The organism is Desulfitobacterium hafniense DCB-2, assembly GCF_000021925.1.
Lineage (GTDB): Bacteria > Bacillota > Desulfitobacteriia > Desulfitobacteriales > Desulfitobacteriaceae > Desulfitobacterium > Desulfitobacterium hafniense.
Genome location: NC_011830.1, coordinates 4,438,868 through 4,495,599, shown reverse-complemented (window position 1 = coordinate 4,495,599; position 56,732 = coordinate 4,438,868). Strand labels below are relative to the sequence as shown.

Annotated in this window: 58 protein-coding genes, 3 tRNA genes and 1 other RNA gene (2 of these 62 running past the window's edge); 50 read left to right on the top strand and 12 right to left on the bottom strand. The window is 46.3% G+C overall.

Annotated elements, in window-relative coordinates; translation table 11 throughout:
- Together DHAF_RS21195 and DHAF_RS21190 are read left to right on the top strand one after the other, a co-directional pair.
- Positions 1-153: the end of a hypothetical protein gene (locus tag DHAF_RS21195; RefSeq protein WP_015945129.1), read on the top strand. Its footprint begins 744 nt before the window's first position; the window shows 153 of its 897 coding nt (coding positions 745-897); its start codon lies off the left edge, out of view; its stop codon occupies positions 151-153.
- Positions 154-200: 47 nt separating this feature from the next.
- Complete coding sequence (locus tag DHAF_RS21190; protein ID WP_015945128.1) at positions 201-1,886, top strand: hypothetical protein; 1,686 nt, start codon at positions 201-203, stop codon at positions 1,884-1,886.
- Between the two features lie 67 nt (positions 1,887-1,953).
- On the opposite strand, the gene DHAF_RS21185 is transcribed toward DHAF_RS21190, so the two are convergent.
- Both DHAF_RS21185 and DHAF_RS21180 read right to left on the bottom strand, forming a co-directional pair.
- A complete protein-coding gene (locus DHAF_RS21185) occupies positions 1,954-3,063 on the bottom strand; it encodes a radical SAM protein (protein WP_015945127.1) in 1,110 nt (369 codons plus the stop codon).
- 74 nt (positions 3,064-3,137) lie between these two features.
- Positions 3,138-3,320: a hypothetical protein gene (locus tag DHAF_RS21180; protein ID WP_005816376.1), complete on the bottom strand. Its 183-nt coding sequence runs from the start codon at positions 3,318-3,320 to the stop codon at positions 3,138-3,140.
- A gap of 377 nt (positions 3,321-3,697) precedes the next feature.
- Between DHAF_RS21180 and DHAF_RS21175 the strand changes: the two genes are divergently transcribed.
- The 10 genes from DHAF_RS21175 to DHAF_RS21130 all read left to right on the top strand — a co-directional run bounded on the left by DHAF_RS21175 (position 3,698) and on the right by DHAF_RS21130 (position 13,220).
- Positions 3,698-4,300 (top strand): TetR/AcrR family transcriptional regulator, encoded by a 603-nt coding sequence (locus DHAF_RS21175; protein WP_015945126.1) that lies wholly within the window; start codon positions 3,698-3,700, stop codon positions 4,298-4,300.
- 22 nt (positions 4,301-4,322) lie between these two features.
- On the top strand, positions 4,323-6,005 hold the full coding sequence (locus tag DHAF_RS21170; protein WP_015945125.1) for a PEP-utilizing enzyme: 1,683 nt from the start codon (positions 4,323-4,325) through the stop codon (positions 6,003-6,005).
- A 48-nt stretch (positions 6,006-6,053) separates the two neighbouring features.
- Entirely contained in the window at positions 6,054-6,962 is a 909-nt protein-coding gene (locus DHAF_RS21165) for a PEP/pyruvate-binding domain-containing protein (RefSeq protein WP_015945124.1), read from the top strand.
- A 175-nt stretch (positions 6,963-7,137) separates the two neighbouring features.
- Positions 7,138-7,587, top strand: a complete 450-nt coding sequence (locus DHAF_RS21160) for a DUF2975 domain-containing protein (protein ID WP_015945123.1) — start codon at positions 7,138-7,140, stop codon at positions 7,585-7,587.
- Between the two features lie 10 nt (positions 7,588-7,597).
- On the top strand, positions 7,598-7,807 hold the full coding sequence (locus DHAF_RS21155) for a helix-turn-helix domain-containing protein (RefSeq protein WP_005816366.1): 210 nt from the start codon (positions 7,598-7,600) through the stop codon (positions 7,805-7,807).
- A gap of 58 nt (positions 7,808-7,865) precedes the next feature.
- Positions 7,866-8,936, top strand: a complete 1,071-nt coding sequence (locus tag DHAF_RS21150; protein ID WP_015945122.1) for an FAD-binding protein — start codon at positions 7,866-7,868, stop codon at positions 8,934-8,936.
- Between the two features lie 242 nt (positions 8,937-9,178).
- The gene (locus DHAF_RS21145) at positions 9,179-10,408 is read left to right on the top strand and encodes a YibE/F family protein (protein WP_005816363.1); all 1,230 of its coding nucleotides are present in this window, start codon (positions 9,179-9,181) and stop codon (positions 10,406-10,408) included.
- A 288-nt stretch (positions 10,409-10,696) separates the two neighbouring features.
- The gene (gene nrfH, locus DHAF_RS21140) at positions 10,697-11,182 is read left to right on the top strand and encodes a cytochrome c nitrite reductase small subunit (protein ID WP_005816361.1); all 486 of its coding nucleotides are present in this window, start codon (positions 10,697-10,699) and stop codon (positions 11,180-11,182) included.
- Positions 11,183-11,202: 20 nt separating this feature from the next.
- Positions 11,203-12,546: an ammonia-forming cytochrome c nitrite reductase subunit c552 gene (locus DHAF_RS21135; RefSeq protein WP_011460825.1), complete on the top strand. Its 1,344-nt coding sequence runs from the start codon at positions 11,203-11,205 to the stop codon at positions 12,544-12,546.
- 230 nt (positions 12,547-12,776) lie between these two features.
- On the top strand, positions 12,777-13,220 hold the full coding sequence (locus DHAF_RS21130; RefSeq protein WP_005816355.1) for a MerR family transcriptional regulator: 444 nt from the start codon (positions 12,777-12,779) through the stop codon (positions 13,218-13,220).
- Between the two features lie 261 nt (positions 13,221-13,481).
- Here DHAF_RS21130 and DHAF_RS21120 read toward each other — a convergent pair whose 3' ends face one another.
- Positions 13,482-14,060: a Crp/Fnr family transcriptional regulator gene (locus DHAF_RS21120; RefSeq protein WP_015945119.1), complete on the bottom strand. Its 579-nt coding sequence runs from the start codon at positions 14,058-14,060 to the stop codon at positions 13,482-13,484.
- 239 nt (positions 14,061-14,299) lie between these two features.
- Between DHAF_RS21120 and DHAF_RS21115 the strand changes: the two genes are divergently transcribed.
- Genes DHAF_RS21115 through nrfD (DHAF_RS21105) form a run of 3 tightly spaced genes read left to right on the top strand, consistent with a single transcriptional unit; the run spans position 14,300 to position 18,565 of the window.
- Positions 14,300-16,756, top strand: coding sequence for a molybdopterin-dependent oxidoreductase (locus DHAF_RS21115; protein WP_015945118.1), 2,457 nt, complete (start codon positions 14,300-14,302; stop codon positions 16,754-16,756).
- Between the two features lie 14 nt (positions 16,757-16,770).
- Positions 16,771-17,391: a 4Fe-4S dicluster domain-containing protein gene (locus tag DHAF_RS21110; RefSeq protein WP_041272016.1), complete on the top strand. Its 621-nt coding sequence runs from the start codon at positions 16,771-16,773 to the stop codon at positions 17,389-17,391.
- A gap of 13 nt (positions 17,392-17,404) precedes the next feature.
- The gene (gene nrfD / locus DHAF_RS21105) at positions 17,405-18,565 is read left to right on the top strand and encodes an NrfD/PsrC family molybdoenzyme membrane anchor subunit (RefSeq protein ID WP_011460821.1); all 1,161 of its coding nucleotides are present in this window, start codon (positions 17,405-17,407) and stop codon (positions 18,563-18,565) included.
- 79 nt (positions 18,566-18,644) lie between these two features.
- On the opposite strand, the gene DHAF_RS21100 is transcribed toward nrfD (DHAF_RS21105), so the two are convergent.
- Entirely contained in the window at positions 18,645-19,223 is a 579-nt protein-coding gene (locus tag DHAF_RS21100) for a Crp/Fnr family transcriptional regulator (protein ID WP_011460820.1), read from the bottom strand.
- 340 nt (positions 19,224-19,563) lie between these two features.
- Here DHAF_RS21100 and DHAF_RS21095 point away from each other — a divergent pair, with 340 nt between their 5' ends.
- From DHAF_RS21095 to DHAF_RS21055, 9 genes are all read left to right on the top strand, one after another.
- Entirely contained in the window at positions 19,564-22,017 is a 2,454-nt protein-coding gene (locus DHAF_RS21095) for a molybdopterin-dependent oxidoreductase (RefSeq protein ID WP_015945117.1), read from the top strand.
- A gap of 12 nt (positions 22,018-22,029) precedes the next feature.
- Positions 22,030-22,650 (top strand): 4Fe-4S dicluster domain-containing protein, encoded by a 621-nt coding sequence (locus DHAF_RS21090; protein ID WP_011460818.1) that lies wholly within the window; start codon positions 22,030-22,032, stop codon positions 22,648-22,650.
- Between the two features lie 13 nt (positions 22,651-22,663).
- On the top strand, positions 22,664-23,833 hold the full coding sequence (nrfD, locus tag DHAF_RS21085) for an NrfD/PsrC family molybdoenzyme membrane anchor subunit (RefSeq protein ID WP_015945116.1): 1,170 nt from the start codon (positions 22,664-22,666) through the stop codon (positions 23,831-23,833).
- A 270-nt stretch (positions 23,834-24,103) separates the two neighbouring features.
- Positions 24,104-25,279 carry a M20 metallopeptidase family protein gene (locus tag DHAF_RS21080; RefSeq protein ID WP_005816353.1) on the top strand — a complete coding sequence of 392 codons (1,176 nt, stop codon included), beginning with the start codon at positions 24,104-24,106 and terminating at the stop codon, positions 25,277-25,279.
- A 141-nt stretch (positions 25,280-25,420) separates the two neighbouring features.
- On the top strand, positions 25,421-26,614 hold the full coding sequence (locus tag DHAF_RS21075; RefSeq protein ID WP_011460816.1) for a MalY/PatB family protein: 1,194 nt from the start codon (positions 25,421-25,423) through the stop codon (positions 26,612-26,614).
- Positions 26,615-27,053: 439 nt separating this feature from the next.
- Positions 27,054-27,740 carry a TorD/DmsD family molecular chaperone gene (locus tag DHAF_RS21070; protein WP_005816349.1) on the top strand — a complete coding sequence of 229 codons (687 nt, stop codon included), beginning with the start codon at positions 27,054-27,056 and terminating at the stop codon, positions 27,738-27,740.
- Positions 27,741-27,809: 69 nt separating this feature from the next.
- Positions 27,810-28,961, top strand: a complete 1,152-nt coding sequence (locus DHAF_RS21065; protein WP_015945115.1) for an NADH-quinone oxidoreductase subunit I — start codon at positions 27,810-27,812, stop codon at positions 28,959-28,961.
- The gene (locus tag DHAF_RS21060; RefSeq protein ID WP_015945114.1) at positions 28,958-30,400 is read left to right on the top strand and encodes a 4Fe-4S binding protein; all 1,443 of its coding nucleotides are present in this window, start codon (positions 28,958-28,960) and stop codon (positions 30,398-30,400) included. Before DHAF_RS21065 ends, DHAF_RS21060 begins: the two co-directional genes overlap by 4 nt.
- Before the next feature lie 42 nt (positions 30,401-30,442).
- Positions 30,443-31,465: a deoxyguanosinetriphosphate triphosphohydrolase gene (locus DHAF_RS21055; RefSeq protein ID WP_018305771.1), complete on the top strand. Its 1,023-nt coding sequence runs from the start codon at positions 30,443-30,445 to the stop codon at positions 31,463-31,465.
- Positions 31,466-31,588: 123 nt separating this feature from the next.
- Here the strand turns inward: DHAF_RS21055 and DHAF_RS21050 are convergent, their stop codons facing one another.
- Positions 31,589-32,176: a GerMN domain-containing protein gene (locus DHAF_RS21050; RefSeq protein ID WP_015945112.1), complete on the bottom strand. Its 588-nt coding sequence runs from the start codon at positions 32,174-32,176 to the stop codon at positions 31,589-31,591.
- A gap of 302 nt (positions 32,177-32,478) precedes the next feature.
- On the opposite strand from DHAF_RS21050, the gene dnaG reads away from it, so the two are divergent.
- The 11 genes from dnaG (at position 32,479) to DHAF_RS21005 (ending at position 40,738) form a co-directional block, all read left to right on the top strand.
- Positions 32,479-34,383 (top strand): DNA primase, encoded by a 1,905-nt coding sequence (dnaG, locus tag DHAF_RS21045; RefSeq protein ID WP_041272015.1) that lies wholly within the window; start codon positions 32,479-32,481, stop codon positions 34,381-34,383.
- The gene (gene rpoD, locus DHAF_RS21040; protein ID WP_005816337.1) at positions 34,370-35,548 is read left to right on the top strand and encodes an RNA polymerase sigma factor RpoD; all 1,179 of its coding nucleotides are present in this window, start codon (positions 34,370-34,372) and stop codon (positions 35,546-35,548) included. The genes dnaG and rpoD overlap by 14 nt, the downstream gene beginning before the upstream one ends.
- Before the next feature lie 65 nt (positions 35,549-35,613).
- Positions 35,614-35,688, top strand: a tRNA-Asn gene (locus tag DHAF_RS21035).
- 10 nt (positions 35,689-35,698) lie between these two features.
- Positions 35,699-35,773 (top strand) — tRNA-Ile (locus DHAF_RS21030).
- 53 nt (positions 35,774-35,826) lie between these two features.
- A tRNA-Glu gene (locus DHAF_RS21025) sits at positions 35,827-35,902 on the top strand.
- Positions 35,903-36,006: 104 nt separating this feature from the next.
- Positions 36,007-36,804: a tRNA (adenine(22)-N(1))-methyltransferase gene (locus DHAF_RS21020; RefSeq protein ID WP_005816335.1), complete on the top strand. Its 798-nt coding sequence runs from the start codon at positions 36,007-36,009 to the stop codon at positions 36,802-36,804.
- Entirely contained in the window at positions 36,783-37,949 is a 1,167-nt protein-coding gene (locus DHAF_RS21015) for a Nif3-like dinuclear metal center hexameric protein (RefSeq protein WP_015945109.1), read from the top strand. Before DHAF_RS21020 ends, DHAF_RS21015 begins: the two co-directional genes overlap by 22 nt.
- A 324-nt stretch (positions 37,950-38,273) precedes the next feature.
- The gene (locus tag DHAF_RS26200; protein ID WP_015945108.1) at positions 38,274-38,432 is read left to right on the top strand and encodes a hypothetical protein; all 159 of its coding nucleotides are present in this window, start codon (positions 38,274-38,276) and stop codon (positions 38,430-38,432) included.
- A gap of 67 nt (positions 38,433-38,499) precedes the next feature.
- Positions 38,500-38,889, top strand: an RNA gene (gene rnpB, locus DHAF_RS24830) — RNase P RNA component class A.
- Positions 38,890-39,116: 227 nt separating this feature from the next.
- Positions 39,117-40,247: a zinc-dependent alcohol dehydrogenase gene (locus DHAF_RS21010; protein ID WP_015945107.1), complete on the top strand. Its 1,131-nt coding sequence runs from the start codon at positions 39,117-39,119 to the stop codon at positions 40,245-40,247.
- Between the two features lie 110 nt (positions 40,248-40,357).
- Positions 40,358-40,738 (top strand): hypothetical protein, encoded by a 381-nt coding sequence (locus tag DHAF_RS21005; protein ID WP_015945106.1) that lies wholly within the window; start codon positions 40,358-40,360, stop codon positions 40,736-40,738.
- A gap of 94 nt (positions 40,739-40,832) precedes the next feature.
- Here DHAF_RS21005 and DHAF_RS21000 read toward each other — a convergent pair whose 3' ends face one another.
- Together DHAF_RS21000 and DHAF_RS20995 are read right to left on the bottom strand one after the other, a co-directional pair.
- Complete coding sequence (locus DHAF_RS21000; RefSeq protein ID WP_005816327.1) at positions 40,833-41,204, bottom strand: YueI family protein; 372 nt, start codon at positions 41,202-41,204, stop codon at positions 40,833-40,835.
- Between the two features lie 80 nt (positions 41,205-41,284).
- A complete protein-coding gene (locus DHAF_RS20995) occupies positions 41,285-41,572 on the bottom strand; it encodes a hypothetical protein (protein WP_005816325.1) in 288 nt (95 codons plus the stop codon).
- 252 nt (positions 41,573-41,824) lie between these two features.
- Here DHAF_RS20995 and citD point away from each other — a divergent pair, with 252 nt between their 5' ends.
- The 4 genes from citD to DHAF_RS20975 all read left to right on the top strand — a co-directional run bounded on the left by citD (position 41,825) and on the right by DHAF_RS20975 (position 44,861).
- Entirely contained in the window at positions 41,825-42,109 is a 285-nt protein-coding gene (citD, locus tag DHAF_RS20990; protein ID WP_005816323.1) for a citrate lyase acyl carrier protein, read from the top strand.
- Between the two features lie 69 nt (positions 42,110-42,178).
- Positions 42,179-42,883 carry an HpcH/HpaI aldolase/citrate lyase family protein gene (locus DHAF_RS20985; protein ID WP_011460807.1) on the top strand — a complete coding sequence of 235 codons (705 nt, stop codon included), beginning with the start codon at positions 42,179-42,181 and terminating at the stop codon, positions 42,881-42,883.
- Positions 42,884-42,976: 93 nt separating this feature from the next.
- Positions 42,977-44,521, top strand: a complete 1,545-nt coding sequence (citF, locus tag DHAF_RS20980) for a citrate lyase subunit alpha (protein ID WP_035214682.1) — start codon at positions 42,977-42,979, stop codon at positions 44,519-44,521.
- A gap of 151 nt (positions 44,522-44,672) precedes the next feature.
- Positions 44,673-44,861 carry a Rossmann-fold NAD(P)-binding domain-containing protein gene (locus tag DHAF_RS20975; RefSeq protein ID WP_026198779.1) on the top strand — a complete coding sequence of 63 codons (189 nt, stop codon included), beginning with the start codon at positions 44,673-44,675 and terminating at the stop codon, positions 44,859-44,861.
- Between the two features lie 108 nt (positions 44,862-44,969).
- Here DHAF_RS20975 and DHAF_RS20970 read toward each other — a convergent pair whose 3' ends face one another.
- From DHAF_RS20970 to DHAF_RS20960, 3 genes are all read right to left on the bottom strand, one after another.
- Positions 44,970-45,269 (bottom strand): hypothetical protein, encoded by a 300-nt coding sequence (locus DHAF_RS20970; RefSeq protein ID WP_015945105.1) that lies wholly within the window; start codon positions 45,267-45,269, stop codon positions 44,970-44,972.
- 297 nt (positions 45,270-45,566) lie between these two features.
- The gene (locus DHAF_RS20965; RefSeq protein ID WP_015945104.1) at positions 45,567-46,361 is read right to left on the bottom strand and encodes a CheR family methyltransferase; all 795 of its coding nucleotides are present in this window, start codon (positions 46,359-46,361) and stop codon (positions 45,567-45,569) included.
- 82 nt (positions 46,362-46,443) lie between these two features.
- On the bottom strand, positions 46,444-46,881 hold the full coding sequence (locus tag DHAF_RS20960) for a YaaR family protein (RefSeq protein WP_005816309.1): 438 nt from the start codon (positions 46,879-46,881) through the stop codon (positions 46,444-46,446).
- A gap of 39 nt (positions 46,882-46,920) precedes the next feature.
- Between DHAF_RS20960 and DHAF_RS20955 the strand changes: the two genes are divergently transcribed.
- Positions 46,921-47,961, top strand: coding sequence for a M28 family metallopeptidase (locus DHAF_RS20955; protein ID WP_015945103.1), 1,041 nt, complete (start codon positions 46,921-46,923; stop codon positions 47,959-47,961).
- A 35-nt stretch (positions 47,962-47,996) separates the two neighbouring features.
- Here DHAF_RS20955 and DHAF_RS20950 read toward each other — a convergent pair whose 3' ends face one another.
- Positions 47,997-48,824, bottom strand: coding sequence for a flagellar motor protein MotB (locus tag DHAF_RS20950; protein WP_015945102.1), 828 nt, complete (start codon positions 48,822-48,824; stop codon positions 47,997-47,999).
- A gap of 54 nt (positions 48,825-48,878) precedes the next feature.
- Positions 48,879-49,652, bottom strand: a complete 774-nt coding sequence (locus DHAF_RS20945) for a flagellar motor protein (RefSeq protein ID WP_015945101.1) — start codon at positions 49,650-49,652, stop codon at positions 48,879-48,881.
- 219 nt (positions 49,653-49,871) lie between these two features.
- Between DHAF_RS20945 and DHAF_RS20940 the strand changes: the two genes are divergently transcribed.
- The 10 genes from DHAF_RS20940 to DHAF_RS20895 all read left to right on the top strand — a co-directional run.
- A complete protein-coding gene (locus DHAF_RS20940) occupies positions 49,872-50,495 on the top strand; it encodes a Uma2 family endonuclease (RefSeq protein ID WP_015945100.1) in 624 nt (207 codons plus the stop codon).
- Positions 50,496-50,852: 357 nt separating this feature from the next.
- A complete protein-coding gene (flgM, locus tag DHAF_RS20935; RefSeq protein ID WP_005816303.1) occupies positions 50,853-51,128 on the top strand; it encodes a flagellar biosynthesis anti-sigma factor FlgM in 276 nt (91 codons plus the stop codon).
- Positions 51,129-51,154: 26 nt separating this feature from the next.
- On the top strand, positions 51,155-51,634 hold the full coding sequence (locus DHAF_RS20930; RefSeq protein WP_011460798.1) for a flagellar protein FlgN: 480 nt from the start codon (positions 51,155-51,157) through the stop codon (positions 51,632-51,634).
- Between the two features lie 12 nt (positions 51,635-51,646).
- Positions 51,647-53,398, top strand: a complete 1,752-nt coding sequence (flgK, locus tag DHAF_RS20925) for a flagellar hook-associated protein FlgK (RefSeq protein WP_015945099.1) — start codon at positions 51,647-51,649, stop codon at positions 53,396-53,398.
- Positions 53,399-53,423: 25 nt separating this feature from the next.
- Entirely contained in the window at positions 53,424-54,407 is a 984-nt protein-coding gene (gene flgL / locus DHAF_RS20920) for a flagellar hook-associated protein FlgL (protein ID WP_015945098.1), read from the top strand.
- Between the two features lie 85 nt (positions 54,408-54,492).
- Positions 54,493-55,044 (top strand): DUF6470 family protein, encoded by a 552-nt coding sequence (locus DHAF_RS20915; RefSeq protein WP_015945097.1) that lies wholly within the window; start codon positions 54,493-54,495, stop codon positions 55,042-55,044.
- Between the two features lie 11 nt (positions 55,045-55,055).
- Positions 55,056-55,514 (top strand): flagellar assembly protein FliW, encoded by a 459-nt coding sequence (fliW, locus tag DHAF_RS20910; RefSeq protein ID WP_015945096.1) that lies wholly within the window; start codon positions 55,056-55,058, stop codon positions 55,512-55,514.
- Position 55,515: 1 nt separating this feature from the next.
- Entirely contained in the window at positions 55,516-55,749 is a 234-nt protein-coding gene (gene csrA, locus DHAF_RS20905; RefSeq protein ID WP_015945095.1) for a carbon storage regulator CsrA, read from the top strand.
- A 109-nt stretch (positions 55,750-55,858) separates the two neighbouring features.
- Positions 55,859-56,263 carry a flagellar protein FlaG gene (locus DHAF_RS20900; protein ID WP_015945094.1) on the top strand — a complete coding sequence of 135 codons (405 nt, stop codon included), beginning with the start codon at positions 55,859-55,861 and terminating at the stop codon, positions 56,261-56,263.
- 252 nt (positions 56,264-56,515) lie between these two features.
- Positions 56,516-56,732, top strand: partial view of a flagellin N-terminal helical domain-containing protein gene (locus DHAF_RS20895; RefSeq protein ID WP_015945093.1) — the 5' portion only. Its footprint extends 941 nt past the window's final position; the window shows 217 of its 1,158 coding nt (coding positions 1-217); the start codon lies at positions 56,516-56,518; its stop codon lies beyond the right edge, outside the window.

The window sequence follows — 56,732 nt, the reverse complement described above, 5'->3', positions numbered from 1 at the left end:
TCTCCTGAAGAGCTTGACTTTATATTCCCGAATACAGAACTGATAGCTAACTTGGCGGAAAAGGGATTTGATAAGCAGGAAGTCCAAACGTGGGTAGTAAACGAGTCAGGAAGAACATATAAGGAGTTAATTAAAGAAGCGTTAGAAAGGTAATGTAGAAGTGAAATTGGTATGGCTATTGGATTGGAGGGCAGTAAACCATGTCAGCGGAATTAAAAGAATTCAATACCTTAAAACTAAATTTAGAAGACTTTATTGAACTATTGAATCAAGTCTACACAAACGAAGAGCTAAATTCATACAAGCGTGATTATGTAGACAAATACTATAAGCGATCCTTAAAGCTGGATGAGTACATGACCCTCAACAGAGAATCCTCTTCGGGAGAATACTGGTACAATTTTATCAATAATTCTACTCAGATTTCACAAACAAAGGTCTATAAAGGCAAAAGAATTACGGACTTATTCTTTAGTCAAGTGATTTTCTGTTTTAAAAGCCCTAGAAATTTTAGTGACTGTAAGAACTTTAGAAAGGATTTTCCGCAAAGGAACAGTGTGGAAAAGAAATCGGCAGAACGGGTCATAAACTATTTTTTGTGCATTCCTTTGCAAAGTATCGTAAAGGGAGAAGACCCCAAAGCAGCTAAAGCCAACCAACCCATAAATGATAACGATCTAATCGAAAAACACATTATAAGTACCAACTTGAGGGCAGAGAGAAATTTTTTTAAGCTGCTTATAGAGAAAATGGAGAAGAAAGCGGAACTCTCACTGGGTGAGGTAAGGCGAGCGCTCCAAGGGAACGCCGCGAAAGATATCTGCTTTTTGTTCCCGAAAGCGTTTCCATGCTATTTAAAAGCCAAAAAAGTTATTTACAATTTGGAAGAGGCCATGAAAACTATTAATAGTACATCCTATACTTATGCCCATTACTTTCAGCTGCAGGATGAGGTAACAGATGCACTCTTGCAGGTCATGGAGCATGTGGTACTCCCCATGGCCCTGGTAAGGAAATCAAACTATAAAGCAAGCTTCTTCGATTATCTTATGGACTATTGGCTGGAGTTAGAATATAAGCCGGTTCAGCGTATGCTTCTAAAAATGGTCTGCCTGGCAGACGCAAGGGGAGAGCTACATGTCACCAAAGATGAATTGCTGCAACTGATGGGAGATGGCAAGTACCAAGAGTACTTATCCGCCTACCTTATGGAAAAGAATCCAGCGAGTCAAAGTCAATTTGCCAATGATCAGCTGTTTCAATCTTTACTACGAGTCAAGGATAAAGAAAATGAAAAAGTTTACTTAGAGTTTTCTATCGGGGATTATCTTGAGCATTTTGAAAAGAATGGGGTTCAACTTACTCAGGAAGAGGACTTGATGGTCAAAAAATTGGCACAGCTCACGGATTCCACCACTCTGCCCATGGAGGGCTACCCTACCTTTTGCTTTGCGGAGAATGGATATGCAAAGGCGCTGGTCCAACAAGTAAAGGAGGATGAAATTACTCTGCACGTTGACTTTAACGCCTTGATTTTAGAGGGTGAGGTTATCTACCCCGTTCCCAAATTTGCCGGCCTGTGCTATTCATTTATACCCCCGAAAGACTACTCTTTATATAGTCATTTTCTATTTAGTACTCTTTCACCAGAAGATGATATTGCCGCCATAAACGTCGAATTTAAGAATGAGGGCAGACGGGCGCAGTTCACTTTTCAAGTGGATATGCAAAAGGAGCTTACGGCTCAGACACTGGATCTCAAAAGAATTCCAATCAATATTATTGAGAACATACAGGAAATCTGCTTTGTCTTTACCCTCTCCTCCTTCCGGGACATCAAGAGCCGGAAAGGTATACTAAAACTATCCGGTGTTCGCTTCATGTAGAAAAACGAAAACGAGCTTGCCTTCCCCGCTCAGCAAGCCCGTTAAGGATTAATGTCGTCATAAATAATCAGGAACATGACTCATGAAGCAACTTGGTTCCTTTTAAAACATAGTACTCTTCAGGTGTCAGCTCTTCAGGAGTTGGGTGGTGATGAATGATTTGCGTTGCCCTGAACTGTGCGGAAGCGTCAATGCAAGCACGGTAGAAGGCGCATAGAGACTGATCACGCCTGCCCATACTGCCTCTTTGAATATAGTTGCTGCCATAGCATGTCGGACAGATGGGCAGGTATGGACAGCCTGTGCACTCAGCACAGACAAAAGTAGCAGTTTGCTTGAAGTCAATGGATTCATAGATCTGCTCGCGGCTTGTTTCGTTTGCCAAGGGGGTGAAGCACTGGCATGGGTATAGAGTACCATCCACAAAGTAAGCCTTCATAGATTCGCCACAGCCGCACCACTTTTCCTCACGGGGAAGCTCCCGGCATAGGGCATGGATGGGGTAATCAAGAAGGGAAGCAAGGGGAAACTCTGGATTTGCCTTGTAAAAAACCATAAGCTTTTTTAATTCCCGCTCCAAGATGGGGAGGTCGGTCTCTTTTATCCAGTTGATACCTTGGGCAAAAGTCGAAGTGACTTTAAAGCCCTTTCGATGTAGGAAAATAATGCCGTCTGCGAGATGGGGAAGCGTCTGCCGGCTGATAGTCATCTTGACAGGCTGGTCCGGCCAAGCCTTGGCGAAGAAATCCACGTTGATTTGGTCATAGGAGCTATTCCGGTTTTGGTTGTGCATGCCGGGGGTCCCATCAAGACTTAAGCTGCACCAGAAAGTTCTTCTGTTGGACCACAACCAGTTTGCCACGTCACCATGTATATGAAGTCCATTGGTAGTGGTAAAACATAGATATTTCTTTGGCCAGGTCTTGCTGTGCAGATAGTCATGGGCTCTTTTGATAAGTGGAAAATTTAAAAAAGGCTCTCCACCGAAAAAATCAAAAATGATTTCTTCGTATCCGTCATCAGCGGCCATTTCTTCGTCAATGATCGATTTTGCTGTAGCAAAGGTCATTTCCTCGGATGTTTTGTATTTTTCATAACAGTATACGCAGTTTAGAGAACAACGATTGGTGACAATCATCATGACATTCTTGCGAACGCCTTGCCTGATTTCGCCCATAAATAAGCACCTCCTCTTGGTGGAGGTCCTCCCTCAACATCTCTTTGTTGAGGGAGGACCTTCGAACTTGATAATTACAGGAGTAAAACACAGCTGGATTTCAGGCTTTCATATTCACATGTGCCGGTACATTCTCCCGCGCATGATCCTCCGCAGGGGCAACCTTTGGCTCCCGCTAGAATGTATTGGGGCAGGTCCTCATTCACGATGAGAAGTTCGGAGAGTTTGTCCAAAAGCTCATTTTCAAGCTTAAACATGTCAACACCTCCCTTCTGACCTTCTATGGAAGCGGGCCCTTTCCATAGCCTTATTATTTCATGCCGCGGTGGGAATAAACAGGCCGCTGGCGCGGTTAAAAATACTCAAAAAGAGTATTAAAAGTACTAAAAATACTATGGCTGGTTATGTAGCAAGCGGGGCAATTGTCTCTTAAGGACTTTAAGGGCAGTACCCCGTTTTTGCTTAGTTGCAGCCAATGTTTTCGGATTATCCAAATGGGGATACTTTTTTAAGGTTTGACAGGAGAATTATTTTAAAATATAATGAACTTAGCCATTTTATGTACAGCGTATATGAAAATGACGATGTCCATAATTCTCAGCAATTTCTTTTTGATGGAGGTGAAAAAGGAATAGTGAAGTTAAGGGAAAAACAAAAAGCAGAAGTTAAATCCGCCCTTATACGGGCCGGTGAAGAGCTTTTCGGAAACAAGGGGTTTACGGAAACAACAGTCGAAGAAATCACTGCCGCGGCCGGTGTAGCCAGAGGAACCTTCTATAATTATTTTCAGACGAAAGAAGATTTGGCGCTGGAGATATTATACGAAACAGAAGGATTGACAACAGAGCAAGTTGACGATTTTTTTGCCACGACTTTAGGGACAGAGAATCAAATTCAGACCATCATAACGATTGCTGTCGAGTGGACGCTGAGAAAACCTGAGCTTTTTCTGGTTATTTTAATTGAAAAAATGAAGCGGGGGTCAACGCCGGGATATGCCAACGGGACTCTCTTCAGAAGGCTGATCACAGAGGCTTTTGAACGTGGCCAGATGGCTGGCGTGGTAACCAGGGAGCGACCGGCACAAGAGCTTGCCCATGATATTGATGGATTATATATGGTTCACATGGTGAGATGGTACCATTATGGCAAGCAGGGCGATCTCTTATCCATTCTTCTAGCCGCTGTTAACACTTACTTATCGGGTGCGATAGTAAAACAGAAGACATCCTATTGAAATGTGGGGAGGTAGAAAGGATATGCCCCTTTGGGAAGCTAAGGGATTCTGGATGCGGGATAGTATTCATTGGCCGAGACCGGTACACCCGCTTTTTGTTTCTTATGGGCTTAATCCAGTGGAGATTGGCTCAGTTCACGCTTTTGAGGAATTTTCCATCCCATCCCTTAAATATGAATATCTTGTTCTCCATGGCTATGTCTTTCAGCGTATTGTATCCATCGGAGGAGATCCTCCGCCTGTTATGGAGCGGTTTCCTTTTCTCTTTCATTTGTGGCGGATTAATCCGCTGCTCCGCAGCCGGGTCTTGGGTTTTGAAAAGTTTCTCAGGGAAAAAGGGTTTGAGAATCACGTTCGTGCCTGGCAGGACGTATGGGAACCAGAAGCTCAGGAGCGTCTCAAGCCGATTCGGAACTTTGATCGTGCCAAGGCCGGCCTGGAAGAGCTGGCCAACCAGCTTGAGCGATGCTATGACTATTTATGCTGGGCGTGGAATCCACATAATAAAGTCGTTATGGTCGGTATGTATATCCGTGAACGCTGGCTGGAAGTGTGTAAAAGATTGTTCAATCTGACGGAATTTGAAGCCTACGAATTAGTTCAGATGAACGATCCTGCAGTCTTTAATACAATGAATCGCCTCTTGACCTTGGCACGGCGTGCTGCTGCAGACCCCGCGATTAAGGATAGCTTGTCTCTGCCAAGTGAAAAAGCGCTTGAGCAGCTGGCCAATACTTGGTTTGGGGAAGAACTCGAGGGATTCATAGAAGCGGAAGGGGATCGGCCTGCAGACGGCTTTGAATTTGGACCCACTTGGCGGGAAATGCCGGAGATGGTGGTGGGGATTATCAAGTCCTTAATGGGCTCAGATTACCCAACCACTGAAGACTCTGATTTCCAGGCATACCGGCTGGGGCGGGTCAATGAACTCCGCAGCACTTTAGCCGGACGAGGGAGGGAGGAGTTCGGCACCTGGCTTGAATTAGCAGAGCAAGTTCAACCGCTGAGTGAAATCCATGATTATTTATTGATGACTGTTCCCCTTTGTCATACCCGTTATGCCGCTCTTGAGGCTGGCAAAAGATTGGTTCAGAAAGGTATTCTGGATGGCTCTGAGGACACTTTATTTCTATACCGTGAGGAATTACTCTCGGCGCTAAGAGAAAATAGCCTCCATCCTGATTTAAAAGGATTGGTGGCCAAGCGGAAAGCTGAGCATAGCCAAAATTATTCCTTAATGCCGCCCCAAACCATTGGCAAAGCACCCATGGTCCCCCCTTTGCATGTATTTCCACCTATTGCGGCGGAGGGGATGAAGATTTTTCTGAAACAATATTCCCTCATTGAGGTACAAAAAGAAGTGCCGCTGGAACTGTCTGCCGAGGGGGAGTTATTTGGCACCCCGGGTTCTCCGGGTGTTACCGAAGGACCGGTGCGGATTATCCATACGGCTGAAGAGTTCCACTTGGTTCAAGAAGGTGAGGTTTTAGTCTGCCCGCTTACCACGCCGACGTGGACAGTATTATTTCCGTATGTGGCAGCGTTAATCACCGACTCTGGGGGCGCATTGTCCCATGCGGCCATCGTTTCCCGGGAATACAGACTCCCTTCCGTGGTGGGAACGATTAACGGAACGAAACTGTTGCATAATGGACAACGGGTTCGTGTGGACGGAGCGGCCGGAGTGATTCAGGTCCTGGATTAAAATAGATAAAGTGATATCACTAAACGGAACTAAACGGAGAATAATGAGATGAGATATGTGCGGCTGCTTCAAGAATTAAAAAAAGAAGACCTAGCCTTAGCCGGCGGCAAAGGGGCTAATCTGGGTGAATTAGTGTTGGCTGGGATGAAAGTACCCCAGGGTTTTGTCTTGACTGTTGAGGGATACCGTCGCTGTGTCAAGAATATCTCTTTACCGCAAATTAAGGTCACTGACTTACACACGTTACAAGAGGCAACATCTAAAATTCGGGTGGAAATAGAGAACACTGGCCTACCCAATGAGGTCGCGGAAGAAGTTCTGGAAACTTATCGAGGGATGGGGAGTCCTGAGGTCGCCGTCCGTTCCTCTGCTACAGCTGAAGATCTTCCTGGTGCAAGTTTTGCAGGGCAACAAGAAACCTATCTTAACATCCAGGGGGAAAGTGAAGTTCTTAAGGCGATAAAGAAGTGCTGGGCTTCACTTTGGACTCCCCGGGCTGTGCAGTATCGTTCACTAAAAGGATTTGGAGAGAGTGAAGTTGCTCTGGCGGTGATCATTCAGGAAATGGCGCCACATGAAGTTTCGGGAGTGGTCTTTACAGTTAATCCTCTTTCGAATGATCCCTGTGAACTGCTTATTAATGCCACCTACGGCGTTGGTGAGGCGTTGGTTCAGGGAGAAATAGTTCCTGATCAATGGCTGGCCAGACGTCCTGACGGCGCGGTTCTTCAATTCACTCCTGCTCCCAGAAGGGAACAATCTTCTTTGCCCTTCATGCGTACGCAGTACCCTGCCCGAGGGTGCTTAACTTCCCGACAGGTTCGGGAGTTGGTTCGTTTATGCCTTGGCATAGAGGAGCATTTCAATGGAGTGCCTCAGGATATCGAGTGGAGCTATGGCTTAGGGGAATTTCACCTGCTGCAAAGCCGGCCGGTTACTACACTTAAGGTCAATTGATTTGCCGGGATGATTCCAGGCACAAAATGTCATCTTTTTATAAGGTATTGGCACTTGATGTTTAATTAAGTGCCAATACCTTATTTCATATCTTGAGATGCAATATAAATTTATTGCAAAACGATAAATGCTGTGTTAGATTAAAGCTGGAACTAACTTGTGAGGTGCTTATAGTATGAAAGGAACAACACTTTTTTTAAAGATAGCTGTGCTCCTTATTGGAATTCCGGTTCTGGCTCTGTGTATATTCTGGTTGCCTTCACTTGCAGATTATTTGCCTAATCTTGTTTTAATCGGTGTGTATGCGGCAGCGGTAGTGTTCTTCTTTGCTCTGTATCAGGCTTTAAAACTTTTAAGCTATATTGATCAGAACAAAGCGTTCTCGGAACTATCCGTATCTGCTTTAAAAAATATAAAGAACTGTGCCATCACGATCAGTATTATCTATGCTGCAATCCTGCCTCTCCTAATACCCCTAGCTGAGGCAGACGACGCCCCGGGCCTGGCAGCATTCCCCTGCATCATTATTTTCGGTGCTTCTGTGATTGCAGTCTTTGCTGCCGTTCTGCAAAGGCTTTTAAAAGAAGCTATAGACATAAAATCTGAAAATGATTTAACTGTCTGAGGTGAATAATATGGCGATTGTAATCAATATTGATGTCATGTTGGCGAAAAGAAAAATGAGTGTAACAGAGCTTACAGAGAAGGTTGGTATAACCATGGCGAATCTTTCTATATTGAAAAATGGCAAGGCAAAAGCCATAAGGTTTTCAACTTTGGAAGCAATATGTAAAGCCTTGGAATGTCAACCGGGTGATATTCTGGAATATAGAAAGGATAGTTAACTTATCTGCTGAAGGTTGGTTTAAGATTTCATTATTAAAAACTTATGAGGTAGATGCAATGTATGATGTTCTTATAATAGGGGCGGGACCGGCAGGGTCTAGTCTTGCGCGGTTAATTGGTGACAAATATAAGGTTTTATTAATAGATAAACGGGATTTGGCCAATGAGAATCCCCACAATCTTGCCGGAAAATGCTGCGGAGGATTATTAGCCCCTGATGCCCAGAAAATGATTGCAAAGCTGGGCTTAGGAATACCTAAAGATATTCTGGTTAATCCGCAGCTTTTTGCTGTAAGAACCATTGATTTAACAAATAACCTGGAGAGACTCTATCAGAGATTCTATCTGAATATGGATAGGGAGAAATTTGATAGATGGTTGGTTTCTATACTTCCGAAAAAAGTTGATAAAAAGTTTAATGCAGTTTTTAAAGACTTTGTTGAAATACCGGGCGGATATGAGGTTAAGTATATTCATAATGGACAAGAAATATCGGCAAAGACAAGAGTTATTATAGGTGCTGATGGGGCCTTTTCAAAGTTAAGAAGGTTTCTTAATCAAGATATCAATGGTCCTGAAAAGTACATTGCAATTCAGGAATGGTATGAATGTCCCCATCATGTCCCCTATTTTACAGCAATTTTTGATGAAGAAATAAGTGATTTTTACTCTTGGATCATACCAAAGGAGAATTATCTGTTATTAGGTTCGGCCCTTAAACCTAAGGAGAAGGCCAGGGAAAAGTATGAACTGTTAAAAACAAAACTAACCCAGCGGGGCTTTAATTTTGATAACAAAATAAGGACAGAGGGCGCATATCTCTATAGGCCGAAAAAGGTATCACAGTTTTATGCCGGCAGGGATAGCATAGCCCTGGTGGGAGAAGCGGCAGGTGGGATTAGCCCCAGCTCTGCAGAAGGAATCAGCTACGCATTAAAGAGCTCTGCATATTTAGCTCAGAGTCTTGAAGAGGGAATCGATGGATTTCTGGATAGATATAAACTTAAGGTAAAGGGTATCAAATTAAATCTGCTGCTTAAAAATTTAAAATCCCCGGCTATGTATAATCCATTGCTCAGACAGTTGGCTATGAAATCAGGTCTGCAAAGTATTGATAGGACAGAGTAAGCCCAATCAGTAAATTGATGGTTACAGGATTGGTTTTATGTATCAGAAGAACAGGGTATTCCGTCGTTTCAGACGGAATACCCTGTTCTTGCCTGTAGGATCAAAAGTATCATTTTAGATATGGGCACGGCGTTATTAAGAAAATTCATTAAAATAGACAGTTTGGCCAAGAACGGGTAAACTTAAACTGTAAAGAAGAGAGAAGAGAATTCCAACTTATTCACAAGAAATTGAGGTGTATCATGGATAGAAGAGAAGTACGAAAAGGGAGAGTTATACAAAAGAAAAGCAAATTAGAGCTGCTGATTTACATAGCGACGATTATCTTTTCTGTATTATTTCTTTTTATCGGCAATAGTGTTGCGACTAAAGGGTTAACCGTTTTCAACGGTGACGATTTCGGTGAGACGGTTGTCAAGGCAAAGATTGAAGCGATTACGGACAGAATCTCAGACGATTACAGCCTTGCCGGTGATACCACCATGGTTAAAAATGTTCAGGTGACCTTTGAAGCAACTCTGCTCGATGGCGAAGAAAAAGGGGAAAGGGTAACGGGGACTCAGATCATCGACGGCATGCTTAATATAGGCACACCGGAAGTTGAGCAGGGCGACAAGGTTTTGCTTGTCGCTTATGAAGGTCAGCCGGAAATGGAATGGCAGTTCATGGAATTTGTCAGAACGGATAAACTTCTCATTTTCGGCCTTCTTTTTATCCTCGCGTTGTTAGTGTTCGGCGGTATCAAAGGGCTGAACACCATACTTTCCCTTGTTTTTACCTGTGCCGCCATTTTTATGGTGTTCATTCCAGCCATTCTTTCCGGGAAGAATATTTATTTATCAGCCATAGTGATCTGCTTGTATACGATTGTTGCCACCTATCTGATTATCAATGGGTTTAACAAAAAAACCCTCACAGCCATTCTGGGCTGCTTTGGCGGAATCCTTGTATCCGGAATATTAACCATTATTGTCAATAGGGTTCTTGAGTTAACAGGATATGTAGATGAGGAATCCATTTATTTGACCTATATATCAACCGGGACGCCCATAGATTTAAAGGCCATTATTTTTGCGGCAATCCTCATCGGTGCTTTAGGTGCAATAATGGACGTTTCAATGTCAATATCATCATCTCTTTGGGAAGTGAAAGAAAAGTCAGGAGCTACTTCTTTCAATACTTTATTCAGATCGGGAATGAATATCGGACGGGACGTCATGGGAACGATGGCCAATACCCTTATTCTTGCCTACATAGGAAGTTCTCTTTCCATTGTATTGCTGCTCAGCGCGTACAGTACATCTTTAATATATCTCCTGAACCGGGAAATGATTGTTGTAGAAATTCTGCAGGCGCTGGTAGGCAGCTTTGGGATCTTGTTTGCCATGCCCCTCACTTCCTTTATCTGTGCGATAATATATAAAGAAAACAGTGAACGGATTCATGATGAACCAAGTGTTAAAATCGAATAGGATTTATGAGCCAATCAGAAATAAAAAATGACCTCTAAACACAACAATCTGACCTGACCAGGGTTCGGATTGTTGTGTTTTTCAGTTACCATGCCATAACTTAAGTCGTAAATTGATCTTATTTCGGGAATAAACGCAGAATTTGGGAGCGATTCCAGTTGTTAAGAATATGTTAATAAATTGTGATGAATTTGTTAATTGGTTTACAAGCTTATATTTCTTATAATTTTAATGAATAGGTCCAGGCGAAATAGGACACCATGGGAGATTTGGGAAAGGAGGTAAGATATGAATAGCGGAGTGGAGCAAGAAAAAACCGGTGTCCCAGGCGGAAGAAGGAAAAAAATCCCTAAACTGTATCTCATCGTAGGCCTTTTTATAGGATTGTTCGCCATACTTATTATTGGAGTACAAGGAGTGCATGCCTTAACAAAAGATTCAAGTTATTGTGTCTCTTGTCATGTTATGGAACCTGTTTATGGAACTTGGAGCCATTCATCCCACCGGGAAATAGCCGGTTGTAACGATTGTCATACGGATCAAACCAATTATGTAACCAAGAGCTATACCAAGATTACGGCAGGGGTTCAACACCTTTACCACAATACCTTCAGTGATCTGCCCGACAGTATTCGCATTAAAGATGGGAGTACGGAGCTGGTGCAGGATAACTGCTTAAGATGCCATGAGGACGTGGTAAGGAATGTCAATATGGATTCCAGCCGACGATGTTTTGATTGTCACCGCTATACCCCTCATAGCAACTATCGATAGAAAGAAAGGAAGGTAAGATTGTGAGAAAAGGTAAAATACTCATAGGATTGCTGGCTGCAATGATCATCAGCATAGTTGCCGTTGGCTGCTCATCGAAAACCTCGCAGCCCGTTGCTTTTCGGGCTGAAATCGCTCCTGGAACCTTATCTGTCGACGAGTACGCCAAGTATTATCCTAAACAATACGATACATTCATGAAAACTGCAGAAATGTCCAATGAAGGCAGCAAATATGGCGGTTCCGAAGAATTTGATAAGCTGACCCAGTGGCCCTTTTTAAAAGAGATTTTCGCCGGTTATGGATTTGCTATTGAATACAATGAAGATCGTGGCCATAACTACACCATTGAAGATGTCACCAAAATCAAACGAATTAATGAAAAAAGCATTGCATCTTGCTGGACCTGCAAATCGGCTAATGTAGCCGGTGTTGTCGAAGAGATGGGCGATGCCTATTATGGAGCTAATTTCCATGATCTGAAGGGTAAAATGACAGAAGGCATTACTTGCGCCAATTGTCATGATCCTCAGACTATGAATTTGGTCATTACCCAGCCACCCTTGCGGGATACTCTCACCCGCTTGGGCAAAGATCCGGACAAGTTGACCACTCAAGAACTTCGCACCATGGTGTGTGCACAATGCCATGTTGAATACTATTTCGCTGGCGATAAGAAAATTGTCACCTTCCCTTGGGATAAGGGCCTTACCCCCACTGACGTCCTGGAATATTATGAAGAAAAAGATTTCTCCGACTGGACACATGCGAAAGCCGGTGTGCGCGAAATCAAGGCTCAGCATCCTGAATATGAAACCTTTATGGGCAGTACCCACGCCGAAGCCGGTTTATCCTGTGCAGACTGCCATATGCCTTACACTATGAACGGCGGCGAAAAGATCTCCTCGCACTGGTGGACCAGCCCTCTTAAGCATATGAATGAGAGCTGCCTGACTTGCCATAGAGAAGGGGAGGAAGCGCTTAAAGAAAGAGTATTCTATACTCAGGACAAAGTTGCCGATATGATGGCTAAAGTAGGGAATGTCACTGTAGAAGCACTTGAAGCCATTGCTGAAGCCGACGCTAAAGGTGGAAACCAAGATGCTCTTAAAGAAGCCCGTGCCTTGCAGCGTAAAGGTCAATTCCTGGTGGATTGGGTTGGAGCAGAAAACTCCATGGGCTTCCATAATCCTCAGTTAATCATGGAAACCCTGAATACCTCCATGGACTATGCTTATCAGGCTATCAATAAGGCTACCGAGTCTATAACCGGTGTCGCAGCTCCTAAATGGGATGTAGAGGCTCCCAAAACCAACACAGAAACCATGAAAGTGTTACATGACAAGGAAAACGCCCCTAAGTCATAAGCAAAATCACCTGATACCTCTTTTAAAAGGACCTTCGCTATCCGAAATATGATAGCGAAGGTTTTTTTTGTTTGCTTTTTGCGGTTGAATAGTTACGCAATTGTTATTATAATTAAGCGTGATTATTAATGCTTGAGGAAAACTTAAATAAGAATATTGAGATTTTCGGCTAAAAGGTTTACAATCTAGATAGATAAAGATATTGATACTCTAAAATCATCGTCAATTAAATGTTAAGGCCGTCAAAGGTGGTGATAATTTTGCTGGATGAAGAAAAGGGCCTTTACAGCATTGGTACCGTAGCCGAGCTAATCGAGGAGCATCCTGAAACTCTAAGAGTATGGGAGAGAAATGGTTTAATTCACCCTAATCGGGATAAGTACCAAAGAAAATATTCCAATAACGACCTCTTGCGTTTAAAATTTATTAAGTATCTTATGAATGAAAAAGGATTGAACATCGCTGGGGTTAAGCAGATCACTTCTATGTATTCCTGCTGGTACAACCGCAATTGTAAAGGTGGCGGGATGAGAAGCAGCACCATACCTATTAATGAATCCAAACCTTGCTGGAAAATTGAAGGGACTTATTGTTTTATAGCTAGTGATAAAAGTGAGCTTTGCAGTACTTGTGAAATGTTAAAGACTTGCGCTAGCTCTTCAGATTGCAAATAGGCTGAAGAGCAGGTCTTTTTTTGTCTAAAACTTCAATATAATAATTGAATTTATATAAATGATAGTATTTATAGAACGGCCTCGATTTCAACTTGTTCAAGGACAAGAATGGAGAGATGGAACTGTTGAAGTAACCTAATAAATTGCAATGCTTGCCCTGATCCTGCCTTATTTAAAAAGGGCATTCTCTATTTTCCCTCTTTTTGAGAACCAGACCATGGTTCTCTTTTTATATTCATGTTTATTTGAGGTGATCCTTAGTCACTTTCTGTAGATATCTTTCATGGACCGGGCAACAGTAATTCGGCTGACTCCTGCAATTAAGGCCAGATCTTCTTGAGTTATGGAATTCATGTCCACATCAAGCTTTTGCAGTTTTTTATAGACATAGGCAACTTTCTCGGGTCCATTTTTAGAATGCATATGCACCCAATTCGATAGATTGGCGGCGTGATCCAGAGTGAGATTCTTCATAAGAGCCTGAGCAAAATCTCTATTGTCGTGAAAGAAATCTTCAATAAAATAGATGGGAAAATTACAGCGGGTTACATCTGTAAGAGCAAGCAGATGGGTAACCGGAAAAGGAAGACGTTCGAATAAAAGATGTGTCCCGAGAATATCCCCGCTTTTAAGCAGCTGAATCCCCTCTTGGGAGCCATCTTCCAAGACAGTAAAGGAAAACTCGATCCCCTTAACGATAATCTCAAAATTGGCATTGACAGAGTTGATCATTTGGGTTTGCTTGGCTTTTTGATAAGTGAGTGTAGCCTTGGCACAGAGTGCCTCACGCAGTTTTGGTCTCAGGGAGCGGCAAAAAGGATTGCCGGCACACTCTTTCATGAACATACACCTACCCCGGGACATATAAATTGCTTTGTCATGTGAAACATATAACTAGAATCATGGCTTATTATATCAAACTACTCTTTTTTGGACAGTATCAAATGATACAACATTTTTGCAGCATTGGATATTAAACCTGTATCAATTGATATCGATTCATGACAAGAGTGACTGATACAATCAAATCATAAGTGATAAAAAGTTCAAGTTGGTGCAGAAAAACAGGAGGTAAAGACATGGAAGCAAAGGAAAGTTCCCTATTGAATGCAAAGCTATCGCGACGAACCTTTGTGAAGGCATCTGCTGCCACAGCGGTGGTGGTAGGCGCTGCAACAACCAATCCTTGGGGTCCTGCCATGACCGCTTTAGCCGAAGGTGAGAAGAGCGATACTATAGCCAGCTCTGGCGAAGCGGTTTTTAGTGGAGCTTGTCGGGGTAACTGTGCGGGAGGATGTTTTTTAAACATTCATGTACGTGGTGGCAAAGTGGTGCGTACTTCTATGAGGGAAATGCCCAACCCAGACTATAACCGGATCTGTGTTAAGGGGTTAACCCATATGCAAAGAATCTACCATAAAGACCGCTTAAAATACCCGATGAAGCGGATCGGCGAGCGCGGTGCCGGTCAATGGGAGCGTATCAGTTGGGACGAAGCCGTAACAACGATAGCGGATAAGTGGCAAGAATATCAAAGAGAGTATGGCAAAGAAGCTTTTGCGATTTACTGGGGTTCAGGCAATTACGGAGTTTTGAGCGGTCAAGGGATGGGGTGTACTACCAGTCGATTGCTTAATGTGACGGGGGCATCCAATATCTCAATGACGGTCGATGCCGCTCATGGTCATAGCGCGGGTAACGCCCTTGGGTGGGGGCCGAACTTCACCCTTAATGAACTGGCCGACCTTAAGAATGCTAAAACTATCCTCTGCTGGGGTGCTAATCCGGTCATTTCCCAGCAGCAAAGTACTCATTTTTTGATGGAAGCTAAGGAAAACGGAACAACGTTCATTGTTATTGATCCGATCTACAATATTACTGCCTCCAAGGCGGATAAGTTCGTCCCGGTGCGCCCTGGCACAGACGGAGCATTGGCTTTGGGGATGATGAATATCGTGGTAAGAGAAAACTGGATTGATGTTCCCTTTTTGAAGGCCTCTACTGTAGCCCCCTTCCTGGTTAAAGAAGCTGATGGTCACTATTTGCGCCTTAGCGATTTAGGCCTCCTCGCTGAAGGCCAAAGGGATGATATTGTCGTGCGCAGTGCCGAGGGAAAGATGGGACTTCCCCAAGAGATTACTGATCCGGTGATTGAAGGGTCCTTTGAAATCAACGGACATAAAGTCAATACCGCCTATACCTTGCTTCTTCAGCGTATCGCGGAATATCCCCCGGAGAAAGCCGCGGAGATCTGCAATCTTTCCGTCAGCCAAATTGAAGAAATCACCAAAATTTACGCCACCAACAAGCCTTCGACAATTTATCAGTATTTTGGTATTGATCACTATGTCAACGGACACTACAGCATCTTTGATATTTACGCACTTGCTATGATTACAGGAAATTTGGGTAAATCCGGAGCTGCCTGTGGCATGGGCGAAACCTTGGGAATTAATTTTACGAACCTGGCAGGCACTCTTTTCCCCGCTGGTGCCACAGGTCCATCCCTGACCATGTCAGCCACGCAAATGGACTCTGTCATGAATGAGCATAAGTATGGCAATAAGGATGTTAACGTGAAAGGCATCTATATTACCAATGCCAATGTGGTTGCCAATAGCGCAGAGAGAAAATATACCTTGGACTGGCTCAATAAAATGGAATTCATCGCCGTAGCGGATATGAATATGAATGAAACTGCCCAGTATGCTGATATCTTGCTGCCGGTATCCCATTGGTTTGAGCAAGAGGAGGCTTTCTGCAATTACAGCACTCATCCCTATGTGATTTTTCAGGAAAAGGCCATTGATCCTCTCTATGAATGCAAAGCGGATTTTGAAATCAATAAACTCATCGCCCAAAAGTTGGGTTATGGGGAGCAGTTTAATCTGACTGAGATGGAATACCTGAACTTATGGCTTGATAACGACGAAGCCAGGAGATTAGGGATCACTCTGGAGGCTCTTAGGGAAAAGAAAATTCTTAAGTGCCTGCCTGGTGACCTTTATATTAACGGTGAAAATGGTGTGTTTGGTACGCCTACGGGCCGTGCCCAGTTCTATGTGGAAAATCCCGCCCCCAATATGAATTATGATCAACAGTGGGATATAGAAAAAGAACGCCTGCCCTATTGGGAGCCACCTAATGAGGTATGGCATGAGAACCCCTTGACTAAAAAATATCCCTTTACGATTATTTCCGATCATGTCCGTTTCCGCACCCATACCCAATGGTGGGATGTGCCGGCATTGCTGGAGCTTGATCCTGAACCTATCCTGAAGATCAGTTCGGAAGATGCCGCTCAATATGGTATTAAGACCAATGACCTAGTTAAAATCTATAACGACCGGGGCCATGTCGTCATGAAAGCGGCAATCAATGATGGATTGCCCCAAGGGGTCCTTACAGCACCAAAGGGTTGGGAAAAACACCAATTCAGAGAAGGACATTTTGCTGATCTAAGTTCGCGGGTGGTGAATAAAGTCTGTGCCAATAGTGCCTTTTTTGATGTCTTAGTTGCCATTGAAAAGCTATAAAGGAGGAGAAAATGATGCGTTATGCCATGGCAATCGATTTAAAACGCTGCGTAGGCTGTCACACCTGCTCTGTAGCATGTAAAATGGCCAACAATCTGCCCAATGAAATTTGGTGGAACCGCATCCTTACGGTAGGCGGGGAAGCTATGGATACAGCTGCCGGGACCTTCCCGAACAATACCTTGGAGTATCTGCCGGTCAATTGTCAGCACTGCGCTAATCCGGCCTGTGTGAAAGCCTGCCCTGTGGGAGCCACCTATCAACGGGAAGAAGATGGAGTCGTCATCCAGGATTATGATCAATGCATCGGCTGTCGTTACTGCATGGTGGCTTGCCCCTACAGCGGAGTTCGTCAATTCAACTGGAAGAAACCTGAATACCATGTGGATTTTGCCGTAGGGGATGCCAACATCACTCCGCACCAATACAATACCGTATCCAAATGTACCTTCTGTGTTCACCGATTAGCGGAAGGGAAGAAACCGGCCTGTATGGAATTATGCATTGGACGGGCCCGTTATTTCGGCGATATTGATGACCCGGAAAGCGAAGTCAGCAAGGCGATCCAAGGCCGTACCTACTTCCACTTGCTCGAAGAAAAAGGTACCAGGCCGCATGTCTATTATTTAACTTAAGGGGGGTGTAACCATGGCTGTTGTAACCAATACGAAAAAATCAGGTGTACTTAATCTGTGGAACCTTATCTTTGCCTCTTTCGCTGTCTTTGGCGTCGTGTGCTGGGGGCTGCAACTGAGCAAAGGTTTGCAAGTGACAAATCTAGGCACTCATAATATGTGGGGGCTTTATATCGTGGGCTTTATGATTTTTACGGGAGTAGCCGCAGGGTGCCTTTTATTTGCTGCTGTACCCTATCTCTTTAAACTGGACGCTTTTAAGCCCTATACCCCTATTGCCTCCTACCTGGGAGCTGTAGCCAGTATTGTAGCGGCTTCCTTGTTCATCATCGTCGATATCGGCAATCCGGAGAGAGCCTGGCTCTTTATCACCAGTGGGAACTTTTCCTCCCCGATGTTTTGGGATTTTATCATGCTGGCTTCCTATATGGTCATTTCCGTCATCTTCACTCGTCAGCTGCTCCTCGTCAAAGCAGGGAAGAAAGCGGAAGAGGCCCTTAAGCCCATAGCATGGCTCGCTTTCCTTGCCGGAATTCTCGTCACGGTAACATCCTTTGTTTTCTGTTTCCAAGTTGCAAGACCTCTATGGAACACCCCTGTTCAGCCCTTATCCTTTTTAATAGCGGCTTTGGTGGCTGCTCTGGCGGTCATGATCGTTTTAGCCTGTCTTTTAAATCGAAGTGAGTATATTCATATGCCCACCACCCTGTTGGCAAAAATGGGGAAAGTCGTTGCGGCACTGTTATGTGTAGAACTCATTATCGTAGCAACAGAGGTGCTTATAGGGCTTTATCCGGGAAGCGGTGAAGAACATGCAGCGTTTTCCTGGCTGGTTGCCGGAAAAGGGGCTGTGGGATTCTGGGCAGAGCTGGGTGCTTTGCTTGCAGCGATTGGAATACTGGCAATGCCGGGAAAAGCCCCTAAACGAGGCAGCTTAGCTGCCGGTGCCATTATCGCCTTGATTGCTGTATATCTGGTTAAATCCAATCTCCTTCAAGTCCAATTATTTAATCCGCTGCTCAACTTGCCCGGACCTCCGGTCTATGGGGGAAGCACTGGGCCTTATGTTCCATCTCTTATTGAGAACGGGCTTTCTTTAGGAATCGTGGCCCTGGGTGCTCTGCTTTTGAACCTTGGCTTGAGCAAGCTGAACCTGAGAACTTCCCGGCAATGAAATCTGCCTGTGCCTGCCATCCCTTGGCACTGACCTATGTAAAAATGAGAGGTAATAATTCGCAGAGAATTATTACCTCTCATTTTTTATAGATTTCTTTCATAGCTCTGGCAACGGTGATACGGCTGACCCCTGCGATAAGGGCGAGATCCTCTTGAGTAATCATCGTCATGTCGGTGTCCAGATCCTGAAGCAATTCATAAACCTTCTGGACTTTTTCTGTTCCATTTCTGGAGCGCATACTTACCCAACGAGTCAAGTTATTCATCATGTCGAGAAGGTTTTCCATCAAAGCCTGGGCAAACACTCTGTTTTCCTTATAAAGCGTTTCCGCAACTTTTAAGGGAATACTGCATTTATGAACTTCGGTAAGTGTCATCATATTATATTCCGGGATTCTCAGGCTTTCAAAAAGTTGGCGGGTTCCCAGGACATCTCCTTTTTTGATTAGATGAATAAATTCTTGAGTCCCATCTTCGTGCAAGTTAAAGGTGAAAAGAACTCCCTTAATGATCAGTTCAAGGTGGGGGTTGCCCTGATCCGTGGATTGTATTTGTTTAGGCATTTGGACAATAAGGGTGGAATGCTCGCAGAGGTAAGCCCGGGTCTCCGGATCAAGAGCATCACAGAAGGGGTTACCAGCGCACTGTTTTTTCATAATAACACCTACCCGCCATGATGATAAACATGAACAGTAATCCGTAGTAACGATTTGGGTTTAATGAATTTGTGAAATATTTTGTTTGGGAGGATATGCCTTAGGCTTAGTATCTGCACTGCCTATTAATAATACCATACTTCCGGTCACTATGTATTGAAGCAAATGATACAAAAGGATGTATCATTTGCTACAGAAACTTGTATCAAGTGAAGCGTTAGGAAATATCAGATGCTATCGAAGCAGTTTTGCTCCCTTGCTACAATACAAGTAGCACCAAATGTACGATTTATCACTAAATATGAGCAGCTGTGGTGCAACTTAAGTGGGAGGGAATGAAATGAATCAAGAAAAGAACAGCCTCAATCCTAACCTGTCCCGCCGCACTTTCTTAAAGGCATCAGGAGCAACTGCGGTCACGGCGGGAGTCGTTGCTGCCAACCCCTGGGGAACGGCTATGACGGCTTTGGCTGATGAGGAACAAACTTCAGCAGCGGGAGAGGAAGAACAAATCTTCAGCGGCGCCTGTCGCGGCAATTGTGCAGGCGGATGTTTTCTGAATATCCATGTGCGGAATGGCAAAGTGGTAAGAACCTCAGCCCGTGAGATGCCGAATCCGGAATATAACCGCATCTGTGTTAAAGGATTAACCCATGTCCAGAGGATTTATAGCAAGGAGCGCCTGAAATACCCCATGAAACGTGCCGGGGAACGGGGCGAAGGAAAATGGGAACGAATCACTTGGGATGAAGCCATCAGCACCATCGCCCAGAAGTGGAAAGGCTACCAGGATGAGTTTGGCAAATATGCTTTTGGAGTTATGTGGAGTTCAGGAAGCTATGCTGCGCTGAGTGGCGTCGGGATTGGCAGCGCTATCAACCGCCTGCAAAATGCCAACGGGGCCTTGAATATTACAGCAGCTGTAGATATGGCACGGGGACAAGGAACGAAACCGGCTCTCGGTCAAGGTACATTTGTTACAGCTAATGAACCCGCGGACTTAAAAAATGCCAAGACGATTTTCTGTTGGGGGGCTAATCCTGTAGGCGCCCAGCAGCAAAGCACCCATTTCTTTTTAGAAGCCAGGGAAAAAGGTGCTAAAATCGTGGTCATTGATCCCAATTTCAACGCCTTAGCGGCCAAAGCGGATATCTTTGTCCCGGTAAGGCCGGGCTCTGATGCGGCGTTGGCCCTGGGGATGATGAATATTGTGGTCCGGGAAAACTGGGTGGATGAGCCTTTTTTGAAGAAATCCACAGGGGCCCCTTTCTTAGTCAAGGAATCTGATGGAAAGTTTTTGCGGCAAAGTGATTTAGGAATCCATATCCCTGAAGGAGCCAAGGATGAGCTAATCGTCTGGAACCAAGACTCTGACACTTATGGAACAGCCGATACCGTCAGTAACCCGGCGTTGCGGGGCTCTTATACTATCAATGGGGTTAAGGTTACGACAGCCTATGACCTGCTGTTGGAGCGCATCGCTGAATACCCGCCGAAAAAAGCAGCGGAAATCTGTAATATTCCTGTAGCGCAAATCGAAGAAATCACGGAACTTTACGCGACCAATAAGCCTTCCGCAATCTATGAGTTTTTCGGCATCGATCATTATGTCAATGGCCATTACGGCTATTTTGCTATGGCGATCTTAGCCATTCTCACCGGAAATCTCGGTAAACCGGGAGCTTTTTGCGGCATGGGTGAGAACCTGGCCACTGATTGGATCAATATGGCGGGAACGATGTTTCCCAATGGAGCGAAGCCCTCTCTTTCCGTACCTGTTAATATGCTCACTGAAATTCTGGAAACTAAAATGTATGGTAAAACTCCCATCGATTTGAAAGGTATCTACTTTACCCATGTCAATCAGATCGGCAACGGCGCCGAGCGCAAAGCGACCCTGGAAGTTATGAAAAAGCTGGATTTTATCGCAGTCGCCGATCTGAATATGAATGAAACGGCTCAGTATGCAGATATTCTGCTGCCTGTAGCCCACTGGTTTGAAGTGGATGATGTTTTTGTCAATTACAGCACCCATCCTTATGTGATATTGCAGGAGAAGGCCATTGAGCCTCTCTATGAATGCAAATCGGACTTTGAGATCTATCAATTGCTGGCGGAAAAACTTGGCTGCAGTGATGCCTTTGCCATGGATGAAGAGGACTATATGCGGTTGTGGATGGATACAGATGGAGCCAGAAAATTAGGGATTACTTTAGAGAAGCTTAAAGAAGAGAAAATACTCAGGGCTTTACCCGGAGATCCCTATATTTATGCTGAAGGCGGAGCATTTGCCACACCTACAGGGCGGGCCCAGCTCTATAATGAGGCCCCTGCTCCCAATAATAATTATGATCAGGTGTTTGATCTAGCCAAAGAGCGCCTGCCTCACTTTGAACCGCCCCTGGAAGCCTGGCATGAAAATCCCCTCCATGCGAAATATCCTTTCTCGGTGATCCAAGACAAGGGAAGGTGGCGGACCCACTCTCAATGGTGGGATGTCCCGATGCTCAAAGAACTCAGCCCGGAACCCTTTGTGAAAATCAACCCTGCCGATGCTGCCGCCCGCAATGTTAAGACTGGTGATATCATCAAGCTCTACAACGATCGGGGCTATGTCAAGATTAAAGCCATTGTGGATCGCGGAATTCAACCTGGTGTTTTAAGCCTGCCTAAAGGCCGGGAAAAACAGGAATTCATCGAAGGGCACTATCAGGATCTGACCTCCCGGGTGATGAATATCGTCTGTGCCAACAGTGCCTTTTTTGATGTACTGGTCCAAGTAGAAAAAGCTTAGGAGGGAAAAACGATGCGTTACGCCATGGCAATCGATCTAAAACGCTGTATAGGCTGTCATACCTGTGCTGTAGCATGTAAAATGGCCAACAATCTGCCTAACGAAATTTGGTGGAACCGTATTCTTACCGTAGGTGGGGAAGCTATGGATACAGCTGCCGGGACCTTCCCGAACAATACCTTGGAGTATCTGCCGGTTAATTGTCAGCACTGTGCTAATCCGGCCTGCGTAAAAGCCTGCCCCGTCGGGGCTACCTATAAACGGGAAGAAGATGGCATCGTCATCCAGGATTATGATAAATGCATCGGCTGCCGCTACTGCATGGTGGCTTGCCCTTACAGCGGCGTTCGTCAATTCAACTGGAAAAAGCCCGAGTACCATGTAGACTTTGCCGTAGGGGATGCCAACACTGCCCCGCATCAATACAATACCGTATCCAAATGCACTTTCTGCGTTCACCGGTTGGCTGAAGAGAAAAAACCGGCCTGTATGGAGTTGTGTATTGGACGGGCCCGTTACTTCGGGGACATCGATGACCCGGAAAGCGATGTCAGCAAGGCCATCAAAGGCCGCAGCTATTTCCATTTGCTCGAAGAAAAAGGCACCAAGCCAAATGTCTACTATTTAACTTAAAGGAGGTGTAAGCATGACAGTGCAAACAAAGACCGTCGAACCAACGACCAAAAAGACCCCGTCCAATCTGTGGAATATGATCTTTGCAGCTGTTGCCGTGCTCGGTGCAGTCTGCTGGGGGCTGCAGCTGACCCAAGGGCTGCAGGTCACCAATCTCGGCCTGAACAATATGTGGGGTCTCTATATCGTCGGCTTTATGATCTTCACCGGGGTTGCCGCCGGAAGCCTGCTCTTTGCGGCAGTACCTTATCTTTTCAAGCTGGCTGAGTTTAAACCCTATACCCGGATTGCCGCTTATCTGGGCGCAGTGTCCAGCATCGTGGCCGCCTCCCTCTTCATCATCGTGGACATCGGCAACCCGGAGCGGGCCTGGCTCTTCATTACCAGCGGCAATTTGACCTCACCGATGTTCTGGGACTTCCTGATGCTGGCCTCTTATATGGTGATTTCCATCCTCTTTACCCGTCAGCTGATCTTGGTCCACGAAGGCAAAAAAGATGAAGGGTCCCTGAAACCTATTGCTGTCATCGCCTTCACCGCCGGGCTCTTGGTCACAGTCACCTCCTTTGTCTTTTGTTTCCAAATCGCCCGTCCCCTGTGGAATACTCCGGTGCAGCCCCTATCCTTTTTAATCGCAGCCTTAGTGGCCGCCTTGTCCGTGCAGATGATTCTGGCAGTCATCCTGAATAAGAGGGGTTATATGGAGATGCCCATGGGGCTTATGGCGAAGATGGCAAGAGGGGCAGCTGTTCTGCTGTGCATCGAGCTGATCATCGTCGTGGGTGAAATCCTTATCGGCCTTTATCCCGGAGGGGGAGAAGAGCATGCCGCCTTCCTCTGGCTGGTCAGTGGAGAAGGAGCGGTCGGATTCTGGGCGGAAATGGTGACCTTGGTGGCCGCCATCGTGGTTCTGGCCAAGCAGGATACCTCATCCAAGGCAGGGGGAATCCTGATCGGTGCTATATTGGCCTTGGTAGCGATCTATCTTATCAAATCCAACCTGTTGCAGGCCCAATTATTTAATCCCCTCATTACCTATGCAGGCCCGCCGGTTTATGGCGGGACAACAGGTCCATATGTGCCCTCATTGATTGAGATTGGTTTGTCTTTGGGTATCATCTCTTTGGGAGCATTGCTTCTGAATCTGGGATTAAGTAAGCTGAATCTCGGAATGGGCAAATAAAAGTAAGGAAAATATGTAAAACGCTGAAAGCCCGCATAAACGCTATGTTTTTTGCGAGCCTTCAGCGTTTTTTTATACAATAATGCTTATTGACAGCTAATAGATTATTTTAATTTGATCAAATAAAATACTCGCAAATTACTTGATTCCGGGTGGATATAAGTGAGATGTGTCATATTTAGGAGTAAAAAACTGGGTAAATGTATGGTAATATGACAGAGAAGAGTAAGCTGGAATTGTAATCAAGCAGGAAATGAGGGGGAAGTAATTATGCTGGAAAAAGTGATGAAGGCGGCACATGCCATTGAAGAGACGTTGATAACCATAAGACGGGATATTCATAAGCAACCTGAATTGGCATTGCAGGAGTATAAAACGGCAAAATATATAGCGGACAGGCTTAGAGCATTAGGGTGTGAAGTCACTGAAAATGTCGGGAGCACTGGGGTCGTGGGACTTCTCCGGGGAAGAGAAACGGGAAAGACCCTGGCTATCCGCGCCGATATGGATGCACTGCCGATCGAGGAAGCGACCGAGCATGGATTTTGCTCCGCCACACCGGGAGTCATGCATGCTTGTGGCCATGATGCCCATATAGCCGTTGTACTGGGTGCGGCAGAAATTCTGTCCGGCCTGAAGGACTCTCTTGCCGGCAGTATCAAGTTGATTTTCCAGCCTAGTGAAGAATCTCCTATCGGGGGAGCGGACCGGATGATCGAAGAAGGGGTCTTGGAAAATCCCCATGTGGACGCAGCGCTGGGTCTCCATGTCACACCGGAGTTACCTGCAGGCCAAATGGGCTGTAAAGAGGGCCCCTTCTTTGCCTCAGTGGCTTATTTTACTATAGAAATTATGGGGAAAGGCGGCCATGGGGCATTGCCACAGCATTCGGTTAATCCGATTTTGGTAGCTGCAGAGTGTATTCAAGCCCTGCAAACCATCCCCTCGGCTCAAATTGACCCTATGGAGCCTTTTGTTTTGTCCATAGGCTCGATTCATGGAGGGCAGAAATCCAATATCATTCCCGAAAAGGTCACTATTGAGGGGACAGTGCGCTGCTTTGGGGACGAGTTGATGAGCCGCACCGGTCAGATTATGGAAAATCTTCTTTGCTCTATTACTTCAGCTTATGGAGCCGCTTATAGACTAAATTTCCGCTCAGAAGTGAAAACCCTGATCAATGATCAAGGGATGATCCGGTTGATCAAGGAAGCCGGAGAAGAAATCCTGGGAAAAGATCATACTCTGGCTGCCCAACCTGTCCTATTAGGGGATGATTTTGCATCCTTTAGCCAGCTTTTGCCATCTGCTTATATCTATTTAGGAGTTGGCTTCCCGGGGCAACCCAATCCCCCTCTGCACCACCCCAAATTTGACCTGGATGAGCGGGCCTTGCCTATGGGAGCGGCGTTGCTCAGCTATACTGCACTCAAGTTTTTAAGCTGAGCCTGCTTCTGAAAAAGAACCTTGACACTTTCTGTAATAAATATATAATTCATATATAAATACTATGCTTTAAATTTGGTTGAGTGCGCAAGGACTATGAATTGCTGATACCCTTAATTGAATTGCTAAAGGAGTGGGGCGATGAGTTACAATTTTGATGAATATATTGATCGTTACGGAACGGAAAGCACGAAATGGGATGCTTTTGAGAATCGTTTTCCCGGTTTGGACGCCAAGGGCTGTATTCCAATGTGGGTTGCCGATACGGATTTTCGAGCACCTCAGGAGGTCATCGATGCTATCGTAGCTAAAGCTGAATTTGGTATCTTTGGTTATCCCAAAGGCAAGGGGAAGTCCTTTGATCAGGCAGTCACGGGCTGGATTTTCCAACGGCATGGCTGGCAGCTTGATCCGGAATGGATAGTGCCCACGACCGGGGTAGTCCCTGCCATTACCCATGCTATTCAAGCTTTTACCCAGGAAGGGGATGGGGTGCTCATCCAGCCCCCCGTATATTACCCTTTTAAAAATACAATCCAAAAGAACAAACGGAGGGTTATTGAAAACCCCCTGCTCTTAGATGAAGAAACAGAACAATATGAAATTGATTTTGCGGACTTTGAGCACAAGCTTAAAGATCCCAAAACAAAACTGTTCATCTTGTGCAATCCTCATAACCCGGTGGGACGAGTGTGGTCTGAAGAGGATCTGACTAAAATCGGCGAGTTATGCCTTAAGCATCAGGTGCTTGTCTTTGCCGATGAAATTCACTCCGACTTGATTTTGAAGGGAAGCCGTCATATCCCCCTGGGCATGCTGGATGAACGATTTAATCAACATGTCATAACTGCCTATTCTGCCAGCAAGACCTTTAACTTAGCAGGGTTACAGACTTCAGTGGTCATTCTTCCCGAACGAAGGATTCGCCAAAGATATCTTGAACAATTGGAGATCAATCAGGCGCGGGACATCAATATATTTGGTACTATCGCTTTAGAGGCTGCCTATACTCATGGTGCAGACTACTTGAAGGCATTTCTTGAGCATGTCGAGAGTAATCTTGATTATGCCCTGGATTATACTGAGAAGCACCTGCAAGGAGTTCGCATTATTAAACCTCAAGGAACTTATTTGGTATGGTTTGATTTCCGGGGAACAGGTCTTACGGCGGATCAAATCGATGCCTTGATCATTGAGAAGGCCAAAGTGGCTGTGGATTTGGGACGCTGGTTCGGAGAAGAGGGAGCAGGTTTTCTGCGTTTTAACTTTGCTTGCCATCGTTCGACACTGGTGAAAGCCTTGGAGCAGATCAAGGAGGCTTTAAAGGCTTTGTAAAATCGATAGTCAGCTATTCCTGGAATGATGTAATTTCTAAAGATCTCCTCTTCGCTCAAAAAGCGCAGGGGAGATCTTTTTTGTGCCTAGAAATCACTACAAATTCAAGCATTCATTAGCAACACTAATGTGTCTGGAGGAAGTTATGGGGATGATCATCTTAAGCTGGTACGGGAGAAAATAAGCATTAAGCGGGCAGGTCCCATGTCTTAGCTATCAGACCGGAGTCTGCCCTCTACCCTTTCTGTAGCGTTTTTTTGGACAAAACCCTATTGGTATTCCTGACATCTTTAGGAGATGAGTTATTATAAAATAAAAGGGATGGAGTGCGGCTGATAAGACTAAACAGCATTGTGAAAGGCATATCAAATGATATAGAAGAAACGATGGGTACTTTGCTAAAATAGGACTATGTCAAGGTACAAAAAGGAGAATAAAAATGAGTAATAACCGTCAAGAACAAGATGCAATGAATGCTTTTACGATCTCGGATTTCTTCCAGCTGCTCTCGATCTCCCTGCGGCTCCCTAACCATGAATTGGCCCAGGCATTTTTAGACGGCAGCTATGGACGGGATGCCCTCTACATTCTTGAGGAGCTTTCCTGCACTCAGGAGGAGATTGCTTCAGTCCGGGAAGCCTTAAAGAACCTTGCCTCGACCGAGGAGGACGTAACCGCTTTCCTCATTCAGATGAGGCGGGAATATACCCGGCTTTTTGATGATCCGAAGAAACCGGTGGTTAGTATATACGAGACTCTCTTTTTGCATAATCCTGAAGACAAAGGGGGAGTCATGCTCTTTATGAGCCCGGCCGCCCTTGACGCCGAACGTTGTTATAAAAGTGCCGGAGTCAGCCTTGTTAAGCAATCCGCAGAACCTGCCGATCATATGGCCACGGAGTTGGAGTTTATGATGTATCTCTACGCTAAGAAAGGGAAGGCCTTACAAGAGGAAAGCGCTGAGGAATTAGCGGTGCTGGAAAAGCAGATTAAAGAGTTCACGGACCTCCATCTTCATAAATGGTGCCGGGCATTTTTTGATAAACTGGCATGTGAAGCCGGGCTTACATTCTATCAAGGGTTATGCCGGTTAGGACAAGTAGGGCTGAGCAAAATACTTGCTTAAGTCATGGCGATATATCCTCAGTTAAGTGCATAAACAAAATTCCTTAGAATGAACAAAGGAGTGGGAAGCATGCTTTTTAATCACGGTGCAACTATGCAGCTTGACACAAATCGATGTCTGAATCAGCAGCACAATGGTGTGGAATGCAGCCATTGTGTTTCCCGCTGTCCGGGACAAGCTTTAATCCTCGCTAATCAGCAAATTTATCTGATCCAAGAGCGCTGCCTCGGCTGCGGACTGTGCTTTGCCGACTGCCCTACTCAGGTTTTCAGTTCTTCCCAATGGGATGAAACCACAATTCGCTCAGATGTGGAAGAGCAGGGAGCAAAAATCACTCAGATCTTCTGTGGCTCACATTCGGCTCCCTATCTTAGTAAAGAGGATAAGGAGAAGGGAGCGGTGCAGATTCCCACCTGCTTAAGCGCCTTGTCCAAAGGAGCTTGGTATGAATTAGGTTTGCTCACTGGAGTGGAGCTGCGTCTGGATGAATGCCATGATTGTCCGCTGAAATCGTGTATCGAGCGAGTCAAATTTGCCCTGGAAACAGCCATGGAATGGCTGGAAGCTTCCGGTCATACTCCGGATTTCACTCTGATTTATACTGCAGATAAAGCCAAAAAGCGCAAAAAGCTCCAGGCCGTATCTTCAGGATTAAAGGTGACCTCCCGCCGGGATCTGTTTTTAACCTTAATGGGCCGAAAGCACCAGGAGCAGCTCAAGGTGCAAAAGGGAGTGCCTGGTCGTGAAGAAACCAAAAAAAGGGCAAGAATCAATACCTTGCCTGATTGGCAGAAGCGTCTCGAAGATAGTTATTCCAGGCACTATCAGGAAGGAGGAAATCCTGCTTATTGGCCTTTTATCCAAATGAGCATGGAGTGTGTGAACTGTGGTATGTGTGCCAGGTATTGTCCTACCCAAGCGTTGAAGATTCGGGTCGAAGGGAAGGAGTGTATTCATTTCTTCACTGGAGGGCACTGCATAGACTGCCGCATCTGTATGCTGTCCTGTCCAACCCGGTCGATTCTTCGGGATCGTTTACCCAATGCCGCGCCGTACGAGGAACAATCCATCTTCAAGGCCTCAGTGGGAAAATGCAAGCTTTGTGAAGCAGAAACCATCACCAGTCAGGATGATTTATGTTACTGGTGTAAGGAAGAACCCTCTCAGGAAGACATTCTTTCGGATGTTCGCCAAAAACTCTTTGGAAAGTTTGTGCCATGATGATCAATACTCAAGCTAAAAAGGCGAGGGGGTGGGTAATCCTCCCTTTCCTCGCCTGCTTTCTTTTACTTGTGACCTCTGTCTATCAACAGATAAGCGACAAACACGATATATTGGCTCTCCTGCAGCAGGGAGAACCGACTGCAACCCACTATGAAGAGCTGGAAGGTATTTATAAGACCTATGGGTTATATGATCAAGCCGAACATTTACTGAGTTATGGGGTTATTGCCAGTGCCTCAGGCTATGGAGGTCCCATCACCCTGTTGATCAATGTGAGTCAGGAGGGCACTCTGAAAAATGCAGTCCTGGTCGAAGACTCGGAAACTCCCCTCTATCTGCGCAAGGTCCTGGAAGCCGGGTATCCGGAGAACTTGATTGGCAAAACCGTAACTCAGCCCTTGGCGGCTCATGAGGATATTGATAGTGTCAGCGGTGCAACACGCACCACGGATGGGATCATGTTAGCCGTGGAAAAGGGCATGTTTCAGGTAGGAAAGAATCAATTGGGGCTGACAGTACCCCGTCTGAAAACCTTCCATTTTCAATGGCAGGATGGGCTTGTCCTGCTGATGCTTCTTGTGGCAATCCTGGCCTCTGCCCGCAACATGAAGAAGCTGCGCCCCTGGATCTCGGCGGCAGCGGTCTTTGTATTCGGATTTATGGAGAATTCCTCCTTGACCATCGGCAATTATCTGAGTATCGTTGCTCTGAAAATGCCCGCCTTTTCGGAACGGCCCATTTGGTATGTGATTGTTATAGGGGTTCTGTTGGTCACCTTGCTATGGGGGAGAAATTTTTACTGCTCCTGGCTTTGCCCTTTCGGAGCGGTTCAAGAAGGTTTGTACAAGGCTCTGAATCTGGCCGACTACCGCCCTAACTCTCAGCTGATCTCCTATGCTCGTAAAAGCCGCTGGTTGTTCCTGTGGCTGGCTGCTATGCTGGCCTTGTTCTTCAATAATCCCGGCATAGCCAGCTTTGAGCCTTTTTCAGTATTTTTTGATGGGGACGGCAATACTTCACAGTGGATGATGATGCTCTTGATTCTCTTGTTTTCCATTTTTATTCTGCGCTTTTGGTGCCGCTGTTTCTGTCCTATGGGAGTGCTTTTGGATTTTATTGCTTCCGGCAGGCGAAAAGGGCAGCAGCTCTTCCGAAACAAGCTGGAGCCGGAGGAGGGAAAGGCAGAAAAAGAAGAACGTCAAGGGGAGGAAGAACCGGGTTGGGCAGAACTGGGCCCGGTAGAAGGAGAAGCGCTTGAAGAGGGTGGGATGAAAAAAGAGGTTGCGGCAAGCCGGGCTTGTTCAGGGTGCCAAAAAGGTGAAAGCAAAAGGGAACAACACCCCTTAAGCTCAGGGGATAAACTGGTGGCGGCAGCCTTAGCAGCCATTTGGATACTGATTATTGGTGCCTTACTTCAAAATACGGGGATAATTTAAAGCCCCCTTTCTATTCTCTGTCCACCCTACGTGCTATAATAAATGCATAAGCCATGCCTCAAAGGAGGAGTGTGTGTGACAGAGACGATTCGAACCCGTATAGAGAGGGAAGAAGGGGAGCGGCTTTCGCCTTATGCCGCCAAAAGCAGTGCAGCCAGAAGAATGCGGGAAGAGGAAGAATGCCCTATCCGGACCAAATTCCAAAGGGACCGGGATCGTATTTTGCATAGCAAACCCTTCCGGCGGCTTAAGCATAAGACCCAGGTTTATATAGCTCCCAGCGGGGATCATTATCGGACGCGGATGACCCATAGTCTGGAGGTTTCTCAGATTTCCCGCACCATTGGCCGGGGGTTAAGTCTGAACGAAGATTTGATTGAAGCCATTTCCCTCGGTCATGATGTGGGGCATACCCCCTTTGGTCATGTGGGAGAAGAGGCCATTGCCAAGCTGATCGGGCGCTTTGAGCATAACGAACAATCCGTCCGTATCCTCACGGTTCTCACCGGGGAGGGCAGAGGGTTGAATTTAACCCAGGAAGTTCTGGATGGGGTGCTCCATCATACAGGGAAGGGGGTCCCCTATACCCTCGAAGGGCAGATCGTCAAGACCGGGGATCGTATTGCCTACCTTTGCCATGATTATGATGATGCCTTGCGGGCAGAGCTCATTCACCAGGGAGAGCTCCCCGGGAAGGTGGTGTCTACCCTGGGGGATAGTCCCAGCCGTATGATCACTACGATGGTAGTGGATATGATCGAAAGCTCCCAGAAGCAAGACTCTATCCGGCAATCCTCCCAAGTTGCGGAGGCTATGCAGGAGTTCCGGGTGTTTATGTTTGAACGGGTTTATAACAGCGTGATCCTCCGTGAAGAGCGGCGTAAAGGTGAATATGTTGTCCAGGCTTTATTCCATTATTACATGAAAAATCTACAGTTTCTCCCTCAGGAATATCTGGTTTGGGCCGGGGGTGATGCGGTCAAAGCCGTAGTGGACTACATCTCCGGGCTGACTGATAACTACGCTATCGATCTCTTTCAAAAATTCCTTGTTCCCAGATATTAAGAGGTGCATGCCGAAATAATCCAGGGTCTGTCGCCAAAAGACAGACCTTTTTTAGTGCCAGCAAAAAGGAGTGCCGCCCACTACTTGAAAAGTAGTTTGGCGGCACTCTCTTAAATACGAATGTTACTTCAAAATTAAGCTTTCATTGGCCGTTACAGGTGTTGATGTATCCAAACCGCCGAGAATAGCTGCCTTAAGTTCCCCTTCTAAAAGGAATTCCACCGAGTCCACATCCTCAAGGGTGGTTAAGGAATTGACAATGCTATAGAGGACCATCTCTTCTCCTGTGGCCCCGCCCTCAAAATTCTCTCTGAAGGAATGGGACAGATTAAGGGTGGCGACACCGTCTTTAATCTTAACATCCAAAAGCTTGGTATCCTTTGGGAGGGGAGCCACTAAACCTGAAGGAGGATTTGCGAACTCCTTGAACATTCCGGCGATAACTTCTTCGCTTGCTGCTTTGGCCACGTTTATTGTCCGCTCAGTGGGATCAAGACCTGTTGCATCCGACGTAGGGAAATACATCGTAACTTTCACGGTTTCTGCGGGAGCCGGTTCAACCGGGTCGGGATTCTGGGGATCATTTACATTGGGGGGAGGGGGTGGGGGAGTATTCTTCGTGGTGTCATCGGATCCACAGCCTACTAAGCCAAAGGTTAAAAGGAATATGGAAAATGCGATCATCAAACAGCGGAATTTAGTCTTGCACATAGGACCGTCCACCTTTCTGAGTCATTTTTGAAGTTTAGGATCATGGTGCAACCTGACTCATCTATGTATAAAGTTTAAGCATTGATTCCATTTTAGCACGAAAAGCAGAGGAGGAAAAGCAATCTGCCGCGGATAGTGTGAGAAGAAAGAAAAAGTCGAAATAAAGGAGGAAATAGTTAAGGAAGGTAGAATAATATTTATAGACTCTAAATATATCTAGACTATATATTGTACACCAAAAAAGTCTGATTTTAAAGAGAAAGTGAAAAAGAGGATTCTTGAGTTTTTTGGCGAAACAATAAATGTATTATTATCTTGACAATCTGTCAAAAATATGGCATAGGGGTGGCGAATTACAAGCAGTGGACTACAGAATTCCTGAGGAGATCGTTGAAGAAGTCAGATTGCGTTCCGATATCGTGGATACAATTTCCGAATACGTACGGCTTCAACGGAAAGGGAAGAATTACCTGGGCCTCTGTCCGTTTCATGCGGAGAAAACCCCGAGTTTTACGGTGACCCCGGACAAGCAGATTTTTTATTGCTTCGGTTGCCATACGGGCGGTAATGTATTTTCTTTTTTAATGAAAAAGGAAAACTGGAATTTTGTCGAAACGGTGGAGCATTTAGCTCAAAAACACGGTATTGTTCTCCCGGAGAAAGAGCTTTCACCCCGTGAGAAAGAACAACAAACCCGTCGACGTCGTTGGGAAGAGATTCACGATTGGGCAACGGGTTATTTTCATGAGGTCCTGCTGCATAGACCTGAAGGAGAGCCTGGAAGGCAATACTTTCAGCAGCGAGGGATGGACGAGGAGACCATCAAGCAATTTCGTTTAGGTTATGCCCCCGATCGATGGGACGGACTGCTTGAAGCCCTCAGCGCCCGGGGGGTAAGCCCCCAGGAGTTGGCTCAAGCCGGGCTTGCCTTAGAGCGAGACCAGTCGGAGGGAAGGTCCCGTGGCTTTTACGACCGTTTTCGAAAAAGGGTAATATTTGCCATACTCGACTCCCGTCACAAGACCATTGGCTTTGGCGGGCGGGTCTTAGATCATTCTACACCAAAATATCTGAATTCACCAGAGACTGCTTTTTTTAATAAGGGACATCATTTATACGGAATGCACCGAGCTCACCAGGGGATCCGGGAACACGGATTTGCTCTTCTGGCGGAAGGTTACATGGATGTTATCGCCTTACAAAAAGCAGGCTTCAAAAATGCAGTAGCTTCTTTAGGAACGGCCTTAACCCGGGATCAGGCAAAACTGATCCATCGCTACACTGGGCGTGTGGTGGTTGTTTATGATTCGGATCAGGCCGGCACTCAAGCAACCCTTCGGGCGGGTGAGCTATTGCAGGACATGGGTTTTCGGGTAGATATATTAAGGCTGTCCGGGGCTAAGGACCCGGATGAATATCTTAAAACCTTCGGAGTGGAAGAATTTAATAAAGCGTTAGCTCAAGCGGAACCCTATATTCAATTTAAATATCAGGTCCATGTCCAAACGAAACCAACCCTATCAGCTCCGGAGAAAGCAGAATTGGTCCGAGAATTAGCACCGGATATCGTCAAAGTGCAAAGTCCTGTCGAGCGGGAAGGGTATGAGCGGTTTTTGAGTTTGGAGCTGGGTCTGACCTTAGATAGGGTTCAAGAGGAAATTGCAGGATTTGACCGGAAACCTTCGAAAAAGGCCTCTGGAGAGGAATTATTTCGTAACAAACAGGATATTTCTGTAAAAAACAGGGATAATATCAATAGGTGTGCAAATCCGACTCCAAGCGGAGCGTCAGTTCCTGATGGAGTGATTCGAGCTGAGCGAGTTTTGTTGCGTCTTTTGCTTGAACAATTAATTCCTGTCTCAGAATTCAAGGATCAATGGGTCGAGGGATTTTGGAAGGTAGCGTATCATCAGCAGATATTTGATTATATTGAAAAAGCGCGCTGTATCGGCAATGGAGCTTTGTCGGGTATGGAATCGGGCCCTTTGCAAAGCAAAGTAGCCCAGATCATGCTGGAAGACATGGAGCTAGCCAACCCGCAACGACTTTTTCATGATTGCATGAAACAGATTCATTCGATGAGCGAAGAAGAAACTGTGGAAGAGCTTCAGGCTCGAATGGTTGAATTAGAAAAATCCGGCGATTTGACAGGTGCTTTAGCCCTGTTAAAAGAGATAGGAGAGCGGTTGAGAAGTGGCGAAAAGTAAGGTCATGAGCACACAAAAAACAGAAACCAAGAAGGGAGGGGAATCTATGAATGATGACCAATTGAAGGTCGATGCGGTAAAAGAACTGATCCAAAAAGGCAAGAAAAAAGGTTCTTTAACCTACCGGGAGATCATGGATACCCTCCAAGGAATTGAGCTCACAGCCGAACAGATTGATGAAGTGTATGAACAGATTGGCCGGATGGGGATTGATATCATCCCTGAAGCGGGTGAAGTGGAAGCCTTGGAAAAGGTCACGGACGAAATCCCCGATGATGTGGATGACCCTGATGTTGAGGAAGAGGTGGATGTGGATCTTTCCATTCCTGAAGGAGTAGGAATCGATGATCCTGTCCGCATGTACCTTAAAGAGATTGGCCGCGTCCCCCTTCTTACTGCTGAAGAAGAGATTGAACTGGCCAAACGCATGGAACAAGGGGACGAGAGCGCTAAACGCCGTTTGGCTGAAGCCAATTTGCGCCTCGTTGTCAGCATTGCCAAACGTTATGTAGGCCGGGGGATGCTTTTCCTGGATTTGATTCAGGAAGGCAACCTGGGACTGATTAAGGCTGTAGAGAAATTTGATTACGTCAAAGGCTTTAAGTTCTCAACCTATGCCACATGGTGGATTCGCCAAGCCATTACCCGGGCTATTGCCGATCAGGCAAGAACCATTCGGATACCTGTGCATATGGTAGAAACTATCAATAAGCTGATTCGGGTATCACGCCAACTTCTGCAGGAATTAGGACGTGAACCAACCCCAGAAGAGATCGCTGTACAAATGGATATTTCTGTAGAGCGGGTCCGGGAGATTATGAAGATTGCCCAGGAGCCGGTATCCTTGGAGACACCGATTGGGGAAGAAGAAGACTCCCATTTAGGAGATTTCATTCCTGATGAAGATGCCCCGGCCCCTTCGGAGGCAGCTTCCTTTATCCTGTTGAAAGAGCAATTGGAAGAGGTCTTAGAGACCCTGACTCCCCGGGAAGAAAAGGTTCTGCGTTTGCGTTTTGGCCTTGATGATGGCCGTACCCGGACTTTAGAGGAAGTAGGCCAGGAATTCGGCGTAACCCGGGAACGGATTCGCCAGATCGAAGCCAAAGCTCTGCGTAAGCTTCGCCATCCCAGCCGCAGCAAGAAGCTCAAGGATTACCTGGAATAAAAAACTCAAATATTAAGCTTGACTAGCTAATACGAATCTCGTATAATAAACTCTGCGAAGGGCATTCCTCGATAGCTCAATGGTGGAGCAACCGGCTGTTAACCGGTAGGTTGCAGGTTCGAGTCCTGCTCGGGGAGCCATTTTTTTATTGGGCCTATAGCTCAGCGGTAGAGCGGCCGGCTCATAACCGGTTGGTCCTAGGTTCGAATCCTAGTGGGCCCACCATATACGAAACCTGAGGCATGAGGCATGAGCCATGAGGTTCGTATAGAAATCCTGGCCCGTTGGTCAAGCGGCCTAAGACACCGCCCTTTCACGGCGGTAACACGGGTTCGAATCCCGTACGGGTCACCACTTAAGAACGAACGTAGCGAGATGTATGAAGCATCTCGCTATTTTTCTATGAGTGATAACCTCTTGTTGATGAGTGCTAGCCTCTGATGGAAAGGAGTTAACCTATGGCTGTTTCCGTGAATTTAGGACCACGCCTTCAACGTGTGGCTGCATTTGTTCCCGAAGGCTCCCGGCTGGGAGATATCGGAACGGATCATGCCTATTTGCCCATATTCCTCTGGGAGAATCACAAGATTACCAAGGCTGTGGCAGTGGATGTGCACGAGGGACCTTATCGCTCCGCTTGCTCTGCCATCGCAAGCCGGGGCTTGCAACCGGTCATTGATGTCCGGTATGGGGATGGTTTGAAGCCCATTCAGGCGGGGGAAGTGGATGCTCTCACCTTAGCCGGGATGGGCGGAAATACGATGCTGGAGATTTTCGCCGTCCGGCCGGATGTGATGTCTCAGGTTAATGAGCTCATTCTCCAACCTCAGGGGGCTGAGGGAAAAGTACGTCTGACCTTGCTGCAAGGAGGCTGGCGGATGAAGCGAGAAGAGTATGTGGCTGAGGAAGGCCGAATCTACGGCGTGATGCATTTTTCACGCCGGGAAGGATATGCCCTGGCGGAGCTGCAGTGCAAAATGCAGAAGTGGCTCGATCAGGTTGGTGCGGTGTCGGATGATTCACAACTGAGCGAAAGCATCCTCACTCAATGGATCTGGGAATGGGGTCCCCTTGCCTTGGAAGATCCCGGTGAAGAACTAAAAGTGCTGATCCTTGAGCAGATACAAACCTTCCGGAGAACCATCCATGAAATGCAAAAGTCCAGCCAGGAGAAAGTGCAAAAGCGCATTCAGGAGTATACTACGTCCATCAAAGTAGTGGAGGAGTTGGTAAAATGCCTGTTTCCGTCGGTTTAATCGCTCAGATCATTGAAAGGGTTGCCCCCAAAGCCTGGGCTGAGGAATGGGACAATGTGGGGCTCCTGGTAGGGGATTTTGCCGCTCCTGTCGAGCGGATTCTGGTGGCGTTGGATGCCACTCCGGAAGTTCTGCAGGAAGCCCGGGAAAAGGATGTGCAGCTCATCGTAGCTCATCATCCCATCCTGTTCAGAGCCCTGAAAAATCTCCGCTCCGACAACCAAAGCGCAAGACTGCCGATCCAAATGATTCAATCAGGAATTGCCTACTATGCCGCCCATACCAATTTGGATCAATCCCCCCTGTCTTCCAGCTGGAGTCTGGGAAGGGCCTTAGAGTTGGAAAAGATGGAATATCTTAAGCTAACTCATGCGGAAAAACTCGTCAAATTGGTAACCTTTGTTCCTAAAGACCATGCCGAGGCAGTTCGCCAGGCTCTCGTAAACGTTGGAGTCGGGGAAGGCATCACTGGCGGACCTCATGCTTCTGAGTATGCGGAGTGTTTTTTCGCGGTGGCCGGAGCCGGAATGTTCCGCCCTCTGGATAATGCTCATCCTACTATCGGTGAGGTTGGCGAATTGACGCGGGTAGAGGAGATAAGGCTGGAAAGCATTCTGCCGGAGAACCGCATCGACCGTGTAGTGAAAGCCTTGCAGAAAGCACACCCTTATGAGGAGCCGGCCTATGATTTAATCCCTCTCTACAATAGGGGAGCAAGCCGGGGTTATGGTGTCATCGGTTATTTAAAAGTGCCTGAGAGCCTGGGCAGTTTTGCGCGTAAATTATCCGCCGGCTTAAGAAAGCTTGCTCCTGCCTCCTTAGCAGAGGAACCCAAGGTGCGCGCTTCTGGAAATCCGGAACAGATTCTTCGCAAAATAGCCATTGTTAATGGAAGCGGCGGAAGCTTTATCTCCCAAGCCCTCTTCAAAGGAGCCGACCTCTTAATCACCGGCGATGTGGATCATCATGAAGTTCTGGATGCCCTTGAAGCAGGGCTGCCCATCATGGATATGGGGCACTTTTGGGGCGAAGCTCCCATGGTCAAGACCCTGGCAGAGCATTTAAAAGCAGAGAAAGCCCTGGCAGGGGTTGAGGTGATCATCAGTCAAGAGATGAAAAACCCATGGAGGGCACTGAATAGTTAGAGGGTACAGCGGCATTTCTATTATAATAGGAGTGCCTTTTTTACTGTGGAGGGATATTCCAGCAATGATAAATACTGAATATTATGAATATAAATTATTGACACACAAAATCTTTTGATGTAGAATAATGTCATAGGAAAATCGAAATAGTTCTAAATATTATAAAGAAAACTGAAAAAAGATCAGGGCTTTTTAGCAGAGTGATTCGAATCACGGACTTAGATACAAAAATGTGTTAGATTTTAATTACTGAAAATTTCCTCTAATACTAATACATTTGTTTTGAGAATTATACGAAATAGAAATATAAAGGAGGACGACATCATGAGTCGTACAGAATTTTTACGTCAAGAGCGGGACCGCATTTTAAAGCAACTATCGCAAGGTTCGGAGAATAAAGCCAAACTGCTGACATCTCTTATGGATATTGATGCTGAAATGGAGCAATTGCGTCAATCAGGGAAAAACTTCGCTAAAAGTTAGTTGGTTGGTTATTAATCCATTTAAATCTATTTGACCAAAAGGCCGGAATCAAGTAAGATAGTTAAGCAAAGTTAATCAGATGGTCGCGGAAGTAAGAACCGAAAGGTTGCTTCTGAGGAAAGTCCGGGCTCCATAGGGCAAGGTGCTGGGTAACGCCCAGTGGGAGAAATCCTAAGGACAGTGCAACAGAGATATACCGCCAAACAGCGGCCGGTCCGATGACTGACTGAGCGTTTGGTAAGGGTGGAAAGGCGAGGTAAGAGCTCACCGGCAGCCTGGTGACAGGCTGGCCCTGCAAACCCCACTTGGAGCAAGACCGAATAGGGAGACTATAAAACGGCCCGTTTTTGTCTCCGGGTAAGGTCGCTTGAGGCCGTTGGTAACAACGGTCCCAGATAGATGATCATCACCTTCTGAAAGGAAGGAACAGAACCCGGCTTATAGATTGGCTTTGCATAATTATGCATAGGAGTTTTCCTCTATATGGCTCATGTTTAGCATAGCAAGAGGGTTGTCGTACTACGGCAACCCTCTTGCTATTTTTCAGATAGTTATATAAGTTACAAAAGTTACCTTCATAAAATGGCAAATACATCAAGGCTCAAAAAATTGGTTTTGTATAGATCTACACTGCCAGGAGAAAGCTATCTGCAAAATAACTTTCTAGAAGGTGTAGGTGTAGGTATGAAAGCAATAGTTTATGAGGGAATTCGGGATGTTAAAGTTAAGAATGTCGGAGATCCGGGAATACAAAAGCCTGACGACATCATTGTTAAGGTCACATCCACAGCCATATGCGGTTCAGATCTTCATCTTATTCACGGTATGGTCCCCGGTATGCCCGAGGGGTTTGTTCTTGGTCATGAGACCATGGGCATCGTAGAAGAGGTAGGCGGGGATGTGTACAACATTAAAAAAGGAGATCGGGTTATTGTGCCTTTTCCTATTGCCTGCGGGCATTGCTGGTATTGTGAACATGACCTGTGGAGTCAGTGTGATAACGCGAATCCTGAAGCCGAAGTGGGAGCGTATTTTGGCTACAGCAATACTTTTGGCGGTTATGATGGGGGACAGGCGGAGTACCTGCGAGTTCCTTACGCCAATGTGGGGCCCAAAGTGGTTCCGGAGGAATTAACCGACGAACAGGTCCTCTTCTTAACAGATATCCTGCCTACCTCATACTGGGGAGTGGAAATCGGTGGGGTAAAAAAGGACGATACAGTGGTGGTCCTGGGCTGTGGGCCGGTAGGCCTGCTGACCATCAAATGGGCCATTTTCCAGGGGGCCAAACGAGTCATTGCCGTGGATCATATTAGCTACCGGCTGGATCATGCCTATAGATACTATGGGGTGGAGGTCATTAACTTTGAAGATCACGACAACACCGGCGAGTATATTAAGGAGATAACTCACGGAGGTGCGGACGTGGTGATCGACTGTGTAGGTATGGATGGCAAAGCATCCACCCTTGAGAAGATCGAGACCTTGCTTAAGCTCCAAGGGGGCTCCAAATCAGCCATTGAGATTGCCACTCAGGCAGTGCGAAAAGGTGGAACCGTAGCTTTGGTAGGTGTCTATGGGTCAAAGTATAATCTGTTTCCTTTGGGGGATTTTTTCTCCCGAAACATTACCTTGAAGATGGGGCAATGCCCGGCCCATTCCTATGTGGAGCCGATCATGGAATTGATCAAAACAGGCCGGTTTGATGCTACGGATATCATTACTCACCGCCTTTCCTTAGATAAAGGGGAGCATGCCTATGAGGTTTTTGACGAGAAAAAGGATAACTGCATTAAAGTTGTCTTGAAGCCATAGAATTCTTTTGCTTCACCACCTAAAAGTCCATGGGCCGCCATCATAGTATAGGAATAAGATAAGTATTATGGTAAAATGCTGACAGAGGAATCGTTAAAGGTGGTGGCAAAGTGGAGAATGAGCGGCTTATTCTAGAATTGCTGCAAGGCATTAACCAGCAAGTTCAAGATATTGATCAGCGCGTTCAAGGTATTGATCAGCGCGTTCAAGGCATTGAGCAGCGTGTTCAAGGCATTGACCAGCGCTTAAGAAAGGTAGAAGTGTCCATCGATGATATTCGTAAAGACATTAAGATTCTAGCTGAAGGCCAAGTGGCTCATCGTGAACAAAATGAAAGAGAACATGAACAAATTATTCGGCTTATTAATGACAAAACTGTTGTATTAGAAAAAGCAATAGTTCATAACTCTGTGGACATCAGAGAAATCAAGGAAGAACGAGATGAAGTCTTTGAGATTCTCAGCAAGCGCAGGGTCCAATCCGTGAGCTGATGGAGCAAGATGTATTAATATGGATATAAAATTTAAATTGAGATAAAAGGGGACGGACCAAAGCGTGTTTTTGCTTTGAACCGTCCCTTTATTTTTACTCAACCTCGATCTTATCCACATCCACAGCGTGGTCAGCCACCACGATTAGGCCCGCATTGCCTTTCAGGCTGGGGTCATTGACCACGGTATAAGGCTTGCTGTGTTTGCGGGCGATTTTTATATATTTATCACGATATCGATAAGCTAAATCCCCGTTGAGAAGAAGGCGGGAGGCCCGGGGATCTTTAAGTGCTTCTTCGATTTCAGGATAGACATGGCTATCATCTACCTGGTCTTTGGTCAGCAACCTGATGATGCGTTCACGGAATTGACCAAGGTGCTGCATTTTCTCACTGTGTTTGAGCTCGGGCGTTCCGTGCAGGCCGACCATAAGGCGTTGTTCCAGTTCGTTTTGCTTCTCACTCATTGTGATTCCCCCTTGTCAAGGAAACTTCCGTAGTAATAGGCTTTCTATTGAGGAGCCTAATTATCCTTCTATAAGGAAATCTAAATAATGGGTTGAGAAATCTTACGATGCACTTTGGCCAGACGGCTATTGCGAAGATAGAGGAGAAAATCTACCGAGACCATGAGCAGGTTCAGTATATAAAGGTAGATTACCTGATCGTACTGGTAAAAGAGCTTGTGCAGAATGCCGGCGACATAGCCGAAGATCAGGATGATAAGAAAGAAAGGGCTTTTTCCTTCGATAGACCGGGATACATAAGATTTGTGAATGGAGAAAGGCCAGGCGGCTCCAAAACTAAGGAGCATAAGGGCTTCAAAGATACTCACACAGATGCCTCCTAGGTATATAATGTGCAGTTCAGTCTTGTTCTTTACAGAACGTATGCTTAAATTATACACCTGGTTTTGGGAACTGTCTCAGATAGTTAGATTTTCGTAAAATTCCGAAATTTCCCAAAAGTTTGCTTTACTATTGTCAAAGTGAGAAGAATAGGTTTACACTTAAAAAGATAGTGCACACATATTGCATAAAATGAGACAAGAGCATGCAATACTTAAGAGGTGTAAGGAGGAATTTCTATGAAGATCAGCACTACGGCAAAGGCAGGGGCATTAGAATCCAATGATGTACTGGTGACTGTGATGCCCAATGATCAAGGCGGGGTTCAAATTCAATTGGAAACCAAACGAGTCATCTTCAAGCAATTCGGTAAGCAAATCGAGGAAGTTGTGCGGGACAAGGTGGCTGAAATGGGTGTAGATAATGTCATCGTTAAAGTCCAGGACAAAGGTGCCTTGGACTATACCATACGAGCACGTGTTCAGACGGCTTTGGAGAGGGCCCTCGCTTCAGAAATGTGTTGAAGTTTGATAATCGGATTTCGAAACGGTGTTTTATTTTTTGTGTTTTTCTTATGAAAGGAGACGTTTTTAATGATAAAGAGAAGAAGAAGTCTTTTAATACTATCCGGAAACAGTCCAAAAAGCATGCAAGATGCACCTGTGTTTGATCCTGATGTGGTTCTTTTTGATTTGGAGGAAAGAGTCGTTCCCCAAGAAAAAGACAGTGCTCGTCATCTGGTCAAAGAAGCACTCAGTTTCTTGGATTACTCTAAGACAGAAGTCATGGTTCGAATCAATCCGCTGGACACCGAAGACGGGCAAAAGGATATGGATAGTATCTCACGGGTAAAGCCGGGGGCCCTCGTTATCCCTAAAGCCAATCATGAAGTCATCAAACAGGTGGATAGTATACTTACAACCATAGAAAATGAAGAGGGGTTTCCTCAAGGCGGTATTGAGTTGATTCCTGTTCTGGAAACGGCTCTGGGTATAGAGACCATCAACACTTTGATCGAGACTTCTCCACGGGTTACCGGCGTATGGCTGAATGCCGAAGGTCTCATGGACGAGTTCGGCTCGAAGCGTACCAAAGAAGGGGATGAACTTCGCTATGTTCGTGGCCGGGTAGGCATCGCCTGCCGGGCAGCCGGTATCCATGCCATCGACACCTGCTTTGCTGACAGCAATGATAACGAGGGTTTGGAAAAGGATGCCTTAACCGCGAAAAGAATGGGCTTTACAGGAAAACTAGCCTTGGATGGACGTCAGATTGATACCCTGAATGCCATCTTTTAAATAATCGTGTAATCGTGAATTCAGAGGGAAGAATCAGCGAAAGATCTTAATCTTATTAAGAACGATATTAGAGAAGAAGGGATGAAAAAAGCCATGAAGAATATCCTTGGAAGAGAGATACTGGATTACATAGAAGGCTACGGAGAAGTCAGGCCATTCATGGGGGCCTTTGCCAACTATGGTGAACGGGCTAAAGCTTCAGTGACACTGCGCTCGGTTAAACCCGGGGAGAAGAAACTGCTGGCCAATATTGAAGAGGCTTTAGATAAAGTGGGAATCAAAGATGGAATGACATTATCCTTTCATCATCATTTAAGAAATGGGGATTATGTCCTTAATCAGGTGATGGCTTCTGTCGCCAAGCGTGGGGTCAAAGATATTCATGTGGCGGCAACAGGAATTTTCCCCATTCATGAGCCCCTTGTGGAGTATATTAAAAAGGGTATCGTCACCAAAATTTCCGTCAACTATATTTCCCCTGGGCCTGTGGCTAAAGCCATTTCCCAGGGTCTCCTGCAAAAGCCTGCTGTGTTGATGAGCCACGGAGGGCGCCCCCGGGCGATTGAAAGTGGGGACCTCCATATTGATGTGGCCTTTATTGCCGCTCCTACAGCCGACGCTTATGGTAATCTCAACGGAGTGGGCGGCCCTACCGCCTGTGGCACCTTATCCTATGCAGTGGCCGATGCCTTCTTCGCAGATAAAGTTGTGGCAGTAACCGATCATTTAGCCCCTTATCCCGCCTGTCCCATTGAGATTACCCAAGACTTTGTCGATTATGTGGTTCAGGTGGATTCCATCGGTGATGCCAATGGAATTGTCTCGGGAACTCTTACTGTGACCAAAGACCCTGTGGGTCTGCGGATTGCCAAAATGGCCGCCCAACTCATCAATGAAGCAGGGTATATCCAAAATGAAATGTCCTTCCAAACCGGAGCCGGCGGAACATCCTTAGCTGTAGCTGCTGAAGTACGGCAATTCATGAAGGAAAAGAAGGTGGTCGGGTCTTTTGCTGCCGGTGGGATTACAGGCTATATTGTAGATATGCTCAATGAAGGGTTGTTTCGAAACCTTTTTGATGTGCAATGCTTTGATTTGCAAGCCGTGGCATCCTACCGGGAAAACCCACGGCATCAGGCCATGTCCGGTTCTCTCTATGGAAACCCTCATGATAAAGGAGCTATTGTCAATAACCTGGATGTCATGATCTTAGGAGCTACGGAGATCGACACGGACTTTAATGTCAACGTGGTCACTGGTTCCGATGGGATCATCATGGGAGCTTCTGGGGGCCATAACGACACCGCAGCCGGCGCTAAGATCGCCATTATCGTGACCAACCTGACCAAAGGGCGGCTGCCGGTGGTTAAGGATAGAGTCACCACAGTGACCACTCCCGGAGAAACCATCGACGTTTTAGTGACTGAACGCGGTATTGCCATCAATCCCCGCCGCACCGATCTCCTGGAAAAGCTTAAAGACAGCGAACTGCCCATCATGGCCATTGAGGAACTCAAAAAACTATCCGAAAATCTGACTGGGGTTCCCGAAACCATAGAGTTCACCGATCGGGTGGTGGCTGTGGTGGAGTACCGGGATGGAACCGTCATTGATGTGGTAAGGCAACCCAAGGATTAAAGGAGAAAAAATCAACAACTCTGGATGGAAATGCAAGTTGCAACATGCCGGTGAATAGGATATCATTATCTTAATGAAAACTGAATACGTACTCCAAACTCCCGAGATTTACCTAAAAGAGAGAAAAAACGGTATAAGGGGCGTGTGCATTATGAAATTTCAAGACCTGGGACGAAGCGCGCGTATTGAACTGGCGAAGATGGCGAAGCAGTTGGGGATGAAGTATATCGGCTATAACCCCACAGCTCAGCAAGTCTCGCTGGAGTACAAAGGTAAAGGAGTTACTTATCATGTGGATGAGCTGGTAGCAGCCTACCAACAATCCAATCAGCCGACTTAAGAGGTTATATTGAGCTAAAATTAAATAATGACACAAAAAAGGGACTGCAAAAGTCCCTTTTTCGTGCAAATCAAAAGGCGCATACGCTATCCAGCTCTTTTTCGCAATTTAGCCATGAGCAAGCATGGGCTGTTGCATTAAGTAAGCTGATTTGCGCTTGCGCCTCAAATGCATATTGATGGGCGTGCGTTGAACACTGCAGGTGGTGGAGAAGGTAACAGGGAGTGGACGATAGGAATCTCCCTCATCCAGAGCACGTGCTTCCTCAAAGGCACGGTACTCCTGCCAATGGGCATAGAAATCCTCCTTGCTGACAGGGCATACCTCCCCTCCTGTCAGCTGAAAAAGATAACGATTGTTATCAGGGTCTTGGACATAACAGATGATAAGATTACCGTGGAAATACAATAGAAATCCCACCTTCCTCTTAGTTTTAGTTAGCCTCTGACCAATATCCTTTACTTGGTTTTAATATTAGTTTAACAAACTATTGATAAAATGAAAAGTAAGATATCCGACAAAATGAGCTCTTGCATCACCTCTGCCTCGGGTAAGGCTGGGCTTTTAAGTATAAAAACCTCAGATAAACCAATTAAAAATCGATTATTGACGAACGATTCTTTTAAAAATCCCCTGTGTTACTCCGAAAAAGAATCTTCCTTTTCCGATGACACAGGGGTAGATGGCAAAAATATGGACAAAGCGTTAGGCCTTGATTTGCTTTTCATAGAAGAATGAGGAGATCAGCTTAAAGCCCAGATGGTTCATGCCAAAGAGATGTTCCGTGCTTCCGGTAAAGAGAATGCCTCCCGGGTTCAAGGAGTTGGCGAATTTACGATAGAGCATGTCTTTGGCCTCCTCGGTGAAGTAAATGACCACATTGCGGCAGGCCAGCAGATCGAAACCTGAATCAAAGCGGTCGGTGAGAAGATTTTGCCGTTGGAAGGTGACAGCCCGTTTGACCTGATCCTTGATTTGGTACCCACCATCTACAGGAGTAAAGTACTTCTTAATGATCTCCGGACCAGTGCTGGCGAAATCAGCTTCCTTATAAATCCCCTTTTTCGCTTGTTCCAGAACATTGACATCAATATCCGTAGCCAGGATACTGAAACGGGCCTGGGGGAAATATTCCATTAAAGTGATGGCCATGGTATAGGGCTCCTGTCCGCTTGAACACCCCGCACTCCAGATCTTTAAGGGAGTTTTCTTTTCAAGCAGCTTGGGAAGAATCACTTCTCTTAAAGTTTTCCATTGGTTGGTATCCCGGAAGAACTGAGTGACATTAATGGTTAAATGTTTGAAAAAGGCATCGAACAACACCTTATCCTGCTCCAATGCCTTGATGAAGTCTGGGAAGGCTTTATAATTATGTGAAGCCATAAAGCTTCGGATACGCCGCTCCATTTGATTTTGCTTATAAAAATTAAGATCGAGCCCGCTTTTCGGATGGAAAGCTTTGATAAACCACTCATAAGTATTGGTATCTAAATTCGCCAAGAAAGCACCTCTTTTCATCTTTTTCGCTTTTTTATTGCTAACTTTAAGCATAAAGAAGGAATTTGGCCTGGTCAAGATGAAATCATCCAAATAGGTCAATGATCAGTCCGCGAATCTCATCGATTTGGCTGAGGATCTCTAAAGGCTTGGCCTGGGTATCCAGTACTTTTTGCCCAAGCTCCTCAAGAGCTTTATCAATATCGTTGATTCGTGAGAGCACCTTAGGCCGTCCTTGAAAATCCCAGAAGGATTCTTCAGAGACCCGACGGCTTTGCCCGAAGGTGGAGCGTAAAAAGGACTTGACCATATCTTTGAAATCGGACAAATCCCGCAGTGAGAAACTTTCAGCCAGCTGCTGGCCCTTCTTTTCCAAACGGGTCAAAAATTCCTGAAGTTCCTGCCCCTGCAGTTTCCGGGTCTGACTCATAATCTGATTGAAATCAAGCTCCCCCTTTTGGGATGAGGAATTGGTGCGGGTCAGGGACTCGGGCTGTTGAGCTCCGTTAATTCGTAGTGGCATTGGTATTCCCCCTGTAAAAGACTTGAAAGGACGCTGTACATGCAAACACGACGGATTTTTTTGAAAATGCTATTTGGTCTGGGAGCCTTCACTTTACCGTGGATCGGCTTTGACAACAAGTTAAAAGCGGCGATTGAGCCTTTAATGAAGCAACCCAAGGTCAAGCTCTACGTGGTCCCGCCGGAAGCCCAAACGATTTATGAGTATTTCCAATCGGCAAGCCTCAACAGAACAGCTATGGATGATATTCTGGCTCTGAGCTCTCCGGAAATGGAAGGGAGACGAACCGGTCAGGCGGGAGAGGGAAGAGCTTCCCAGTATCTGTCCCGGGAGCTGAGCATGCTGGGACTCAAGCCCATGGGGGATAATGATAAGAGTTATGCCCATGCCTTTACAATTCATGAAGTCAAAGAAACTTTTGTAGGTAACCGCTTAACCTTTACTGTAGGTAACCCTGACCATCTTCGGGCCCCCAGCCTGAATATTCTCGGCGGCCTTAAGGGTGACACGGAGGAGATTATCCTGGTTTCAGCCCATTATGATCATCTGGGGATCTTTGAAGGGCAGCTGTACCCGGGGGCAAATGACAACGCTTCCGGAGTAGGCTGTGTCCTTGATGTGATTAGGCGGCTGGTTCGGGAGAATACGGTTCCCAAGAAGACTCTGGTCTTTGCCTTTTGGAGTGGGGAAGAGATGGGCTTTTTGGGCTCGAAAGCCTTTGTCAGGAATCCCAGTTTCCCCCTAGACAGAATAAAGGCCGTTATCAACGTAGATACCATCGGTAACGGCATGATTGGCAATTTTGGCCTTTGGGCGGACGATAAGGCCGGGATAGCAGTTGAGGCTGTGCAAAAGGCTGCCGCTGAAGTGAGCGCCAGCGCTATGGTGGTTTCCGGCAATGGTCATAACAGCGACCAGCTTACCTTTGCTAAAGCGGGCATCCCGGCGGTAACCCTTCTGTCCCGGGAATGGCTGGAAAATAACCACACCACTCAGGATACGATGGGGATAGTTAAACGGGAGCAGGTTAAGCTGGCTACGGAAATTGTTTATGGAGCGGTCAGGAACCTCGCTTTTTAGAGGGGCCGGGATTTTGTTTTGCACCATTCGCTAAGTTAACGGAGTGCGGAAGTTCCTGAAGTCGGATCGGCTTCCAGGGACTGTCCGGGCTCCGTTAAGTCATATTTGGAGCGGAGGATAACCAGGTCAACCCGGCGGTTTCTTGCTCGTCCGGCCTCAGTGTCGTTGGAAGTAAGGGGACGGTATTCTCCATAACCGGTAGCGGAGAGCTGTTCAGCGGGGATGATCTCCTGCATGATGTGTACCACATTGGTGGCCCGCAGGACGGAAAGCTCCCAGTTGCTGGGGAACCGGTTGGTGTTAATGGGGAGATTATCCGTATGCCCTTCCACTTTAATGTAGTTCGGCGCTGAAGCAAGAACATTGTTGATTTTATCGAGGATTTCCCGGGCCTTGGGGGTGATGACTGCAGCTCCGCTCTCGAAGAGGAGGGTATCCTGAATGCTGATGACCAGTCCCCGTTCTTCAATAGAGGAGACCAGCTTGGTTTCGATGCCATTATCTGCAGCAAATTTATCCAGCTTTTGCTTGATGGTTTCAATCGTCATATTCTCCATATCGGCACCGGTGCCGTCACCATTTCCTTCGCCATCCTCAGGCGCTTTTCCTTCTTGCGGTTTGTTAGTGGGATAAGTTTCAATCAAGCTCGGTCCCGAAGGTGAGGCACCGATTTCCACCCGGGTGCCTCCCCCTAAAGCGACGCTGAGGGACTCCGCTATGGATTGGAATTTCTCCGCATCCACCTTGCTCATGGAGTACATCACGACAAAGAAAATCATGAGCAGGGTGATCAGGTCCGAATAGGTCAGAAGCCAACGCTCGGAATTGTCTTTTTCTGGTTCTTCAATTCGTTTTCTAGCCATGTGTTCACCTTAATTCTATACTATGTTTATTTGGTGGAAAGAGTATCGTTCACTTTACTCGTTCCGTGAGTTTGCCGGCTCCATGATATTGCCAAGATGAGTTTTTAATTTCTCTTTAAGGATGGAGGGGTTTTCCCCGGCTTGAATGGATAGAATCCCATCCATAATCATTTCCATGGAGGCGACTTCAATTTTATCTTTTTGCTTAAGTTTCGTGGCGATGGGCAGATAGAGAAGATTAGCAAAAGCCACACCATACAAGGTAGCCAAAAAGGCTCCGGCGATGGATTTAGAAAGGGAGTCCGGGTCCGTGAGATTGCCCAAGACGTGGACCAGTCCCATGACCGTACCGATAATCCCTAAGGTGGGGCTATAACCCCCTGCGGCTTCGAAGACGGAAATGCCGACTTTATGGCGTTTCTCCATCACGGCAATATTGGATTCAAGGATCTCCCGGGTGATATCCGGATCCGTACCGTCAATGACCAGCTGCATTCCCTGACGTGTAAAACGATCTTCAACTTCTTCCAGCTCTTGTTCAAGACTGAGCAGACCTTCCCGGCGAGCTTTCTCCGCAAAGCGAATGAGGGTCTCGTATGCTTCCAGTGTACCATAACTTTTATCAGTAAAAGCAATCTTCAGCCAGGTGGATAATTTTTTCATCTCCTTTAAAGGAAAGCTGGCAAAGACTGCTCCGAAGGTGCCGCCAAAAACAATAATGGCGGGGGGAAGCAGAAACAAAGAGCTCACATGCCCCCCTTCGAGGATAAACCCGAGAATCAATGCTCCAAAACCGATAATAATTCCTAATAATGTTGAAATATCCATTATGCTTGGCCGGTAAACCGGCTACCCCCTTTATTAAGATTTTTTGTTAGATTAGAAATGTCGCTTATTGAGGAAAAAAGACATCATAAAGTATATCGGCTGAAAAGGCATAAAACTTTATAGGTCTAAAGGCCCATAATGAAACTTGTGCGGGAGGGGGAAGGCCGCCTCGACAGTTTTTCCATTATGTGCTAGAATTTCAATAAAGGAGGGAGAACTATGGAGGGCGAAGTTAAAGAAAGCTCGGTAGTGGAGCAATACACAACCAAAAGTTTTACCTATGCTGATTATCTGACCTGGCCGGAGGATGACCCTGTGGAACTCATTGAGGGCATACCGTATGCCCTGAGTGCGCCAACGAGGATTCACCAAGAAATCGCCGGTGAGATTTTTCGCCAGATTGCCAATTATTTGGTAGACAAGCCCTGCAAGGTCTATGTAGCCCCCTTTGATGTAAGACTGGCCGATGCTAAAGCCAAAGCCGATACTATAACGAATGTGGTGCAACCGGATATAGCCATCATATGTGACAAGGAAACGCTGGACGATAAGGGATGTCTGGGCAGCCCCGACTTAATTATGGAAGTGGTCTCCCCTTCCAGCGCTGCCAAGGATTATATAAAAAAGCTCAACCTCTACGAAAAATACGACCTCCGGGAATACTGGATCATTCATCCTGTAGATAAGATAGTGATGGTTTATCAGCTGGAACAAACAGGGAGGTTTTCCAGATCCACGATTTATTCTTTTGAGGAAACCATTCCTGTGGGGATTTTCGACGATCTGACGATTTCTTTGGCCAAGATAAGCCAGGAGCTGACTGCAGAGCAATATACCCTTTAATGAAAAACGCCCTGGTCTCACTTTTATAGTTAGATCAGGGCGTTTCTTGGGGTGAAACTAAATTCGAAACCGGTTTCGAATTTGGTACATCCTTAGCTTGCATTTCACGATGCTGTTCTATCGGATATGCTCCAAATTACCAACCGGTTGGTAATTTGGAGCATATCCGATTTATGGTCGGGAGTCACCTGATAAAGGGAATACAAAATTATTTCCACAAAGAGATGGTTGTGATATCTGGAGAAAAACAGAGCAATCCTAATATTTGTTGACTTAATCATGTTAAATAACCCCTCATCTTCTTAAAGAGAATGCCGATAATAAAGATAAGATAGTGTGTACGGGAGTGGATTCAATATGAAAATAGATGGAACATCAATGTCCTCGATCGGCAGCATCCAGGCAACCAACCGAGTGGCATCCATCACCCCAAAAGCTGCAATACCCGGTCAGGAACAGGATGGGATTAAAGTCTCCGGCAGGGGACAGATCTATCAAAGCCTCTTGCAGAAAGTCAGAGAGATTCCTGAAGTTCGTGAAGAAAGGATTCGTGAAATTATAGAGCAGATCAATAAAGGTGAGTTCAAGATCGATGCCCAAGTCATTGCCGGTAAGCTGCTCGATCAGGAATGAGCGAACGATCAGAAGGAGGTTCTACGGTGCCTGAGATTAAGCAATTAAATGAAAATTTACAGCAACAAGCGGCTCTCTACCAAGAACTCAAACAATATGCCCAAAAGAAGCAACAGGCACTGCTCAGAAACGATCTTCAAGAAATTGAAGCCACGACTATCCGGGAAGAGCAGCTTCTTCTCGAAGCCACCCGTTTGGAAAAGGAGCGGCTTCTCTGGACTGAGCGGGCAGCCCGGTACCTGGGGAAAGCACCTGAAACCATTACCTTAAAAGAATTAGCTGAGCGTTTTCCGGAGTTAACCGATGTGAGGGCTGAACTGGAAAACGTAGTGATGAATTTAAAAGAAGTCAATGAACTCAATAACCAGCTTCTTAAGCAGGCCATGAAAGTGACGAACTTAACCGTTAGTATTATGACCGCACAACCCAACGGCAGCACCTATAACCGCCCTGGGGAAAAAGAAAATGAATCCAAAACGGTTCGTTTTCTCGATCGAAGTATTTAGAGGAGGATTCGTATGCGCTCCACATTTTCCGGCTTAGAGTTAGCCAGACGGGCCTTGGAATCCCAGCAGATTGCTTTGGATACCACAGGGCACAATATTGCCAACGCCAACACCATAGGTTATACACGCCAAGTGGTTAATTTGCAGGCGACATCACCCGATAGCATCCCCGGCATGGGGCATTACTTAAGCATCGGTACAGGGGTCACCGTTCAGAGCATCGAGCGGGCCCGGGATATTTTTATCGATCGGCAATTCCGCTGGGAGAATTCCAAACAAGAGTACTGGGCAACCCGTGAAAATACCCTGGCGCAGATCGAAGGGCTCCTCAATGAACCTTCGGATAACAGCTTGAGTAATGATTTGACCCAATTTTGGAGTGCCTGGAGTGTGCTGGCCAATAATCCGGAAAATTTAGGCGCCCGTTCCGTCATTTTGGAGAGAGCGGCCACTCTCGCCGATACTCTCCATCATATCGATCAGCAGATTACTGAGGCACAAAAGAGCCTCGACTCCAGCGTGCGGGTTCAGATCGACCAGATTAATAGCTATGCCAACCAGATCCAGGAGCTGAATTTTCAGATTAAGAAGGTGCAAATCACCGGAGACAATCCCAATGACCTGTTGGATAAACGGGATGCCCTGATCGATGACCTTTCCAAGCTGGTCAATGTCCGGGTCGTGGAAAGCCGGGATCCTAACTTTACAGATCGGGAAGTCAATATCTTTAAATTGTACATCGGCAATGAAAAAGCCACCAACCAGATCCTGGTCGATGATACCAAGGCTTATCAGCTGGCGACACCCGAGACAACCGACGCAGACGGGTTACCCTTTGCCGAAGTGAAATGGGCTGCGGGGCATCCTCAAGCCGGTGCTTCCGTGGACTTGGGTGAAGGTCAAGGAGAGCTTCAGTCCAGCATCCTGATGCGGGGTTCCGGATTCGAGTATTCTGCAGGTGATACCAAAGCCACTGCTCATCTGGCCTATCTGCGGGATCAGTTTAATCAATTGGCCAGAGGTATCGCCGAAGCGTTGAATGCCATTCATAGGACAGGGATAGATAAGGAAGGCAATTTCGGGGAAGATTTCTTTACCTCTGCCGATGGAAACCCGATTAGCGCCGGTAATATTAAAGTGAATCAAGATCTCATCGATGACCCATGGAAAATTGCTACCGGAAAAGATAACTTCGGCGATGGAGAAATCGCCAAAGCTCTTAGTTCTCTTGCTACAGGATGGACAGGGCTTACCGATTTATACCTGAAGAACCCTGCAGGAAATACTGTTCTTATCGATCCGGCCACTGGAGCGATAACCACGGATACGGCCGCCGGGCGGCCTATGGCTTGGGCAACGAGTGCGGATACTCCATTGAAGTACCCTGTAGGACACCCTCTAGAAGGAGACCCTATTCTTATCGATCCTGCCACCGGGACCATAACCACGGATACGGCCATCGGGAAACCTGTTGTCCTGGCTCAGACTCCGCCTTTATCGGCATCTTCCATCGGTGATTATTATGGGGCAGCTCTCGCCGAACTGGGGGTCGATGCCCAGCAAGCCACCCGGATGAAGGAAAGTCAGGCCGTCCTTGTCACCCATATGTATAATCAGCGGCAATCCGTGGTCGGAGTAAACATGGATGAAGAAATTACGAACCTGATCAAATTCCAGAAGAGTTATACTGCGGCAGCGCGGATCGTGACCATGCTGGACAGTATGCTGGATACTATCGTCAATGGCATGGGTGTTACCCGTTAGAACAATGGAAGGATGGTGAACCGCTTTGCGAATTTCCAATAATATGCTTTCCCGCAATCTACTCCTTAATCTCTGGGCGGCTCAAGGCCGCATGGATAAACTGCAGAATCAAATGTCCACTGGACAAAAAATTAACCGTCCCTCCGACGATCCCGTAGGGACGGAGAATTCTCTGCGTTTTAAAAGCAACATATCCTACCTGAATCAACTGAAAGCCAATGCCAAGGAGGGCATTGCTTACATGGATACGACAGATGATGTCATGGGTGAAATGAGCCTTATGATCCAACGGGCCAAAGAGCTGGCTGTGCATGCTATGAATACATCCACGGTGAATGATGAGGACCGTAAAAAGATCGCCATTGAAATCGATCAAATTCGGGAGCATGTCATTGAGTTAGCCAATACCAAAGTAGGTACTAAATATATTTTTGGCGGGACAGCCAATGTGGAACCCTTTCCCAAAGGAGCTACCGGCTGGCAAGGCTCTGATGATACGAAGAAATTCCAGGTGGGCGGCGATTTAAGTATCGAAGTCTCGGTCAATGGGCATGATTTATTCGGAGCGGGCTGGGAATATACCCCCAAGACCCCTGCCACCGATCCTCCTACCTACGAGTACCAGGAAACCGGTGCTTCAGGGATTGCTATGTTTGATACCCTGGCTCAATTAAGCAAAGCCTTGAACGAATCGAACATCAATGGTGTGGATGATGGCACGGGGACAGAGGAAGACGGCGTGGAGGTCCTGCTCAGCAAACTGGAACTGCAAGCGGATCATATCTCCGATGTGCGCGCTCAACTGGGTGCACGGCAAAATCGTATGGATTCGGTCTATACCCAGCTGGATTCCACCTCTGCCAATCTCGGAGATTCACTTGCTAACGTTCTTTACGCCGATATCGCGGAGACTCTGGTGAACTTTAAGACTCAGGACAGCATTTATCAGGCTGCTCTTTCTGTGGGAACGAAGATTATTCAGCCCTCCCTGGCAGATTTCCTGAGATAAGCCGGAACACAGATAAACTGCATTAGATGAATGTATTAAAATAATATAGAACCTGAAAAAGTGATCACTTAAGGGGGTGTTGTGTTTGCTCCGACTCAGCATGAGGAGTTACCCCATTCGCTTGGAGTATACGATACAGAATGCCCAGTTGAATATGAAGAAACATCTTCCCATGGTTGAAATGGAGAACATCCGTCCCCAGCTGCAAATCAGCCAACCGGCGGGGAAATTAACCATTGATAGTACGGAGTATTATCATTCCATGGGCCTCAAAACCAGGGCTGCTCTTTCCCAGGAAAACTACGATCGCGGCAGGAAGGCGGCCTTGGAAGGTATCGCAGCCATCGTGGAGAAGGGCAACCGTCTGGCCCAGATCAGTAATCCCGCCATCAACGCTATTGCCGACATGGCCTATGAATCCAGTTTTGAGAAAAAAGGGGAGCTCAGCTTTGAGCCTATCGTTGCTCCCTCTGTCCGCTATGAGGCCAGCCCGGCTCAGATCGAAGTTATTCCGGGCAAACTTAATTACAACCTGGTGAGGGGAAGAGTGGATGCAGATTACCAGCCCGGAAAAGTGGACATCCAGGTGACTCAGTATCCACGACTGGATATCTCCGTAGTAGATGTTAAAGTGTAGGAGGAAACGCAATGAAGATAGAATCCACACGATTTGGAACCCTTGAAGTGACTTCTGAGCAGATCATTCGTTTTCCCCATGGCATTCCAGGCTTTCTCGACGAGAAAGCCTTTGTCCATTTGCCCCATGATGAAAACAGTCCTTTTTCCTTCCTTCAATCCACGGCAGAAGCGGATTTGTCCTTTCTGCTGGTGGAGCCCTTTTCTTTCATTCCAGAGTATGAGTTCGTTCTGGGCGACGAAATGGCCGGGGAATTGGAACTTTCGGAAGAAAATCCTCCCCAGGTGTTTCTGATTGGCACGGTGAGAGAGAAGATAACTGACATGACTGTCAATCTCCTGGCCCCCATCGTTGTTAATAGGAATAAGGGTATCGGCAGACAGATTATCCTTGATAAAACGGAGTATTCCATCCGCCACAAGCTTTTCCCTGAGGCCCAAGCTCAGGGAACTCCTGAAGGAGGCGAGTAAGATGCTGGCACTCACCCGTAAAGCAGGAGAGCGCATCGTGATCGGCGACAACATCGTCGTAACCGTCGTCGCTATAAAAGGGGACAGTATCCGCCTCACCATTGATGCTCCGAAAGAGATCAAAATCTACCGGGGTGAAATCTATGATGCCATTGCAGCGGAGAATAAAGAGGCCGCCGTTCTCATGGATCTGGCAGAGCTGACTGCTTTAAAGGAGTTTCATATCAAAAAATAGACTTAAGAGGGGAATTCCGGCGATTGCCGGAATTCCCCTCTTAAGTATTGTTCTTGTTTTGCCGATAATCTATATAAAGAATAGTGTGTCAAAAGGAGAGAGGATAGGCATGGATATGACTGCAGTAAAACAACCCTCAGTTCAAACGCCTGCGAACAACTATGTGGCGAATCCGGAGGTTGCCAAACCCGCTGATCTGGCGCTGAATAAACCCACAGCGGCCAATAAATCAGAATCCGGGAAAAACCAATCCCAGTCCCAGTTCGGGGATAAGGGTAAGGAAGAACTTACTCGTGAGGATGCGAGTAAATTAGCCGAGCATCTTAATAAATTTATGGTGACAGTCAATGCCGATCTTCGATTTGAAATGCATGACGGAACTCAACGACTTATGGTTAAGTTCATCGATATAAAGAATAACCAGGTAATCAAGGAATTCCCTCCTCATGAGTTGCTGGATACTTTGGCGGCGATACGGGATTATGTAGGGGTTCTCTTGGACAAGAGAGTATGAATAAGCTAAAGATTTTATAGACGATAGCCTAATATAGAAAAAACGAGAGATATATCGAGAAAAATAAGCAGAACAGGCGATTATTAGCTATAATTGCCCTAAGGAAATGCTTTAAATCTAACGATATATATATTAAGCAGGAAAAGTAGATCCTTCTCCCTACACCGGCCGGAGGGTAGAAGTTCTTCACCCGCACTATTGAAAATGCACGGGCAAGGATGCCCGGCATCCAAATCAAGGAGGAATATACACATGATTATTAACCACAATATGTCGGCGATTAACACCTATCGTCAATTGACAACGAACAACAGCAACAATGCTAAGTCTTTGGAAAAGCTTTCTTCCGGTCTCCGCATCAACCGCGCCGGCGACGATGCTGCGGGTCTGGCTATCTCCGAAAAAATGCGCGGCCAAATCCGTGGTTTGGACCAAGCTCAACGGAATGCCCAAGACTCCATCTCCCTTA

What these genes read in the sequence shown, in the direction of transcription:
- csrA (WP_015945095.1), top strand. Translation starts at nt 55,516, where the DNA reads ATGCTGGCACTCACCCGTAAAGCAGGAGAGCGCATCGTGATCGGCGAC.
- DHAF_RS21020 (WP_005816335.1), top strand. Translation starts at nt 36,007, where the DNA reads ATGGCTGTTTCCGTGAATTTAGGACCACGCCTTCAACGTGTGGCTGCA.
- nrfD (WP_011460821.1), top strand. Translation starts at nt 17,405, where the DNA reads ATGGCTGTTGTAACCAATACGAAAAAATCAGGTGTACTTAATCTGTGG.
- DHAF_RS21095 (WP_015945117.1), top strand. Translation starts at nt 19,564, where the DNA reads ATGAATCAAGAAAAGAACAGCCTCAATCCTAACCTGTCCCGCCGCACT.
- citD (WP_005816323.1), top strand. Translation starts at nt 41,825, where the DNA reads ATGAAGATCAGCACTACGGCAAAGGCAGGGGCATTAGAATCCAATGAT.
- DHAF_RS21090 (WP_011460818.1), top strand. Translation starts at nt 22,030, where the DNA reads ATGCGTTACGCCATGGCAATCGATCTAAAACGCTGTATAGGCTGTCAT.
- DHAF_RS21055 (WP_018305771.1), top strand. Translation starts at nt 30,443, where the DNA reads ATGCATAAGCCATGCCTCAAAGGAGGAGTGTGTGTGACAGAGACGATT.
- DHAF_RS20945 (WP_015945101.1), bottom strand. Translation starts at nt 49,652, where the DNA reads ATGGATATTTCAACATTATTAGGAATTATTATCGGTTTTGGAGCATTG.
- DHAF_RS21170 (WP_015945125.1), top strand. Translation starts at nt 4,323, where the DNA reads ATGCCCCTTTGGGAAGCTAAGGGATTCTGGATGCGGGATAGTATTCAT.
- DHAF_RS21080 (WP_005816353.1), top strand. Translation starts at nt 24,104, where the DNA reads ATGCTGGAAAAAGTGATGAAGGCGGCACATGCCATTGAAGAGACGTTG.
- DHAF_RS21010 (WP_015945107.1), top strand. Translation starts at nt 39,117, where the DNA reads ATGAAAGCAATAGTTTATGAGGGAATTCGGGATGTTAAAGTTAAGAAT.
- DHAF_RS26200 (WP_015945108.1), top strand. Translation starts at nt 38,274, where the DNA reads ATGAGTCGTACAGAATTTTTACGTCAAGAGCGGGACCGCATTTTAAAG.
- DHAF_RS20940 (WP_015945100.1), top strand. Translation starts at nt 49,872, where the DNA reads ATGGAGGGCGAAGTTAAAGAAAGCTCGGTAGTGGAGCAATACACAACC.
- fliW (WP_015945096.1), top strand. Translation starts at nt 55,056, where the DNA reads ATGAAGATAGAATCCACACGATTTGGAACCCTTGAAGTGACTTCTGAG.
- DHAF_RS20960 (WP_005816309.1), bottom strand. Translation starts at nt 46,881, where the DNA reads ATGCCACTACGAATTAACGGAGCTCAACAGCCCGAGTCCCTGACCCGC.
- DHAF_RS21130 (WP_005816355.1), top strand. Translation starts at nt 12,777, where the DNA reads ATGTTAAGGCCGTCAAAGGTGGTGATAATTTTGCTGGATGAAGAAAAG.
- DHAF_RS21150 (WP_015945122.1), top strand. Translation starts at nt 7,866, where the DNA reads ATGTATGATGTTCTTATAATAGGGGCGGGACCGGCAGGGTCTAGTCTT.
- DHAF_RS21000 (WP_005816327.1), bottom strand. Translation starts at nt 41,204, where the DNA reads ATGAGTGAGAAGCAAAACGAACTGGAACAACGCCTTATGGTCGGCCTG.
- DHAF_RS21075 (WP_011460816.1), top strand. Translation starts at nt 25,421, where the DNA reads ATGAGTTACAATTTTGATGAATATATTGATCGTTACGGAACGGAAAGC.
- DHAF_RS21180 (WP_005816376.1), bottom strand. Translation starts at nt 3,320, where the DNA reads ATGTTTAAGCTTGAAAATGAGCTTTTGGACAAACTCTCCGAACTTCTC.
- DHAF_RS21110 (WP_041272016.1), top strand. Translation starts at nt 16,771, where the DNA reads ATGCGTTATGCCATGGCAATCGATTTAAAACGCTGCGTAGGCTGTCAC.
- DHAF_RS21160 (WP_015945123.1), top strand. Translation starts at nt 7,138, where the DNA reads ATGAAAGGAACAACACTTTTTTTAAAGATAGCTGTGCTCCTTATTGGA.
- DHAF_RS20900 (WP_015945094.1), top strand. Translation starts at nt 55,859, where the DNA reads ATGGATATGACTGCAGTAAAACAACCCTCAGTTCAAACGCCTGCGAAC.
- dnaG (WP_041272015.1), top strand. Translation starts at nt 32,479, where the DNA reads ATGTATTATTATCTTGACAATCTGTCAAAAATATGGCATAGGGGTGGC.
- DHAF_RS21015 (WP_015945109.1), top strand. Translation starts at nt 36,783, where the DNA reads ATGCCTGTTTCCGTCGGTTTAATCGCTCAGATCATTGAAAGGGTTGCC.
- citF (WP_035214682.1), top strand. Translation starts at nt 42,977, where the DNA reads ATGAAGAATATCCTTGGAAGAGAGATACTGGATTACATAGAAGGCTAC.
- nrfD (WP_015945116.1), top strand. Translation starts at nt 22,664, where the DNA reads ATGACAGTGCAAACAAAGACCGTCGAACCAACGACCAAAAAGACCCCG.
- DHAF_RS21070 (WP_005816349.1), top strand. Translation starts at nt 27,054, where the DNA reads ATGAGTAATAACCGTCAAGAACAAGATGCAATGAATGCTTTTACGATC.
- flgM (WP_005816303.1), top strand. Translation starts at nt 50,853, where the DNA reads ATGAAAATAGATGGAACATCAATGTCCTCGATCGGCAGCATCCAGGCA.
- DHAF_RS21065 (WP_015945115.1), top strand. Translation starts at nt 27,810, where the DNA reads ATGCTTTTTAATCACGGTGCAACTATGCAGCTTGACACAAATCGATGT.
- DHAF_RS20955 (WP_015945103.1), top strand. Translation starts at nt 46,921, where the DNA reads ATGCAAACACGACGGATTTTTTTGAAAATGCTATTTGGTCTGGGAGCC.
- flgK (WP_015945099.1), top strand. Translation starts at nt 51,647, where the DNA reads ATGCGCTCCACATTTTCCGGCTTAGAGTTAGCCAGACGGGCCTTGGAA.
- DHAF_RS21100 (WP_011460820.1), bottom strand. Translation starts at nt 19,223, where the DNA reads ATGAAAAAACAGTGCGCTGGTAACCCCTTCTGTGATGCTCTTGATCCG.
- DHAF_RS21185 (WP_015945127.1), bottom strand. Translation starts at nt 3,063, where the DNA reads ATGGGCGAAATCAGGCAAGGCGTTCGCAAGAATGTCATGATGATTGTC.
- nrfH (WP_005816361.1), top strand. Translation starts at nt 10,697, where the DNA reads ATGAATAGCGGAGTGGAGCAAGAAAAAACCGGTGTCCCAGGCGGAAGA.
- DHAF_RS21115 (WP_015945118.1), top strand. Translation starts at nt 14,300, where the DNA reads ATGGAAGCAAAGGAAAGTTCCCTATTGAATGCAAAGCTATCGCGACGA.
- DHAF_RS21190 (WP_015945128.1), top strand. Translation starts at nt 201, where the DNA reads ATGTCAGCGGAATTAAAAGAATTCAATACCTTAAAACTAAATTTAGAA.
- DHAF_RS21155 (WP_005816366.1), top strand. Translation starts at nt 7,598, where the DNA reads ATGGCGATTGTAATCAATATTGATGTCATGTTGGCGAAAAGAAAAATG.
- DHAF_RS21165 (WP_015945124.1), top strand. Translation starts at nt 6,054, where the DNA reads ATGAGATATGTGCGGCTGCTTCAAGAATTAAAAAAAGAAGACCTAGCC.
- DHAF_RS21120 (WP_015945119.1), bottom strand. Translation starts at nt 14,060, where the DNA reads ATGAAAGAGTGTGCCGGCAATCCTTTTTGCCGCTCCCTGAGACCAAAA.
- DHAF_RS20985 (WP_011460807.1), top strand. Translation starts at nt 42,179, where the DNA reads ATGATAAAGAGAAGAAGAAGTCTTTTAATACTATCCGGAAACAGTCCA.
- DHAF_RS20950 (WP_015945102.1), bottom strand. Translation starts at nt 48,824, where the DNA reads ATGGCTAGAAAACGAATTGAAGAACCAGAAAAAGACAATTCCGAGCGT.
- DHAF_RS21145 (WP_005816363.1), top strand. Translation starts at nt 9,179, where the DNA reads ATGGATAGAAGAGAAGTACGAAAAGGGAGAGTTATACAAAAGAAAAGC.
- DHAF_RS21060 (WP_015945114.1), top strand. Translation starts at nt 28,958, where the DNA reads ATGATGATCAATACTCAAGCTAAAAAGGCGAGGGGGTGGGTAATCCTC.
- DHAF_RS21050 (WP_015945112.1), bottom strand. Translation starts at nt 32,176, where the DNA reads ATGTGCAAGACTAAATTCCGCTGTTTGATGATCGCATTTTCCATATTC.
- DHAF_RS20975 (WP_026198779.1), top strand. Translation starts at nt 44,673, where the DNA reads ATGAAATTTCAAGACCTGGGACGAAGCGCGCGTATTGAACTGGCGAAG.